This window comes from Myxococcales bacterium (assembly GCA_016720545.1).
In the GTDB taxonomy this organism is placed as follows: Bacteria; Myxococcota_A; Polyangia; order Polyangiales; family Polyangiaceae; genus JAAFHV01.
Window position 1 is genome coordinate 348,186 of record JADKKK010000006.1, and the last position, 57,671, is coordinate 405,856.

General features: G+C 70.8%; 47 protein-coding genes and 2 pseudogenes (2 of these 49 cut by a window edge). 14 read left to right on the forward strand and 35 right to left on the reverse strand.

The features are described from left to right. The 14 genes from IPQ09_15180 to IPQ09_15245 all read right to left on the reverse strand — a co-directional run. Nucleotides 1-40, reverse strand: the 5' portion of a protein-coding gene (locus IPQ09_15180) for a PrsW family intramembrane metalloprotease (GenBank protein MBL0195539.1). Its footprint begins 1,190 nt before the window's first position; 40 of the gene's 1,230 nt are visible here — the first part of the coding sequence; the start codon lies at nucleotides 38-40; the stop codon falls past the left edge of the window. Nucleotides 41-128: 88 nt separating this feature from the next. Next, complete coding sequence (locus tag IPQ09_15185) at nucleotides 129-2,927, reverse strand: tetratricopeptide repeat protein (protein ID MBL0195540.1); 2,799 nt, start codon at nucleotides 2,925-2,927, stop codon at nucleotides 129-131. A gap of 85 nt (nucleotides 2,928-3,012) precedes the next feature. After that, nucleotides 3,013-3,387: a GNAT family N-acetyltransferase gene (locus IPQ09_15190; GenBank protein ID MBL0195541.1), complete on the reverse strand. Its 375-nt coding sequence runs from the start codon at nucleotides 3,385-3,387 to the stop codon at nucleotides 3,013-3,015. Between the two features lie 86 nt (nucleotides 3,388-3,473). Further along, nucleotides 3,474-5,471: an Hpt domain-containing protein gene (locus IPQ09_15195; GenBank protein MBL0195542.1), complete on the reverse strand. Its 1,998-nt coding sequence runs from the start codon at nucleotides 5,469-5,471 to the stop codon at nucleotides 3,474-3,476. A gap of 28 nt (nucleotides 5,472-5,499) precedes the next feature. Beyond that, nucleotides 5,500-6,270 carry a hypothetical protein gene (locus IPQ09_15200; GenBank protein MBL0195543.1) on the reverse strand — a complete coding sequence of 257 codons (771 nt, stop codon included), beginning with the start codon at nucleotides 6,268-6,270 and terminating at the stop codon, nucleotides 5,500-5,502. 144 nt (nucleotides 6,271-6,414) lie between these two features. Further along, complete coding sequence (locus IPQ09_15205) at nucleotides 6,415-6,849, reverse strand: HEAT repeat domain-containing protein (GenBank protein ID MBL0195544.1); 435 nt, start codon at nucleotides 6,847-6,849, stop codon at nucleotides 6,415-6,417. Then, nucleotides 6,846-7,130: a hypothetical protein gene (locus tag IPQ09_15210; GenBank protein MBL0195545.1), complete on the reverse strand. Its 285-nt coding sequence runs from the start codon at nucleotides 7,128-7,130 to the stop codon at nucleotides 6,846-6,848. The genes IPQ09_15205 and IPQ09_15210 overlap by 4 nt, the downstream gene beginning before the upstream one ends. A 428-nt stretch (nucleotides 7,131-7,558) precedes the next feature. Next, nucleotides 7,559-8,005 carry a hypothetical protein gene (locus tag IPQ09_15215; GenBank protein MBL0195546.1) on the reverse strand — a complete coding sequence of 149 codons (447 nt, stop codon included), beginning with the start codon at nucleotides 8,003-8,005 and terminating at the stop codon, nucleotides 7,559-7,561. A 38-nt stretch (nucleotides 8,006-8,043) separates the two neighbouring features. Next, complete coding sequence (locus IPQ09_15220; GenBank protein MBL0195547.1) at nucleotides 8,044-8,421, reverse strand: tetratricopeptide repeat protein; 378 nt, start codon at nucleotides 8,419-8,421, stop codon at nucleotides 8,044-8,046. Between the two features lie 195 nt (nucleotides 8,422-8,616). Further along, nucleotides 8,617-8,808 carry a hypothetical protein gene (locus IPQ09_15225; GenBank protein ID MBL0195548.1) on the reverse strand — a complete coding sequence of 64 codons (192 nt, stop codon included), beginning with the start codon at nucleotides 8,806-8,808 and terminating at the stop codon, nucleotides 8,617-8,619. 95 nt (nucleotides 8,809-8,903) lie between these two features. Beyond that, entirely contained in the window at nucleotides 8,904-9,092 is a 189-nt protein-coding gene (locus IPQ09_15230) for a hypothetical protein (GenBank protein MBL0195549.1), read from the reverse strand. Nucleotides 9,093-9,315: 223 nt separating this feature from the next. Continuing rightward, a complete protein-coding gene (locus IPQ09_15235) occupies nucleotides 9,316-9,522 on the reverse strand; it encodes a hypothetical protein (GenBank protein ID MBL0195550.1) in 207 nt (68 codons plus the stop codon). Between the two features lie 58 nt (nucleotides 9,523-9,580). After that, nucleotides 9,581-9,964, reverse strand: a complete 384-nt coding sequence (locus tag IPQ09_15240; protein ID MBL0195551.1) for a hypothetical protein — start codon at nucleotides 9,962-9,964, stop codon at nucleotides 9,581-9,583. A 384-nt stretch (nucleotides 9,965-10,348) separates the two neighbouring features. After that, complete coding sequence (locus IPQ09_15245; protein ID MBL0195552.1) at nucleotides 10,349-10,675, reverse strand: hypothetical protein; 327 nt, start codon at nucleotides 10,673-10,675, stop codon at nucleotides 10,349-10,351. A 2,631-nt stretch (nucleotides 10,676-13,306) separates the two neighbouring features. Here IPQ09_15245 and IPQ09_15250 point away from each other — a divergent pair. Beyond that, a complete protein-coding gene (locus tag IPQ09_15250; protein ID MBL0195553.1) occupies nucleotides 13,307-13,480 on the forward strand; it encodes a hypothetical protein in 174 nt (57 codons plus the stop codon). A gap of 386 nt (nucleotides 13,481-13,866) precedes the next feature. On the opposite strand, the gene IPQ09_15255 is transcribed toward IPQ09_15250, so the two are convergent. From IPQ09_15255 to IPQ09_15300, 10 genes are all read right to left on the reverse strand, one after another. Next, a complete protein-coding gene (locus IPQ09_15255; GenBank protein MBL0195554.1) occupies nucleotides 13,867-14,694 on the reverse strand; it encodes a nucleoside kinase in 828 nt (275 codons plus the stop codon). Between the two features lie 66 nt (nucleotides 14,695-14,760). Continuing rightward, nucleotides 14,761-15,204, reverse strand: a complete 444-nt coding sequence (locus IPQ09_15260) for a hypothetical protein (GenBank protein MBL0195555.1) — start codon at nucleotides 15,202-15,204, stop codon at nucleotides 14,761-14,763. 330 nt (nucleotides 15,205-15,534) lie between these two features. Further along, entirely contained in the window at nucleotides 15,535-15,984 is a 450-nt protein-coding gene (locus tag IPQ09_15265) for a cyclic nucleotide-binding domain-containing protein (protein ID MBL0195556.1), read from the reverse strand. A 54-nt stretch (nucleotides 15,985-16,038) separates the two neighbouring features. Next, complete coding sequence (locus IPQ09_15270) at nucleotides 16,039-16,248, reverse strand: YHYH protein (protein MBL0195557.1); 210 nt, start codon at nucleotides 16,246-16,248, stop codon at nucleotides 16,039-16,041. A gap of 6 nt (nucleotides 16,249-16,254) precedes the next feature. Further along, nucleotides 16,255-16,644: a YHYH protein gene (locus IPQ09_15275; GenBank protein MBL0195558.1), complete on the reverse strand. Its 390-nt coding sequence runs from the start codon at nucleotides 16,642-16,644 to the stop codon at nucleotides 16,255-16,257. Between the two features lie 4 nt (nucleotides 16,645-16,648). Then, entirely contained in the window at nucleotides 16,649-17,017 is a 369-nt protein-coding gene (locus IPQ09_15280) for a hypothetical protein (protein MBL0195559.1), read from the reverse strand. A gap of 99 nt (nucleotides 17,018-17,116) precedes the next feature. After that, complete coding sequence (locus tag IPQ09_15285) at nucleotides 17,117-17,275, reverse strand: hypothetical protein (protein ID MBL0195560.1); 159 nt, start codon at nucleotides 17,273-17,275, stop codon at nucleotides 17,117-17,119. A gap of 203 nt (nucleotides 17,276-17,478) precedes the next feature. Further along, complete coding sequence (locus IPQ09_15290; protein ID MBL0195561.1) at nucleotides 17,479-17,901, reverse strand: hypothetical protein; 423 nt, start codon at nucleotides 17,899-17,901, stop codon at nucleotides 17,479-17,481. Between the two features lie 128 nt (nucleotides 17,902-18,029). Beyond that, the gene (locus IPQ09_15295; GenBank protein ID MBL0195562.1) at nucleotides 18,030-18,365 is read right to left on the reverse strand and encodes a hypothetical protein; all 336 of its coding nucleotides are present in this window, start codon (nucleotides 18,363-18,365) and stop codon (nucleotides 18,030-18,032) included. Nucleotides 18,366-18,388: 23 nt separating this feature from the next. After that, nucleotides 18,389-18,601, reverse strand: coding sequence for a hypothetical protein (locus IPQ09_15300; GenBank protein ID MBL0195563.1), 213 nt, complete (start codon nucleotides 18,599-18,601; stop codon nucleotides 18,389-18,391). Nucleotides 18,602-18,867: 266 nt separating this feature from the next. On the opposite strand from IPQ09_15300, the pseudogene IPQ09_15305 reads away from it, so the two are divergent. Together IPQ09_15305 and IPQ09_15310 are read left to right on the forward strand one after the other, a co-directional pair. Beyond that, nucleotides 18,868-20,392 (forward strand): annotated as a pseudogene (locus IPQ09_15305) (sugar ABC transporter ATP-binding protein). Nucleotides 20,393-20,474: 82 nt separating this feature from the next. After that, nucleotides 20,475-21,305 carry an ABC transporter permease gene (locus IPQ09_15310; GenBank protein MBL0195564.1) on the forward strand — a complete coding sequence of 277 codons (831 nt, stop codon included), beginning with the start codon at nucleotides 20,475-20,477 and terminating at the stop codon, nucleotides 21,303-21,305. Nucleotides 21,306-23,799: 2,494 nt separating this feature from the next. On the opposite strand, the gene IPQ09_15315 is transcribed toward IPQ09_15310, so the two are convergent. The 8 genes and pseudogenes from IPQ09_15315 to IPQ09_15350 form a co-directional block, all read right to left on the reverse strand. Beyond that, nucleotides 23,800-24,078 carry a hypothetical protein gene (locus IPQ09_15315; protein MBL0195565.1) on the reverse strand — a complete coding sequence of 93 codons (279 nt, stop codon included), beginning with the start codon at nucleotides 24,076-24,078 and terminating at the stop codon, nucleotides 23,800-23,802. A 240-nt stretch (nucleotides 24,079-24,318) separates the two neighbouring features. Further along, nucleotides 24,319-24,582, reverse strand: coding sequence for a hypothetical protein (locus IPQ09_15320; protein MBL0195566.1), 264 nt, complete (start codon nucleotides 24,580-24,582; stop codon nucleotides 24,319-24,321). A 185-nt stretch (nucleotides 24,583-24,767) separates the two neighbouring features. After that, nucleotides 24,768-25,055: a hypothetical protein gene (locus IPQ09_15325; protein ID MBL0195567.1), complete on the reverse strand. Its 288-nt coding sequence runs from the start codon at nucleotides 25,053-25,055 to the stop codon at nucleotides 24,768-24,770. A 292-nt stretch (nucleotides 25,056-25,347) separates the two neighbouring features. Next, nucleotides 25,348-26,454, reverse strand: coding sequence for a hypothetical protein (locus IPQ09_15330; protein ID MBL0195568.1), 1,107 nt, complete (start codon nucleotides 26,452-26,454; stop codon nucleotides 25,348-25,350). A gap of 79 nt (nucleotides 26,455-26,533) precedes the next feature. Beyond that, nucleotides 26,534-26,653 (reverse strand): annotated as a pseudogene (locus IPQ09_15335) (hypothetical protein). A gap of 98 nt (nucleotides 26,654-26,751) precedes the next feature. Continuing rightward, the gene (locus IPQ09_15340; GenBank protein ID MBL0195569.1) at nucleotides 26,752-27,744 is read right to left on the reverse strand and encodes an RHS repeat protein; all 993 of its coding nucleotides are present in this window, start codon (nucleotides 27,742-27,744) and stop codon (nucleotides 26,752-26,754) included. 475 nt (nucleotides 27,745-28,219) lie between these two features. After that, nucleotides 28,220-30,043, reverse strand: coding sequence for an RHS repeat-associated core domain-containing protein (locus tag IPQ09_15345; protein ID MBL0195570.1), 1,824 nt, complete (start codon nucleotides 30,041-30,043; stop codon nucleotides 28,220-28,222). Then, the gene (locus tag IPQ09_15350; GenBank protein MBL0195571.1) at nucleotides 29,970-34,103 is read right to left on the reverse strand and encodes a hypothetical protein; all 4,134 of its coding nucleotides are present in this window, start codon (nucleotides 34,101-34,103) and stop codon (nucleotides 29,970-29,972) included. Before IPQ09_15350 ends, IPQ09_15345 begins: the two co-directional genes overlap by 74 nt. 387 nt (nucleotides 34,104-34,490) lie before the next feature. On the opposite strand from IPQ09_15350, the gene IPQ09_15355 reads away from it, so the two are divergent. Next, entirely contained in the window at nucleotides 34,491-34,838 is a 348-nt protein-coding gene (locus tag IPQ09_15355) for a hypothetical protein (GenBank protein ID MBL0195572.1), read from the forward strand. Nucleotides 34,839-34,960: 122 nt separating this feature from the next. Here IPQ09_15355 and IPQ09_15360 read toward each other — a convergent pair whose 3' ends face one another. Continuing rightward, a complete protein-coding gene (locus IPQ09_15360; GenBank protein MBL0195573.1) occupies nucleotides 34,961-35,761 on the reverse strand; it encodes a DUF1963 domain-containing protein in 801 nt (266 codons plus the stop codon). A gap of 480 nt (nucleotides 35,762-36,241) precedes the next feature. Between IPQ09_15360 and IPQ09_15365 the strand changes: the two genes are divergently transcribed. The 6 genes from IPQ09_15365 (at nucleotide 36,242) to IPQ09_15390 (ending at nucleotide 44,219) form a co-directional block, all read left to right on the forward strand. Next, nucleotides 36,242-38,077, forward strand: a complete 1,836-nt coding sequence (locus IPQ09_15365; protein MBL0195574.1) for an NAD(P)H-dependent oxidoreductase subunit E — start codon at nucleotides 36,242-36,244, stop codon at nucleotides 38,075-38,077. Further along, nucleotides 38,077-38,817 carry a (2Fe-2S)-binding protein gene (locus tag IPQ09_15370; GenBank protein ID MBL0195575.1) on the forward strand — a complete coding sequence of 247 codons (741 nt, stop codon included), beginning with the start codon at nucleotides 38,077-38,079 and terminating at the stop codon, nucleotides 38,815-38,817. Before IPQ09_15365 ends, IPQ09_15370 begins: the two co-directional genes overlap by 1 nt. Further along, on the forward strand, nucleotides 38,814-39,362 hold the full coding sequence (locus IPQ09_15375; protein ID MBL0195576.1) for an NADP oxidoreductase: 549 nt from the start codon (nucleotides 38,814-38,816) through the stop codon (nucleotides 39,360-39,362). Before IPQ09_15370 ends, IPQ09_15375 begins: the two co-directional genes overlap by 4 nt. Before the next feature lie 36 nt (nucleotides 39,363-39,398). Further along, on the forward strand, nucleotides 39,399-40,889 hold the full coding sequence (locus IPQ09_15380; GenBank protein ID MBL0195577.1) for a Ni/Fe hydrogenase subunit alpha: 1,491 nt from the start codon (nucleotides 39,399-39,401) through the stop codon (nucleotides 40,887-40,889). Then, nucleotides 40,886-43,774, forward strand: coding sequence for a carbamoyltransferase HypF (gene hypF, locus IPQ09_15385; GenBank protein MBL0195578.1), 2,889 nt, complete (start codon nucleotides 40,886-40,888; stop codon nucleotides 43,772-43,774). Before IPQ09_15380 ends, hypF begins: the two co-directional genes overlap by 4 nt. A gap of 130 nt (nucleotides 43,775-43,904) precedes the next feature. Further along, complete coding sequence (locus IPQ09_15390) at nucleotides 43,905-44,219, forward strand: hypothetical protein (protein MBL0195579.1); 315 nt, start codon at nucleotides 43,905-43,907, stop codon at nucleotides 44,217-44,219. 267 nt (nucleotides 44,220-44,486) lie between these two features. On the opposite strand, the gene IPQ09_15395 is transcribed toward IPQ09_15390, so the two are convergent. Beyond that, nucleotides 44,487-46,406: a hypothetical protein gene (locus tag IPQ09_15395; protein MBL0195580.1), complete on the reverse strand. Its 1,920-nt coding sequence runs from the start codon at nucleotides 46,404-46,406 to the stop codon at nucleotides 44,487-44,489. A 1,106-nt stretch (nucleotides 46,407-47,512) separates the two neighbouring features. Here IPQ09_15395 and IPQ09_15400 point away from each other — a divergent pair. Continuing rightward, on the forward strand, nucleotides 47,513-48,856 hold the full coding sequence (locus IPQ09_15400) for an ISL3 family transposase (protein ID MBL0195581.1): 1,344 nt from the start codon (nucleotides 47,513-47,515) through the stop codon (nucleotides 48,854-48,856). A 391-nt stretch (nucleotides 48,857-49,247) separates the two neighbouring features. On the opposite strand, the gene IPQ09_15405 is transcribed toward IPQ09_15400, so the two are convergent. Further along, nucleotides 49,248-50,996 (reverse strand): protein kinase, encoded by a 1,749-nt coding sequence (locus IPQ09_15405; GenBank protein MBL0195582.1) that lies wholly within the window; start codon nucleotides 50,994-50,996, stop codon nucleotides 49,248-49,250. A gap of 1,076 nt (nucleotides 50,997-52,072) precedes the next feature. Here IPQ09_15405 and IPQ09_15410 point away from each other — a divergent pair. The 3 genes from IPQ09_15410 to IPQ09_15420 form a co-directional block, all read left to right on the forward strand. Next, complete coding sequence (locus tag IPQ09_15410) at nucleotides 52,073-53,797, forward strand: protein kinase (GenBank protein MBL0195583.1); 1,725 nt, start codon at nucleotides 52,073-52,075, stop codon at nucleotides 53,795-53,797. 45 nt (nucleotides 53,798-53,842) lie between these two features. After that, a complete protein-coding gene (locus tag IPQ09_15415) occupies nucleotides 53,843-54,856 on the forward strand; it encodes a DUF4384 domain-containing protein (GenBank protein ID MBL0195584.1) in 1,014 nt (337 codons plus the stop codon). Between the two features lie 62 nt (nucleotides 54,857-54,918). After that, a protein-coding gene (locus IPQ09_15420) for a caspase family protein (protein MBL0195585.1) crosses the window boundary here: on the forward strand, nucleotides 54,919-57,671 show its 5' portion. Its footprint extends 682 nt past the window's final position; 2,753 of the gene's 3,435 nt are visible here — the first part of the coding sequence; it begins with the start codon at nucleotides 54,919-54,921; its stop codon lies off the right edge, out of view.

Genomic DNA, 57,671 nt, shown 5'->3' on the forward strand with positions numbered 1-57,671 from the left:
CCCGGGGCGGCTGGGGCGCTTGGTGCTGCTGCGGGTACATGGGGTATCCAGCCATCGTGACCTCTCGGCGAATGCGAACGCGCTAATCCTTCGATTCTCGTGAAGGGAAGCGAGATGGGCTAGCAGCGCTAGCGGATCTCGAATGCCTTGATCTCGGCGCTCTCCGGGTCGAGCTTCGCGGCCTCGGCGAGCGCGCTCTTGGCCAGGTCCTTTTTGCCCTGCGCGACCCTCACGCGCGCGGTCATGAGCTCGACCTTCGCCAGGCTCTTCGGCTGCGGCTGCGTGAGTCGCGCGCTCTCGACCTCGAACTCGGCCTGCGCGACGCGCCCCGTCTCGAGGAGCCCACGCGCGTAGTCGAGGTGCACGTCGGCGCGGCCCACGTCGACGAACACCGCCGACTCGCCGACCGCCACGAGCTCCGCCCAGGCCTTCGCCTCGACGAGCTGGGCGGTGTAGGCGCGCCAGAGGGTGGTGTCGTGCTGCTCGAGCTTCGCGAGCTCTCGGACGAGCGGCAGGACGTCCCCCTTGCGGTTGTCCTCGAGGGCGAGCTCCAACAGACCCTTCAGCGGATCGGGGCGGCTCGCGTCGAAGCGCCGCGCGCTCTCGAGCGCGTGCCGGGTCGCGGCCTTGTCCTTCTTGGCCTGCGCCGCCTCGGCGAGGAGCATGCGCGCGTCGTAGCCGTCGTGGCCGTTGTCGGTGAGGACACGCGCGCGTCGCTCGACCTCGGCCGGGTCCTTCGCCGCGACCTTCGCCGCCAGGTAGTTCGCGTCGGCGTTCTTCGGGTCGAGCTTCAACGCGGCGTCGAGCTCCGCCTTCGCGCCCTTGTCGTGGGCCACCGTCATGGCGAACGCCAGCGCCGCGTGCGCGGTGGCGTCGTTCGGCGCGGCCTTCACCTTCGCCGTCGCCTCCTCCACGGTGGCGGGGCGGTCGTCGAAGACGTACTGCCGGTCGTAGCGAGAGAGCCGCGCGAGGGCCCAGGCGCGGAAGCGGGCGTCGTACTGCTCCGGGGGGACGCCGAAGGCCTCCTGGAGGACCTGCGGCGTGCGCTTTCCGGCGCCCCACAGCTCGAGCGCCTTGACCACCCGGGCCATGCCGAACGTCTCGACGGTGAACACGAGCATCTGGCTCGAGGCGTAATACGCGACCGACACGTCGGCGCCGTTCGTGGCGTGGGTGAAGGCGCGGTTCATGCTCACTGCACCGGGCAGCCGCCCCTTCTTCAGCGCGAGGTAGAGCTCGGGGTCGAGCTCGCGCTGCCACTCCGACCGCCGCGCGATGGTCTCGTATTCGGACAGCCCCTCGGTGAACCACCTCGGCACGTGGTTCTTCGATTGCTGAATCGCGAACACGTGGCCGAGCTCGTGCCAAACGACGTTGCCCCAGTTGAACGGCTCGCTCCCCGGGCTGATAGCGGCCACCACGGGGCCGAAGCACACGCCCTGGATGCCGGTGTTCGGCAGGCCGCTCGTCCGCACGCTGAAGGGCTCACGACCGGCGTAAAACTCGAGATACACAGGCTTTTTCGGGACGAATCCGTACCTCGCCTTCATGCTCGCCCAGGCCTCGCCCGCGAGGCGAGGCACGTAGCGCTCGAGCACCGCCTTCTCGGCCTTTGGGTACCGCACCTTGAACGCGCCGGTGGCCGCGGTCTCGTATTCGAGGGCGATGCGCTTCTCGTAGAGGTCGAGCGTGTTCTTCACCCGCACGTTGTACGAGTCCTTGCGCCACGCCTTTCGAATGGCCTCGAGCCCTCGCGTCTCGTCGCCGTTTCGCAGCGCCGTGAGGCCGAGGATCGCCCACGCGCGTACGTCCTCGGGGTCGACGCGGACCGCCTCCTCCATCATGGCCACGATGTCGTCGTAGCGGTGCTCCCACTCGGCGAGCTCCGCGACGACCCGGAAGAACTCGGCGCTCTCCGGGTTCTTGGCGAGCGCCTCGCGCTTGCGCGCCTGGAAGCCCGCCGCGTCGTCGTCGAGGAAGCGGGCGGTCGCGGCGAGCGCGATGAGCTCGATGTTGCCGGGGTCGACGGCGAGCCCGGCGCGGATGGACGTCTCGGCCTCGGGGATCTCCATGTCGTGGAGCGCGATGCCCGCGCGCACGGCGAGCGCGCCCGTGTGCCGTGGGTTCGTGGCGAGCGCCTCGGCGAGGAGCTTGTTGGCCGCGCCGAAGTCCATGGTCTGCTCGAGCTTCACGCGGGCGATCGCGACGAGCACGTCGGGGTTCTTCGGCGCGAGGGCGAGGGCCTCGCGGAGGACCTCCTCGGCCAGGCCGGGGTTGTACTTCTCGAGGAACAGCTCGCCGCGCGCGAGCAGGGTGGCCACCCGCTTCTTGTCGGCTCGCTCGCTCTGGTTGAAGAGCGTGTTGGCGTCGCGGGGGACGCGGAGCAGGTGGGCGGCGCGGCCGGCGAGCGCGAGCCCCTCCGCGTCGGTCGCGACGATGGCGTCGCTGTTGAAGTCCGCGATGAGGGTCATCAGCACGGGCTCGGCCTCGGCGTGCTTGCCGAGCTGGAGCAACAGCTCGCCGAGCATGAGGCGAATCCGCCGCCCCTCCACGCCGGCGGAGCCCTTCTGGCCCTCGAGGAGCCTCGCGGCGTCGGCGCGCTTGCCCACGGCGGCGAGCGCACGAGCGCGCACGAGCGTGGCGGTCGCCTTCGCGGCCGCGGAGCCGCCCACCGTCGCCGCGAGGCGGTCAGCGTCCTCGTACTTGCCGCGCGTCACGAGGAGCTCGGCGAGCGCGGCCTTGGCGAGCGGCTCGCCTTCGCCCTTCACGTCGCGAAGGGATCGCTCGGCGTCGTCGTACTTGGAGGCCTCGAGCTCGGCGAGCCCGCGACGGAGGGGGCTCGCGGCGGCGTCTGCGCCGGCGCTTCGGGGGACCGAGGCGACGAGGGCGAGCGAGACGAGGAGCGCCGCTTTGGCGAGAGATCGCATCGCGTGAGCGTAGCCCATTTCCTTGCGCGCCGAGGCGCCGCGAGGACGGGGCGCCGGCCGCGCGTCGATCCGCGCGCGACGACGCTCAGGTGAGCGGCGCGTGCATCTCGACGCCGTCCTCGCCGTCGGCGTAGTAGCCCCGGCGGACCCGGCCGTCCTCGAACCCGAAGCTACGATAGAGCTCCCGCGCGGGGGTGTTGCTCGCGCGGACCTCGAGGAGCGCGACCCGCGCGCCCTCCCCCTTCGCGGCGCGAAGGGCGAACGCGACCAGCGCGCGCCCGTACCCACGGCGGCGGTGGGCCAGTGCCACGGCGACGTCGAGGATCGTGAGCTCGTCGGCCACCCGCCAGGCGAGGAGCGCACCCGCGATTGGGCCCGCGTCGCCCCCCTCGCCGAGCGCGATCCAGAGCCGGGTCTGCGGGCGGGCACGCTCCTCTTCGAGCTCGCGCGCGAGGCTCACCGGATCCCCCGCGGGTGTCCTTGCGATCGCGAAAATGGAGGCGATATCCGCTAGATGTGAGATGGCTGCCGGCGCGACGAGGTGGCTCACGCGGGGCCTCGCGGGGGCTCGCCGAGGCGCGCGTTGTCGGCCACGAGCGTGAGCGCGCGTGCCCGCGGCGCGAGCAGCGCAGCGTCGAGCACCAGAGTGACGCCACCGTCGCCCTGCACGATCGCGCCGGCGTAGGGGCCCAGCCCGAGGACGAGTCGCCCCACAGGGCGCACGAGCGCCGTGTCCGGGCCCTCGATCGCGTCGACACCGACCTTGAACGACGGCGTGTCGGCGCGTTCGCCGAGCTCGAGGACGAACCGGTAGCTCGACGGCGCCTGCGGCTCGAGGCAGTCGCCGAGGTGGGGCGCGCGCTCGTCCGTGTCCGAGGCCGGCGGCTCGCGAACGGCGAGGACGTGCGACGCCAGCAGCGCGTGCCGTACGCCACGCACGTGCACCCAGAGCACGCTCGCCAACCCCACCTCGACGGGGAGGTCGATGAGCGCCTCGACGCCGCGCCCGGGCAGGGTCGCGAACCGCAAGGTGCCACCCAACCGCTCGACCGCGGAGAGCGCGAGCGCGAGCCCGATGCCACGTCCGGCCAGCAAGTCGGCGCTCGTCGACGTCGAGAAGCCCGGCAAGAAGAGCAGCGAGAGCAGCGTGTCGTCGTCGGCGAGGTCGGCCAGCGACGGGCTGATGGCGCCGGCGGCAAGGGCCCGCGCCCGGAGGGCCCCCACGTCGACCCCCGCGCCGTCGTCGCTGACGCCGAGCGCGAGGCGGTTCGCGGTGCGGCGGGCCGTCAGGGTGACGGTCGCCGTGGGCGGCTTGCCCAGCGCCGCGCGCGCGTGCCCGGGCTCGATGCCGTGGGCGACCGCGTTTCGGGCCAGGGCGAGGCATGGATCGAGCAGACGCTCCATCAAGCGCCGGTCGAGCATCTCGTCGCCGCCGCGCACCACGACCTGCACCGCCCGTCCAGCGCGCTTCGCCTCCGTCGCGACGGCCGCGGAGAGCTGCGTGAAGAGCTCGCGGGCGGGGGTCTGGCGCATCGCCGAGAGGTGCTGCCGGGCGCCGTCGTTGACCTCGCGGAGGGTCGCGTCCGCGTCGTGGGCCGCCTGCGCGCGGCGGTCGAGCTCGTCGGCCAGCGCCGCCACCCGACGCGCCACGCGCGCCACCTGCGCGAGCGCGGCGGCGGGCGCCCCCCAGGGGCGCGGGGGCCCGATGTGTCGGAGGGCGTCGGCGAGGTCGGTCCGCAGGCCGCGCAGCTCGGCGGCGGCCTTCAGGTCGGCCATGGCGCGCGCGCCCATCCCGTCGCGCACCGCGCGCGAGACCGCGAAGCCGTCGAGGAGGGCATCGACCGAGGAGAGCTCGATGCGCACAGTGTGCGTGGAGAGCGCGGGGTGAACGGTCGCGGGCGCCTCGCTCCGCCCGGAGCGAGGCGCTCGGAGCAGCTCCAGCGCGTGGGCAGGGTCGTCGAGGAGCGCCGAGAGCGTAGGGCGGTGCCGCGCGATCTCGGCCAGCGCGTCATCGAGCGAGCCCTCCGGGGCGTTCCCGCGGCGGAGCACCTCTTCGAGGCCGTGGCAGAACCAGGCCATCGCGTCGTCGCCCACCGCGCTCGCTGCTCCCTTCAGCGTGTGCAGCTGACGGGTGATCGCCGCGGTGTCCCGCTCGCCGAGCGAGAGGTCGAGCGCGGAGAGGCGCTCGGTGACGCTGGAGATGTATTCTACACGCAATGCGGGCGGCGGAGTGGCCGACTCGAGATCGCGGGGCGGCTCTGGCCACAGCGACTCGAGGGCGGGGAGCCCATCGCGGACGCGCGCGGCCGCGCGGCGCAAGAGCTCGAGCGCTTCCGAGCGGGCGCTCTCCTCCCCGCGCGAGTGCCTGCGCTCCAGTCGGATCAGCGCGCTCGCGAGCTCGCTCTCACCGGCCAGCCCGACCGATCCCTTCAGCGAGTGGAGCGCGCGGGTCACGTCCTCGGCGTCGCCGCCAGCCAGCGTGCGCGCGTGGCGCTCGAGCTCCTTGAGGAGCAGCCGCGCGAGCTCGGCGTCACGCGCGCTCAACGCGGCCGCCCGGCCTGCCGAGAGCCGCTCATGGCTCCTCCTCGCCGTCGTCCTCGCCGAACCACTTCCCGAGCGGCTCGATGACGGGGCGGAGCACGCCCACGAGGATGCCCCGTGGCACCTTCTCTCCCAGCGCACCGAGGGCGTTCACGAAGGCGCGCCCGTGCTCCACCGCGTCCAAGAGGGCGCGCGCCGTCTCGGGGTCGGTGTCGGTCAGCCGCTTGATGCGCTCGGCCAGCTCGCCGAGCGCCCCGCCGACGTCGCCAGCCGCGCCGGCGATGCGCGCCGTCTCTTGGGAGAGGTCGGTCGCGGCCTCGCGAGCGCGGTCGAGCGAGCTCGTGAGCTGGCTCACCTCAGCGCCGACATCGTCAAGCGTCGCCGAGAGCTCGCGCGCGCTCTCGGCGCCGCGGGCCGCGGACAGGCGGACCTCGTCGGCCACGAGCCGCAGGGGCTGCCCGCTCTCCTCGCCGAGCCTCGCGGCCTCGAGCGACGCGTTCAGCGCGACGAGCGAGAGACGCTCGAACACCGAGCTCACGCGGGCGAAGCTCGTCGCCAGATCGGTGGCGCGGGTGGAGGCGCCGCGCGCGCGCTCGCCCACGGCCTCGATGGCCGCGCGCTGCTTGGCGAGGCTCGACGCGACCCGTTGCGCGGTCTCGCCGACCTCCCGCGCGCTCGCCGTCGCGCGATCGTGTGCCTTCCAAAGAGCGGCCGAGTCGGCGGGGCTCGCCGCGGGCGCGCTCTCGTCGGACTTGCGCGCGCGGAGCAGGCCGAACAGGCGGCGTTTCGGCTTCTCGACCATACGTATCCTTACCGCGCGCTCAGGGCGTTGTGTTGCCCTTCGTGTCCGCCGCGCGCCACGTATCCGCGCGATGGGCCGGCGCGAGCCGACGAGCTTCGCCGCAGAGCGGGGAGGGCTCTGGGGTGTCCGCAACGGGGAACCGACTCAGCGGGCGGCCGCGCCGCGCGCGATCTTGGCCGCCGTCTCGCGGACCCGCGGCTCTGGATCGTCCTTGGCCATCTCCGCGGCGAGAGCGCGCGCCGCGGTCGCGTCCGCCTCGACGAGGCCGAGCAGGGCCGCCTCGCGCACGAGCGCGAAGGGCTCCGCGCGCGCCGCCGCTCGCAGCGCCGCCGTCGGCTCCGTGCCGCCGCCCGCCCTCCCGATGCGACCGAGCGCCGCGCAGGCGAGGGTGCGCACCGACCACTGGCGGTGCTCGCGCAGGACGCGCACGACCTCCTCGGTGGCCCGCTGGTTCGCCGCGACGCCGACGGCGTTCAGGGCCACCCGCTGCACGTTCACGTCGGGATCGGTGAGCGCGCCGACCATGGCGAGCTGCGCGGCCTCTCCCTTGGAGCGCGCGAGGAGGGCGATCGCCTTCACCCGGAGCGCCGCGTCGGGGTGGCGCGCGAGGGCGGCGATGCTGGGCTCGCCTTCTCGGTCGTCGGCACGTCGAGCAGCTGCCGGAGCGCGCGCTCGCCGTCGAGCGCCTCGTCGGGTACGGGCAGCGGATCGAGCTTCGCGTCCGCGGCGCCCTTGGTCGCCAGCAGCACGAGGCCGTAGGCGCCCGCCTGCGGGAGCGTCGTGGCGCCGGCTCGGCCGGCGAACACCGCGTCGGCCATGGCGCTCGTGGCCGCCTTGGCCCGGGGCGAGTCGGCCTTCACCGCGCCAAGCCTGGCGAGCGAGACCAGGGCGGCCTCGCGCGGGAGCGCGTCGACGCCGTCGGTCAGCGCTCGCGGCGAGGCCCAGCGCCGCGAACGCGCGCATCTCGGGGGTGCCCAGCTTGAGGAGCCGACGGAGCGGCGCAAGTGCACGTTTGTCTTGGGATTTTGCGATCGACCAGGCGGCCGCGACGGCGATGGGATCCGACGCCACGCCCACCTCGCCTCCCTCGCCTTTGGGGAACACGAGCGCCTCGTATTTGGCCAAGAGCCCCGGATCGCGGAGCGCCCCCGACGCGACCATCGCGCGCGCCCGGAGCGAGAGCTCCGCGTTGCCCTGCGCGAACGAGAGCAGCGGCAGCCCCGCGTTTCGGTTCTCCACGTACGCGAGCACGTCGATCGCCACGCGCCGCTGCTGCCCCGCGTCGGGATCACGAGCGCGTCGAGGAGCGGGCTTCACCGCGCGCGGCGATGCGGGCCAGCGCGACCCGGGCGTCCGCGGCGTCTTTTCCGCCGCCGTGCCGCACGCGCTGCACGAGGCCGAACGTGAGGTTGCCGTAGATCTCCACCAGGAGCTTGCGGAAGATGGTGCGCTGCGGGTTGCCGATCGCGATGGGCAAGAGGTCCTGCTCGAGCGACTCGAGCGTGCCTCGGCCAAGGTTTATCTGCATCGACAGGCGCGCCGCGCGGGCCACGAGCTCCTCGTCGGGGGCGCCGCGCACCACGCGCCGGAAGAGCCGATCCGCCTCGTCCGACTGACCCTTCGAGAGGAGCAGATCGGCGAGCGAGAAGTAAACGATGAACAGGCGATCGTTCTTTTGGATGGCCGCGCGGTGACTGACCACCGCCCGATCGGTGTCCTGACGGGAGCGGTACATGTCGCCCAGGCGCCGGTGACCTTCGGCGTCGTCCGGGTTCAGCTCGACGCCCGCGCGGCGTACTTGATGGCGTCGTCGTCGCGGTAGATCTGCAGGGCGTACTGGGCCATGCGTTGGTAGAGCTCGCGCGCCCGGCGGGGCTCCACCGCGACGAGCTTCTCGAGGACGACGATGGCCTCGGGGACCTTGTTCTCTTGGACCAGCACCCGCTCGAGCGCGAGATACGTCTCCGCGTCGCCGGGCGCGAGCTCGATGACGCGGCGGAGGGTCGCCTCTGCGTCGGACAGCTTGCGGAGGTGAAGCTCGACCTCGGCCAGCGTGCGCCCCACCTCGGGGTCGGGCGACGGGCGCGAGAACCGCTCGCGCAGCACGAGACGCTGGGGCTCGAGCTGGTGCTCGAAGCCCCACAGCGACACGAGCCGCGTGCGCGCCTCCCGGGCGAGGAGCTTGTCGTTCGTGGTGGCGGCCTTCGCCGCGATCTCTTGCCAGATCGCGTGCGCCTCTCGGTACTGTTTGCTCCGCTCGTGCGCCGACGCGAGCTGCTTGTTTGTAGGTGACGCCCGCGGCGTCGAGCTGCGTGGCCTCCTTGAACGCCGCGAGCGCGTCGGCGGTCATGTCGTGCTCGAGGTACACGTCGCCGAGGGCCGACAGGGCCTTCGCCCGCGGCGGATCACCGCCAAGATGCGCTTCCAGGTCTGGATGGCCAGCGCCTGGTTTCCGTCTTGGAAGTAGCGGTCGCCGAGGTCGACCAGGTGCCCAGGATCGCCGGTGGACACGTGGGCGAGGCGCTGGAGCACCTTCATCGAGCGCTCGCCTTCGCCGATGCGACCGTAGAAAATCGGCCAGGCGATCTGCAGACGTCCTCGTCGGTGCGCCGGCCCGCGCCTGAAAGGCTCGGTCAGCAGGCGCAGGCGCGCGGGCGATCTCCGCGCTGCATGAGCGCCTCACACTGCTCGAACACGAACGTCGGGGTTGTTCGGGGCCGCGCGAATGGCCCCTCGTACTCAGCGATCGCCTTGTCGAGCTCGCCTTGTGATTGCAGCACGCGGATGACCTTCAGGCGCAGATCGATGTGCCGTGGGTTCACGGCGAGCGCCCGCTTGTAGGTCTCGAGCGCCTGCTTTGGCGTCGCCCGTCTCTTCGTAGAGCGAGCCGAGCAAGGCGAGGCGAGCGAAGTCGGTGGGGTGCTCGTCCTCAGGCTGCTTGACCAGCACCGGCGGCTGCTGGTCGGCCCTGTAAAAGCTCCGTGATCGTTTCGTAAATCTCGCCTCGAACCGCCGCCTCGGCTCCCGCCGCCGAGAGCGCGCGCTTCAACGTGGCCAGCGCCTCCTTGTTCTTGTGCGCCTTGGCCTGGGCCCGCCGGGAGGTTCCAGCGCGGGCGCGAGGGCGCGGTTGTCGCCCGCCGCCGCGGTGACGAGCTCCTTCAGCTCGACCTCGGCCTTCTCGAACTCACCGCGCGTGAAGAGCTCGCGGCCGAGCTCACCCCGCACGAAGAGGCTCGTCGGCTGCATCTTCACGAGCTGCAGGTGCGCGGCCTTCGCGGCGGCGAGGTCCTTCGCGTCGAGCGCGGGGTCATCAGCGTGCCGGATGGTCTGCTCGCGCTCCGGCGCGGCGGTCTCCAGCGCGAGCCCCTGCTCGTACCGCGTCCGCGCGGCGGCCGTGCCGCCGCGGTCTTGGAGGAGGCGGCGAGGGCGAGAATGGCGGAGGATCGGTCGCCTTCAGCGCGATCGCTGGAAGGTTCACGGCGTCGTCGCCGCGTCCGTCGAGTTTGTAGATTCCCGCGAGCGTCGCGGTGGCGGCGTACTGGTCGGGCCCGGACTGCGCCGCGCGCCCCTCGAAGTCCTTCACGAGGTTGGCGATGTTGCCGTCCTTGTCCCGGTACAGCTGCGCGAGGCGCTGGAGCGGGAACGGCGACCCCGGTTGGCTGAGGACGATGCGCGTGTAGCGCTCGATGAGCACGCCCGACGGCGCTCCAGGGCGCCCGGGCTCGCCGGGCGGCGGCTGGCCGGGCGTGGGCGTCCCCGGCCTCGCGGGCCCCGGCGTCCCCGGCTTGGCGGGACCTGGCTTGGCGGGGCCCGGCTTGGCGGGACCTGGCTTTCCGGGCTTCCCCGGCTTGCGGTGACCCGGCGTGAAGTCCCTGGGCGAGCGCGACGGGCGTGAAGAGCGTCGACGCCGCGGAGAGGGCCAGCGCTAGGAGGCCCAGCGCCGAGAGCAAGCGATTCTTCAGCGACGACAGCCGGGCCACTTCACGAACATAGCGCCCCTCGGGCGGAGAACCCAAGCGCTCGCCGTCCGCGCGGTGACGGCCCCGCTCTCAGAAGGTGCCGGACGCCAGCGGGACCGTCACCGGCGTTCCCAACGTCTCGAGCGTCCCCAACGTGCCCGGCGAGCCGACCGCGCCGGGCGTCTCGGCGAACCACGCGGGCGAGCGCATGGCGGGTGGGCGTCGGAGGTGAGGACCTCAGCGGGGGCAGGTGGCCGCTGTTCCGAGCGCAAGAGCAGCACGAGGCCGATCGCGGCCACCCCGAGCCCGACCGTGGTCGTGACGGCGCCCGCGACGAGCAGGCCGGTCTGGCCTCCCTTCGCCTTGCCGTCGGGCCGCACGCCGGCGCCGACGAGCAGCATCGTGGTGCCGCCCACCACCACCACGCCGCCTGCGACGAGGAGCACGATGCCGGTCGATCGATGGACGAGCGGGGACCACCACCGCCACCGCCGCCGCTACCGCTACCGCCGCCACCGCTCGACGACGCGGGGCCTTCGCGGGCTCTTTCGCGTCCGACTTGGCGGGCGCGCCGCCTTCTTGCGGAGGCTGGGGGGGGGTGGTGGCGGCGGCGGAAGCGCCGGCTCCCCCGCGAGGACTTCGGGGGGGCAAGGCCACGTCGGCCATGTCGCCGTTCGGGCGGGGAAGGAGGCCGCGACGATCGCCGACGACAGCAGAATCGCCAGAGGCCCGCGGGCGTTCCACGTGGTGGTTGGCGCAGGCGCGGCGTAAGGTGCGAGGGCGAGGTGGTCGTCATGGTGAGGTCGTCGAGGCGCAGCGGTGCACGTGGATCGTCGCCCTCGCTGCGCTGGGATGCAACCGAAACACGTGCGAAAGCGCGCACTCCGGCGATGCGACGGTGGCCACCACATCGACCGCCCCAGCGACGGCGACGACCTCGGCGCCCACGGTGGCGACGAAGCCAGCTCGGTCGACGTGACCGAGTCAGGCGTCCACGACCTGGACCTCCGGTCCCTCCGTCGTGACCTCGGGCAGCGTCGTCGACGCTGCGGCCCTCCGCGAGCGTCACCGCGCGCGTATCGCGGCCGATCGCGGGCCCGTGCGCACTTGTCCGGGAGGCACCCGCTCGAGCTCGGCCGGCGCGCGTGCGAGGCGGCCGTCCGTCCCGGCCGCCGAGCACGAAGGTGCTCATCTGCCGAACCTCGGCGGCTTCGGAGTGGTCCGAGGACCCCGCGAGGTCGGGCGGCGACGACGGGCTCCGCGGTCGCATCACCGATCCCGAGTTCGTGCGCGGCATCATCCGGTGCCTCCGCGCGCGAGGGCACACGGCGATCACGGTCGCGGAGGGCTGGGGCGCGAAGCACGCGGACTGGGAGCGCCTCGTGCGCGTCTCAGGGCTACGCCGCGATGGCGAGCGAAGAGCGCGTGCCGCTCGTCGCGATGGGACGACGACGGCACGTTCGACGTCGAGGGCGACATGCCCGGCAAGCCCCTGCGCCTCCGCGGCATGGAGCGCACGCACGTGCCCACGCTGCTCATCCCAAGGCGCTCGCGGAGCACCTCGACGCGGGGCTCTTCATCTCGGCCCCAGCTGAAGACCCATCGCTCCGGCGTTTTCTCTGCAGGTATCAGGGATGCAGGGGCACCGTCATGCTCTCCGACCGGACGCCCGCCTTCAGCCAGAAGTGGCGCATGCACCGAGCTGGGCGCGGCGCTCGCGCTCGGGAAGCGCGCCGACGTGCCCCGGCGGAGTCGCGAGGCGCATAGTGGCGGCGCTGGAGACGTTCGCCGAGCGCATCGCGGACGTGCTCGAGGTGGAGGCGCCGCACGTGGTGCTCGTGGAGGGCGCGCCCTTCATGGGGGCGACGGCTTGGCCTGGTACCCGGGGCCCGAGGCCCTCGCGGTCGCCGGCACGAACCCCGTGCTCAGTCGATCGCGTGGTCGCCGAAGTGCTCGGGCTGTGGGACAGCGACGCGCTCGCCCGCGAGCTTGAGGGCCACCGCACTCGCCGTTGCTGGAGATCGCCGCCGAGGCTCGGCGTCTCGCTCGACAAGCCGCGGGTCGTGGGCGACGGGGCGTCCCTGCTCGAGAAGCGCCGGCCGGCTCACTTGCTCGGCATGGCAGGGTTCGCGATCCACGAGGGGGCAGGCGGCGAGGTGGCGCCGGGCTCGCGCCCCTCCCCTGCGGCCCCGCTCGGGACCGCCGATGCGGGAGGGGCGCGGGCGGCCTGGCGGACCGCGCGGGCGGCGAGGTGCGCGCGAGCCGGCTCCGCGGCGCGCCGCCGGAGCTCGACGGTCAGGTCGACGCGGTGTGGGCCACCGCCACCCCTTGACGTGGGACACCGACTGGTCCGGCCGCCCCACGGGCGTTCGCACCACGGTCAGGTTTCTGTGGTCAGATCAGGCGCTCTACGGGCTGTGGGAGCTCGAGGGTGCGGGCCTCAACACCGACACCTCCCGCCCGGTCGACCACGAGCGCGAGCGCTCTACCAGGAGGACTGCGTCGGCTCTTTCTCACACCGGATCCGGCCCACCCGCGCAGGTACTTCGAGATCGAGCTCGGCCCCTTCGGGCACTGGTTCGACATCGACGTCGATCGCGAGGCGAAGCGCGAGGACATCGCCTGGTCGAGCGGGGCCAAGGTGGGTACGCGGCGCGACGCCGCGGGCCGAAAGGCCACAGTCGAGGTCGCCCTTTCGGCCCCCGCAGCTGGTCGCCGCGCTCGGCCCGGGCAAGCGCCTGCCTCTGGGTCTCTTTCGCATGGAAGGAGACGCGAGGCGGGGGCGCGATCGCCTGTGCCTTTCGGCGTTCCGCCCCACGCGCACGCCTAAGCCCAATTTTCACGTACCCGAGGCGTTCGGGGAGGCTCTTCCTCGCGCCGTAGCCGTCCCTCGATCGAGGGTCGTGCGACCAGGCCACGCGAACCTGGAGGTGCGCTCCAAAGGAGCGAACGAAGGGTCGATGGCGAGCCTGAGACGGAAGGCGAGGAGTCGCCATGAACCCATCGCCCGTCGTGCTGGCTCCAACCCGCAGACCACGCGCCGCGCCGAACCGGAGCGGCCAGCAAGGAGCGCTGTCATGTGTCGAAGGGTCGAGTGCACGAGCCGCCAGAAGCCGACGTTCGCGGGGTGTGGGATGCACATCGAGCAGGTCCTCGGGGATGTCCCGCGCGACCAGCGCTGCCGCTGCCGCGAGAAGCCCCGCGACGAGGCCGGTGAGGCCGGCTTGCTCGCGCGGATCCTCGGCCGCTGACAGGGTGCTAGTCTCCTGGAAGCGTGATCCCTTCCCAGTAGTCGCGCGGCTCGGCCTTTCCCGCCCCAAGGGAGCGAGGGGTGTCCCGTTTTCGGCGGCGGTGGGAGGATACTCATGTTCGAGGGTCGGCGTTCTCGCGCGGTCACCCCCGAAACCACTGTCCCCTGAGCGCAAAGCGCCGCCTCCACCGCGCGGAACGACGACCGAGTTGAGGACGGGCCCGCCGCCGCCGAAAACGGGGCACCCCCTCGCTCCTCGGAATGACACCGAAGACCCGACTTCTGATACGAACCACGACTCCAGGGGACTAGCTCAGTACTCGAAGCCGCTGCCTCCGATGAACTCGCGCGTCACCGACGTCGGTGGCACGTGGTCTGGGTAGATGGTCACGAAAGTGGTCTATCAAGTTCCGCAGGCGGAACGTGGTGAACGCGGGGTGTGAGGAGGCACCCTCGAGCAGGTAGCGCTCTGCGTAGGTCATGAGCACGCTCGTCGTAGACGAGGGCCGAGTCGAACACCACGTCGGCCTGCAGCGTGGGGTAGATGTGGCACAGCTCGCCCCGGCGGACCGACGGCCAGCGGGTGATGGTGTCGGCCGCGGTGTAGTTTCGTGAGTGCCGATCACGCACGATGCGGCGGAGCAGTCGGAGGTCGTCGGGCGCGAAGACGCTCGCGCGGTCGAACGCGAGGGTGGTCGCAGGGTGCACGAAGATCCCGAAGCGCGCCTCCTCGGGGACCGCCGAGCCCACGAGAGCGGGGTTCAGGCCGTGGATGCCCTCGAGGAGCAGCACGTCTTCCTTCTCGAGGCACAGCTCCGCGCCGCCCTGGGGGAGGCTCTTGCCCAGCACGAAGTCGTACTTGGCCGTGCGCAGCCGCTCACCGCGCATGAGGCGCGCGAGGTGGTCCTGGAGCAGGGTGGAGTCGAGCGCCTCGAACGCCTCGAAGTCGTACTCGCCTCGCTCGTCGCGCACGGTGCGCTCACGGTCTACGTAGTAGTCGTCGAGCGAGAGCGCACGCGGGCGAAGGCCGTTCACGCGGAGCTGCGTGGTGAGGCGCTTGATGAACGTGGTCTTGCCCGAAGACGAGGGCCCCGCGATGGCGATGATCTTGACGCGATCGGCGCGGCTCGCGACCGCGTCGGCGACGCGACCTATCCACTTCTCGTGGAAGCCTTCGGCCACGCGGATGACCTCGTCGACCGGAGGCCGAGACACAGAGCTCGTTGTAGCGGCCGACGCTCTCGACCCCGAGGCCGTGGAGCCACCGCCGGGCCGAGGCGGTCATCTCGCCGCCGTAGCGGGGTGCGCGGCCCTGGTGACGGGGGATCGACGCGCGTGGCCCGGTGGAGCGGCATCTCGCGCTCGACCCGCGCGCCGAGGCGCAGCAGGAGCCCCGCGGGGTGAGCCTCGAGCGACAGGCCTTCGAGGTAGCCGGCGCGGGGCACGACGGGGGCCGAGGCCGAGGGCGAAGGTCTCGCCGCAGGTCGCCAGCGTGACCGTAACCTCGCGACGGCTCTGGAGGCTCGCCGCGGCGTCGGCCAAGCCGCGACGGTCGAGCTCCGCGCGCGCCTCGTCGAGCTGCCACACCTCCTCGCGGAGCGGGAGATCGTCGGCGATGACCCCGGCGAGCGCGCGCGACAAGACGTCGAGGCGCGCGGGCTCGTCCACGGGTTTGGGCAGCGGATCGAGGTGGACCACCTGCCCGCTCTCGAGCGGCGAGCCCATGCGCACCCGCGCGCCCCCGAGCTCGGCCCCCGCGCGCCTGGCCGCCTCGAGCAGCGCGAGCGCCGCGCTCCGCCGGAAGATCGCGCCCCTCCATGTCGGCCAGAGTGAGCACGTCGATGTCGAGGCTCGCGACGATCGCCGCCTCCAGCGACGCCGCCTTCTTGTTGAGCTGCGCGGCGACGACGAGCGCTCCTTCGCGCTCACGAGGAGCAGGTGCCCGCGAGGGTGCCCGTGGGCACGAGGAGATCGCCCCCGGCCTCGCGCCTCACGCGGACCTCCGATCTGGCGAGGCACCGAGCGCTGATAGGGCGAGGAGCCCGACGCTGTCGGTCATGGCCACGAGCTCGTCGCCGAGGGTGCGCCAGCCCCCTGCGTGAAGTGCAGCGCAGCGGCAGGGTGCTTTCGGCGAAGGAGAGGTAGCGCGCACGCGAGAGCCGCGCGAGGCGCATGTCGGTGTAGGCCAGCACCGAGGCGGCCCGCGCGCGGCCGCCGAGGAGCGCGGAGCTCGCCGAAGTGGTCGCCGGGCCCCACGGGCCGAAGCTCGAGCTGGCCACGCCGCAGGCGCGCCTCGCCCTCGAGGACGAAGTACATGGCGTCCCCCTCGTCGCCTTCGCGAAAGACACAGGTGCCGGGCGCGAGCGCGAGCTGATCGAGCAGCTCGAGGAGGGTGCTGACCTCCTTGATGTGCATGCCGCGGAGCAGGCTGGAGCGCGCCAAGACCTCGAGGTCCTCGGGGCGCTTCCCGTAGGCGAAGGGCAGCGGCGTGGGGCGTGTCGTCATCCTCGGCCCACTCTATCAGGGAACGAATGAGCTGCGTGTGGCGCCTGACGGCGCTCAGCGGTTCGGCGTGGGCGTGCCGTGGTAGCAGCCCATGAAGTAGGGGAACGTGTCGGTCGCGAAGTATGCGTAGTCGTACTTCGCGCCGGGCTCGGTGATGGGCAGTCCGTTGCACTTGTCGAGATCGCCCAGGCCCGCCTCGTAGGCGTGGATGTCCCACGCGGGGCCGCGCGTGGCCATCGTGTATTCGGCCAGGTGAGCTTCCACGGCTCCTCACGCGCTTCGTGGTCGTGCAGGCCGCGTCGGTGCACACGATGGGCGCCAAGATGGGGTATCCGTCGAACGACCACGCGAGCACGAGACCTCGTTTTCGCCGCCCAACGACACTATTACGCACTCCGGGCGCGCGTGAAAGTGGTAAGTGCCCTGGGGCGCGGTGTGGCCGATGCAGTCGTCGAGCAGGTTGCGCAGGCGGTCGTCGAGGACCGGGTCGCGGTAGCCGTCCATGGGGTTCTCGGTGGGCCCGAAGATGGGTATTCCGGTGACGGTCACGGCGACGTTGCCGAGCAGCGGGATGTCGGTCGGGGCGGCGGCGGCGGCCGGCGCGCGCGGGATCCTGAACGCGTAGTTCTTTGCCTGGAGCCCGTTGGGCGTGAGCGGCACGTATTCAAAGGTGGGAAATGCCGTTCGAGCGAATGACGAACTGGTCGCCCTCGCAGGCGCCGGCCACCGAGGGGGCCGCGTATCCGGCGCCGGCGTTGCCCATGGTCGACAAGTTGGGGATGGAGAGGGCCTGCCAACACCCGGCTGCGCTCGCGTCGAGGGGGGTCGCGTCGGCGGCGGTCGCGTCGGGGAGAGCGCCGCCGTCGGGACCGGAGGTCGACGTGGCGGTCGAGGTCGTGGGTGGCGCGGCCGCCTCCGCGCCCGCGTCGGTGGGGGTCGCGGCGCTGCCGCACGCGGCCGTCGTGAGCGACGCGAGGGACAGCGAGGCCACCGCGAGCGCGACGACGGGGAGAACGTGGGCGTGGGGCTTCATGGCGACACCTCGCCTGCGGCTCGGGCTCGCCATAGACCGTCGTTCGCCCCTTCGGGCCCTCACTTCCAGGTTCATCCGGGGATCCTCTCATCACTTGTGTCATTGCGTCGTGACGCGCACGCGCGCGCGGTGGTCGAGGTTACGGAGCACGGCCTTCGCGGCGGCCGAGGCGGTGGCGGGCGCGGCCGGAGTGTGGAGCGCGTCGAGCGCGTCGAGCGCGACGTCGTCGAACATCGTGGCGAGGCGCCGCTCGAGCACGACGACCGCAGCGCGACCCGAGAGAACCTTCGACGACCGCGGGCAGGGCGACGAGCAGCGCGTCGACCGAGGTGCTGTGGAGCTCGAAGGGGTGAGGCTCGCCGCCCGCCCGGCGCCAGGAGCCACGCACGTACAGGGTGGCGCGCGTCGTGTCGACGTTGGGGAACGTCGCCGTGTACGGCGAAGGCCCGCGCCCCCGGCGATCACGAGGTGACGTGGCAGGTAGCGCGCCTCGGGAAGCGCGTCTCGCCGGCGACGATGTCCCCATCGGCGGCCGTGAGGTCGGTGAGCGTGGCGCGCGCGAGGCTCGACGGATCGACGGCCTGCGAGTGGCCCGCGTGCGCGACGCCGAGGAGGGCCGTGGCGAGCCGCGACGCCGCGCGCTCGCCTGCAGAACGCCACACGTCACCGCCGGGCCCGAGGCAGTCGACGAGCGACGCGCTCGTGTCGACCACGAAGCCTCGGTCGACGCGCACCTCGTAGCCGAGGTTGCTCGTGACCATGAAGGCCCCCGGTGGGCCCGCGGGAGCGGGCGCCGTGCCCGAGCGATCCCAGCGAAGCACGTACCGCGCCGACGCCGCCGTGAGGCCAGGGGGGACTCGGCCTTCGCGGGCAGACGGCGCCACGCCGAGAGCCACGCAGCGGCCAGGCCCACCGCGCACAGCGAGGCGAACGCGAGCAGCGCTACCCGCGCGCGGCTGAGCCTCGGCGAAGACATCGTTGGAGACTACGTGGTCGCCGGGCACGGAAACGATCATCGCGCGATGACTTTTGTCACGGCCCCTCTCGCCGCCGGGCGCTGAGGGCGCGCGCCCAGTAGCTCGTGGCCGCCGCGAGGCCGACCACCGCGGTGGACCAGAGACCGATCTGACGCGCGCGCCGCGCCCACCAGGACGGCGAAGACGGTCACAAACTGCAGCGTTGTCGCAAACTTGCCCAGGAGATTGGCCCGGTCGTCGAGCTTGCGCCGCCGGGCGGCTGGGCTCGCGAGCACCCACAGCACGAGGGGCAGCTCGCCCACCTCGCGCGCGCCGAGGAGCGCCACCGCGGCGAGCGACAGGTCGCCGCGCGCGACCAGCGTGGCGAGCACGGCACCTGCAAAGAGCTTGTCGGTCAGGCCGTCGACGACCGCGCCGGCAGGGGTGGCCAGCTTCTGACGACGCGCGAGCCAGCCGTCAGGACGTCGGAGAGCCCCGCCGCGGCGAGCACGCACACGCTGGCCCACGGGGAGCCCACCGCGAACGGGAAGAGCGCGGCGAGCGGCACGCGCAGCCAGCTCACGAGGGTGGGGCCGTTCACGAGATCGCGCGCGCGGTACTTGCCCACAGCGCGAGTGTAGCCCTGAGGATTCCGAGCGCGCGTAGGGGATTCGCGGCGGGGTTCACAGGGCGAGCGACTCGCCTGTTCCCGCGCGACGCGGCGCGGGGTTCGCGTAGACTCGGCGCCCAGCGCGGCGAGCCAAGCGAGGGAGGCGACCATGCACCGGCGAGTGAGCACCGAAGGGGCGAACGATGGTCGGTGGGGTGCCCGAGCCGACGGCGAGGTGTCATGAACGAACAGGAAGAGCTCGCGGCCCTGCGCACGAGGACGCCATGACCTCCAGGCTCTCCGTGAGGGGCCTCCGCCGCTCGTACGGCGCGACCCGCGCGCTCGCGGGGGTCGCCCTCGAGGTGGCCCCGGGCAGCGTCCACGCCGTGCTCGGCGAGAACGGCGCGGGCAAGAGCACCCTCATGAAGATCCTCGCGGGCGGCGAGACGGCCGACGCCGGCGAGGTGCGCCTCGACGGAAACGTCTTTCTCCCCGGTGGCGCGGCGGAGGCGCAGCGGCTCGGCGTCGCGCTCGTGAGCCAAGAGCGCGCGCTGTGCCCGCACCTCACGGTGGCCGAGAACATCGCGCTCGGCGTCGAGCCGCGCCTGCGCGGGGCGCTGCCCCTGCTCGATCGCGCGCGCATGCCCCGGCGAGGCGGAGGCGAGGCTCGCGGAGGTGCTCGGGGAGACCGGCCGCATCCCCGTCGACGCGCTCGCGGCGGATCTGCCGATCGCCGAGCAGCAGCTCGTCGAGATCGCGCGGGCGCTCTCGCGCGGCGGCGCCGGACCGAGCGCAGCGGCGGTCGCGCGCTGCAAGGTGCTCATCCTCGACGAGCCAACGAGCAGCCTCGGACGCGAGGACGCGGCGCGCCTCTTCGCGCTGGCTCGTCGCCTCCGCGGCGAGGGCGCATCGATCCTGTATGTCTCTCATTTTCTTGAAGAAATTATCGCACTCGCCGACCACTACACGGTCCTCCGCGACGGGCCACGGTGCCACGGGCGCAGTCGCCAGGACGACGACGGCGGAGCTCGTGACCGCGATGGCCGGGCGCCGGGTCGACCAGCTCTTCGTGAGGAGCGCCCGCGCGCGGGCGAGGGCTCGAGGTCGAGGGGCTCGCGTCCGCTCCAGAGCCCCCTCGCGGCGAGCTTCACGCTGCGGCGGGGTGAGGTCCTCGGGATCGCCGGGCTCATGGGCGCGGGGCGCACCGAGCTGCTCCGCGCGCTCTTCGGCCTCAACGCGCGCACCGCGGGGAGCGTGCGCCTGGGCGGCCGCGCCCTTGGCCACGCGACGCCGTCGGAGTGCCTCGCGGCGGGGGTGGGCCTCCTCAGCGAAGACCGCCAGGGCGAGGGCCTGCTGCTGTCACGGTCGATCGCCGAGAACGTCACGCTCTCCAAGCTCGACGGGCTCGGGCTGAAGCCCGGGGCTGGCTCAGAAGCTGAGCTCCGCGCTCGGCCTCGTGGCCCCGGCGCGCGCCGACGCTGTGACCGAGCGCCTGATCGAGCGGCTCGAGATCAAGTGCCGAGGGCCGCGCCAAGCTGTCGGTGAGCTCTCCGGCGGCAACCAGCAGAAGGTCGCACTCGCGCGCCTCTTGCACCACGACGTGGAGGTCCTCTTGCTCGACGAGCCCACCCGCGGCATCGACGTCGGCAGCCGCGCGCGCGTCTACGCGCTCATCAAACGAAGCTCGCCCTGGCTGGCAGGGCCGTCGTGCTGTGTTTCGAGCTACCTCCCTGAGCTGCTCGGCGTGTGCGACCGCATCGCGGTCATGTGCCGCGGGCGCCTCGGCCCGCGAGGCCCGCGGAGGCGTGAGCGAGCGCGCTGCTCGAGGCCGCGCTGGGAGCCACGCCCGACGCCGCGCAAGACCCGCACGAGACGCCGAACAGGGGGCCGCGTGAGCCGCGCGAGCGCGCCTTGGCGAGCCGCGTGGTTCGCGCCGCTCGTGGCGCTGGTCGTCCTCGGCGTGGCGCTCAGCCTCGCGCGGCCGGACACCTTCGCGAGCCCCCAGAACCTCGCGACCATGGCGCGCCAGACCGTGGTGGTGGGCATCGCGGCCGTGGGGATGACGCTCGTCATCGTGCACGGCGGGATCGATCTCTCGGTCGGCTCGACCGTGGCCCTCACGACCGTGGTCATCGCCTCGGCGCTGAGGGCGGGCGCGGGCCCCTTCACCGCGGCCCTCGCGGGCATCGCCACCGCGACCACCGCCGGGCTCGCGAACGGCCTGATGGTGGCGCGCCTGCGCCTCCCTCCTTTCATCGTCACGCTCGGCACGATGAGCGTCCTCCGCGGGCTCGCGAAGGGCTCGCCCACGAGCAGAAGATCGACGCGGACCCGCGCGGCCTCGACGCGCTCCTCACGCCGGGCTCGGGGGTGTTCGCGATCGTGCCCGCGGGGGTGTTCGTCGCCCTGCTCGTCGCGGCCCTCGCGGGGATCGCGCTCGGGTACACGCGCGGGGGTCGCCACGTGTACGCGGTGGGCTCGAGCGAGGCGACCGCCCGGCTCGCGGGCATCGAGGTCGAGCGTGTGCGCGTGCTCGTGTACATGCTCGCCGGCGCGCTGCTCGGGCTCGCGGGCCTCATGGAGTTCTCCACGCTCACCGTGGGCGATCCCACAGACTCGGTGGGGCTCGAGCTCGAGGTCATCGCCGCCGTCGTCATCGGAGGCGCTTCGCTCTCGGGCGGTCAGGGGAGCATCTCGGGCTCGCTCGTCGGGGCCTTCTTGATGACCACGATCAAGACCGGCTGCACGCACCTCGGCCTGTCGAACTGGGTGCAGGAGATCGTGACGGGCGTCATCATCGTGGTCGCGGTGGCGACCGATCGCGTGCGCCGGCCGCGGTCGTAGGCCGCAGACGGCAGCGGCTCGGCGGCCTCCGCCGGTTCTGCCTCGCCTCTCGCGCGAGCTGCTGCTCTCGAGTCCGCCCTCCGGCGTCCTCGTACCTCTGCTGCGCCGCCGCCGCGCCGGCCTGGCGGTCGGCCTCGGCCTTCTGTTTCATCCGGGCCAAGCCCACCTTGCGGAACTCGTCGATGCACTAGTCGTCGGTTTCAGCTGTCCCGGCCTCGTTTCCACGGCGTGCGGGGGGGCGGGCCCCGCCGTGACCGTGGTCCCACTGCGTCAACCCTCTCCACTACCCGTCGGGGACGCTTCTGGGACCAGATTCTCGCGATATCCCCGTTCGCGATGCGCATCATGGGCTAGCCAAGAGCGCGGCGTCGTTGTCGCATGACGACGTCGATTTGCGCATCGGTGTGGGAGTAGTGCCGCCTATTTTCCGCTCTTTCTCGAAAGTCGGGCAGGGTTCCGAGCGCCCTGGGGGGGTCGAGCGCGCGAAAGGGGCGGGGGGCGCGTCGGGCGCCGGCCGGGGGCGCGGGGCCGCGCGGGCGGCGGCGTCCGGGGGCGGGAGAGGCGCCCCCCCCCCTCGGCCCGGGGGGGGGGCTCCCCGGGGGGGGGGAAAGGGGGCGGGGAGAACGGGGGGGGGGGGGGGGGCGGCGGCTTTTCCGGCTTTCCGGGGCGGCGGGGGGGGGGGGGGGAGGGGGGGGTCCCGGGGAAGGTCACGGGGGAGGGGGAAGGCGGCGGCCGGGGGGGGGGGGGGGCCGGGGGGGGGGGAAGGGGGGCCGGGGGGGGGGGGCGGGGCCCGGCGGGGCGGCCGGCGGGCGCGGAGAGGCGCCCCCGCCCCACGAGCGCGGTGCCGCGGCGCGGGGCGGACCCGCCGGCGACCACCCCGGCGAGACCGAGTGGGCCGCCGGGTAAAGGCCGAACGGGGCGCGGCGACGACCGAAAGGGTCGCGGGCCGACCCCTACCAGGGCAGAGTAGGCGCGCGCAGCAGCGCGCGCAGGCGAGGCCGCGTCCGGCCGGTCTGCACGCGCCGCGCGGCGCGGCCCCAGCGGCTGACCGTTCACGGCGCGGGAAGAGAAGGCGCGCGCGCGGGGGGAGGCGACCGGTCCGACCCGCCCGGCGCGCGCGGCGGCGACGAGAAGGGCCGGCCGCCGCCACCACCCGCCCACAAGTCGTCACGACGGAGCGCCCGGAGAGACGGGCGAGCTTGTGTGGATCGGCCGGGGCCGAAGCGAGCGCGCCGCGGGCTGGCCCGGAAAGCGCGGCGGCCGGGAACCCCCCGCCGCCGGGCCGCCTGGGGCGGAACGCGGTCGCGGCGGGCCGGGCCGCGAGCACGCCCCGGGTGCACGACCCGGGCCACAGAAGCCGGCCGGCCACGCCCGACGGTTCTCCGTCGCGAGGTCCGCGCGGGCGGCCCGAGAGCGCGCGCCGGCGGCAAGGGACGCCGCTGGCTCCCGCGCCGCGCCGGGGAGCGCGAGGAAGCCGCGCGCCGACCGAAGAGTCCCGCGCACAACAAGACCCCGGCGCGCGCCCCCGCCGGACAAAGGAGGAGCCGCGAAGTCCCGCGAGCGCCGGCGAAGCGCGAGGAAGGCGGGGCCCGACCCCGCACCGCGGCCAACCGGCACAGCCCGTCCGCCGCGCCGACCGCACGAAACCCCCCCCAGGGGGGGCCACGGGAACGCCGCCCGGGGGGGGACCGCCCCGCCGGGGGGCGAGTCGAAGCGCGCAACAACAACCGGGAGAGACGCGGTCCGAAGGGCCCGCGGAACCGCAGACCACGCAACCCCTACGGCGTGGCGCTCGGCGGCGAACTCCCACCGCGAGGGGATGGGGCGGGTCCGGGCCGGGCGTCCGGGGCCCCCGGGGGGGGCTCATGGGGCCCCGGCGCCGGGCGGCCGCAAGGGCCCTTTCCCCCGACGCACGAATCCTCGGGGTGATCCAAAGATTTTTGGCCGTGAAGATTCCCGTCGTCGACCACGTCCCCGAATCCGAACAACTCCAATTCAGAAGGTCTGCAATGAAGGCCAGGTTCGGAATTGGCGCGCACTTGTCAACGCCAAGCATTCGAATTCCACGATCGCCTTGACCAGGGAGGCCTTGCCGCACGTGTCCATCTGCACTGCGGAGGCTGCTTCCGTCGTTGACTTCGACTCGTGTGAGCGACCTTAGGTTGTGGAGTTCGAGCCGCACCAGGCTTCGCGGGGCCTTCTCAATGCCTTCGATGCCGATCAGGTTTCCCAGCGTGAAGTCGAGAGGTCTCGATGTCTGCGGCCACGGAAAGTCAACCAGACTCTTTGCCTTGAAGCTGAAGAGGCACAGATGCCGAAGACGTTTAGCTTCCGAAAGGTGGAGGTCGGGATGCCAGTTTCCGCAGAAGTACTCAAGAGAAGGCAGTCGCGCGAGGTCCGGAGGAGTGCCCCCTTGCCGACGAAACTGCAGACGCTTCAGCGCTGGGTGCCGATAGATCGGGGACCTTGCCGAAGGGATCGTATTCGAGGGCCTGCGCGACCACGCCCGAAAACACGTCCACCACGAAGCGCACGCTGCCGCGCTCGTCCTTCAAGAGCGCGTAGCTGGCGCCGCCGCGCTGGAGCACATCGGGACCCAGCTCGCCGCGGGTGTACACGTACCGCGTGAGCACGTTGCCTGTCGCGTCCACCTCCGCCGCGGGTTGCAGCGCGTTCCGGTACAGGAATCGATTCTCTGTCGTGCCGTTTCGTCGCTTCGTGATGCGACGGCCGTACGCGTCCAGATCGTAGTCGACGCGGATGCCGCCGGGCAGCTCCGCCGAGTGAGGTGTCCGCGCCCGTCGAGCCGTAGCGGGTGAGACTCGCGCCCTCGGTCTTGGTCAGCCGCTCGCCCTTCCCCGTGTACGTGTAGGTTGCACCCGCGCTCGACGTCACCCGATCGCGGGCTCCACCGTGATTCCGCTGTCGGTACGGTTTCCGTTCCCGTCGTACGTGTACGCGTGCGTGGTCGCCCCGTTCCGCGTCACACGCGACAGGCGACCGCGCAGATCGTAGGCAACCCTGTACGTCACGCCGTTCTCGCGCTTCTCTTCGAGGCGACCGAGGGCGTCGTAGGCCATCGCGAGATCGAGGACCGTGCCCGCGGCGCTGCGCGCTTGGTACGTGGCGAGGCTTCCCGTGCGCCGTGTACCCAAGCTCGCACTCGCGAGTCCCACGCTCAGGCTCGCGAGGCGGCCGCTCGCGGGCTCTCGGGTGAGGAAGGTCGTGCCCGCCCGCCTCAAGAGACCGTCCGCGTCGTATCCATACGATACCGCGTTGCCCGCGCCGAGATTCGCAAGCTCCTGCAACGACGGGCGGATCGGGTAACGCCTCGTGGGCGTCAGAACCACCTCCCGGCGCGCCACTCCTGCACCCAGCGTCGCACGTGGGTGTCGTGTGTGCGCATCGCGCAGCGCTCCACGACCGCGACGGCTTCCTTCAGGTCCTCAACCACGACAGAGAGTGGCATCGTAGACGTGTGGAGCTCTTCAGCGGAGCCCGCCCCGCCCGGAGGCTCCGCGACCTGTTCGACGCCGCCGTCCAGAAACGCGAGGGGGCGACTCGGAAAGGCGCGCTGACTCCCGTCCGGAACAATATCAAGCTCGAGCATGGCGGTCTGCTCGTGCATGAGCAAGGTGAACGGCTGCCCGGCCTCGAAGCGCCAGGATAGCGCGAGGCGCTTGCTCCGAGGAGGATGGCAAAGTCCGTGGCTGTACGGAGGTCGCGCCCGGGGACATGGACAATCATGGGCGCTCCGATAACCTCCCACTGATCAGCAAGGCCTACTAAGACGCTCCGAATGTCATCATCCTTCTGGGTCACACTCCCCGAAGGACCTCCGGAGGCGGGCTTCGCGGAACGGTGAGGAATCGTTTCATGGTATCGGAATGCGGTTCGGTATCCGCCCGAGGGGTGAGGAATCAACATGGCTCTGCCCGCCGGCACCGTCTCCCCGCCGGGCGTGTGCAAGACTCCAAGTCCCGGGGAATGGGCACCGCGGCTGGGCCCGACAGCCCGCCCCTGGAGCTCTCGAGGAACTTCGCGGCGGCACCGTCGTCGGTCCACTGGCCCTGAGGGGTGCCAGTTCCACGCGCAGTTCCTTGAAGGCGACCCGCGTTTTTCGGTCCAGCGCCATGTTTCTCAAAAACGTGTCCGAAGGTGGGTTTGCTCTTCGGGTTCCCCCACTTGAGGCGGCTCGCCGCCGCACCAACCCCCGCCCCGACTGCGCCAGCCGCGGCCCCCGCCGCCGCCCCTCGGCCCGCCGCGGCTCGCATCGCGCCGCAGTCAAAGTCGGTTCTTCCGGGATCGAAGGCCTCCGCGATGCCTTCGTCGACGTAGTTCTGGATCCCTCCCTCGGCGCCGGCGACCGCCGCGCCCACCAGGATGGGGACGATGAAGTTCCCGTCGGGATCCGCGTAGTTGACTGGGTCGCCCCCGGCGTACGCGTATTGGTTCTCGCCTCCCTCCAGCCCGCTCGGATCCCTCCGCGTGAAGGCGCCTGTCTCCGGGTCGTACTCGCGGGCGCCGAAGTGGGTGAGGCCCGTGTCGGCGTCGAACATCCCGCCGGCGAAGCCGAAGGGCTGAAACCCCGGGTTGCTGTCGGCGACGACCTTGCCGAAGGGATCGTATTCGAGGGCCTGCGCGACCACGCCCGTAAACACGTCCACCACGAAGCGCACGCTGCCGCGCTCGTCCTTCAAGAGCGCGTAGCTGGCGCCGCCGCGCTCGAGCACATCGGGACCCAGCTCGCCGCGGGTGTACACGTACCGCGTGAGCACGTTGCCTGTCGCGTCCACCTCCGCCGCGGGTTGCAGCGCGTTCCGGTACAGGAATCGATTCTCTGTCGTGCCGTTTCGTCGCTTCGTGATGCGACGCCCGTACGCGTCCAGATCGTAGTCGACGCGGATGCCGCCGGGCAGCTCCGCCGAGGTGAGGTGTCCGCGCCCGTCGTAGCCGTAGCGGGTGAGACTCGCGCCCTCGGTCTTGGTCAGCCGCTCGCCCTTCCCCCGTGTACGTGTAGGTTGCACCCGCCTCGACGTCACCCGATCGCGGGCGTCTACCGTGATTCCGCTGTCGGTACGGTTTCCGTTTCCGTCGTACGTACGCGTGCGTGGTTGCCCCGTTCCGCGTCACACCCGACAGGCGGCCGCGCAGATCGTAGGTAACCCTGTACGTCACGCCGTTCTCGCGCTTCTCTTCGAGGCGGCCCAGCGCGTCGTAGGCCATCGCGAGATCGAGCACCGTGCCCGCGGCGCTGCGCGCTTGGTACGTGGCGAGCTCCCCGTGCGCCGTGTACCCGAAGCTCGCACTCGCGAGTCCCACGCTCAGGCTCGCGAGGGCGCGCTCGCGGGCTCTCGGGTGAGGAAGGTCGTGCCCGCCCGCGTCAAGAGGCCGTCCGCGTCGTATCCATACGATACCGCGTTGCCCGAGGCGCTCTCCGTCGCCCTCCGCAACATCGTGTCGTACGTGAAGGAGACCACGCCCGGGGCGACGCCGGTCGCCGTCACCTCCCGCAGGAGCGCCCCGTCCCACCCGAACGCGAGCCCCTGCGGGCCTTGCGCCGAGCTGTTCGTCAGCGTGCGAAGCTGGCCACTCGTCGCGTCGTACGCGAACGACACCTCACCGCCCGCGTACACCAGCCGCGACGGCCGGCCCGCGCTGTCACGCGCGATGTCGGTCGCCGTCCCGTCTTCGTGGGTGATCTTCGCGAGGTCGCGATCTCCATCGTAGCCCATCGCGATCGGGCTCGCGCCCGGGGCCAGGTAGGTGGCGAGCTGCCCGTCCTTTCCGTACGTCAGCGCGTGCGCGCCCTTGCCAGGCGGTGTCACCAACGTGAGGTCGTCCATCGCGCTCCACGCGTAGGCGCTCTTCGCCCCGTCGGTGTGCACGAACGCTGTCGCGCGGAGCGCCCCGTCGCGCTCGATCCCTACGCGCCGCCCGAGGGTGTCTTCCACGCTCGCGAGGGCTCCCGCGGCGCCGTACGCGAACGTCGTGCGGCGCGTGCCCGTGGTCGCCGAGGCGAGCCGGCTGCGTGCATCGTACACGCGATCCGTCGCGGGAAACCCTGGGAGCTGCGATCGCACGACTCGCCCTTCGGCGTCGAGGGTGGCCGTGAGAGTCCGGCCCCCGGGCGTTGTCGTGGTCCAGGTGCGGCTCGCGCCGTCGTACGCCATGCGCGTCACGCCGTCGGGTGTGCGAGGATCGGCGTCGCCCGCCGGGCGCATAGCGTAGAGCCTGCCGCCACCGCACGCCGCAAGCAGCAGGCTCAGGCAGAGCACCAAGACGAACGGCAAGGAGAACGCCCAGACCCGAGACACGGCAGTGAGGGGATCACGGCGGGTCGCGGGAGTCAACAGTGTCGCTCCGGCGACGAACGGTGTTGCTCTACCGGTCGTGATCTCACCAAGGCTTCCATCCCAGTGCTAGGTTGCTGACGTTTTCGGGTCGTCGCCCACATGATAGCGACGAAGGATCTCCGCACGCCGACACGAAAGCGAAAGCGAGCCTCGTTCCAGCTCCGTGACTTCTAGGGAGACGCGATCCCGCTGATGGTGCCCCACGTCAATGACGTGTAGGTGCAAAAGCTGGGTGAGTCCACCTCCAAAGTCGGACACTGAGAGACTCGTGACTTCCACGAACACAACAGCGATCGCCCGGGAGCCAACGGCGCTGGACTCTGCGAGGTGCAGTACGAGGTCGTAGGTCGAACACTCGTCCTTTCCTCCGAGCGACAGGCTGAGCACGACCGTAAAGCCACGCAGTTGACCGTTGAGAGATAGACTGTCCATTGGCTTACCGATCGAGCGGGTGGGGCCCGGGAAACGGACCTGTTTCTCTTCCCTTCGGTCCAAAGCCAGGGCCGTATTCCCGGAGGTGGTGGTGGGGATTCGTGTGTGTAGACGGGTCCGGCTGGCTTGTGTAGTCCGTCCGTCCAACTTGTCGACCGTAGTCGTCATAGTGTGCGGAGTACGGCTCGGGGGCGGCGCGGTTCGGCGAATTGTAGTGTCCTTTGACGTTCCTCGTGCCTGGCTGAACCTGGTCCGGCGCCTTCCCTCGCGGAGCGAATTTCCCCCCAGCCATGGCTCCCACACCACCCGCGACCGCGCCCGCCGCAGCTCCGGCTGCCGCGCCATTCTTCGCCGCGGCTCGCATGGCGCCGCAGTCGAAGTCGGTTCTTCCGGGATCGAAGGCCTCCGCGATGCCTTCGTCGACGTAGTTCTGGATCCCTCCCTCGGCGCCGGCGACCGCCGCGCCCACCAGGATGGGGACGATGAAGTTCCCGTCGGGATCCGCGTAGTTGACCGGATCTCCTCCGGCGTACGCGTATTGGTTCTCGCCTCCCTCCAGGCCGCTCGGATCCCTCCGCGTGAACGCGCCTGTCTCCGGATCGTACTCGCGGGCGCCGAAGTGGGTGAGGCCCGTGTCGGCGTCGAACATGCCGCCGGCGAACCCAAAGGGCTGAAAACCGGGGTTGCTGTCGGCGACGACCTTGCCGAAGGGATCGTATTCGAGGGCCTGCGCGACCACGCCCGTAAACACGTCCACCACGAAGCGCACGCTGCCGCGCTCGTCCTTCAAGAGCGCGTAGCTGGCGCCGCCGCGCTCGAGCACATCGGGACCCAGCTCGCCGCGGGTGTACACGTACCGCGTGAGCACGTTGCCTGTCGCGTCCACCTCCGCCGCGGGTTGCAGCGCGTTCCGGTACAGGAATCGATTCTCTGTCGTGCCGTTTCGTCGCTTCGTGATGCGACGCCCGTACGCGTCCAGATCGTAGTCGACGCGGATGCCGCCGGGCAGCTCCGCCGAGGTGAGGTGTCCGCGCCCGTCGTAGCCGTAGCGGGTGAGACTCGCGCCCTCGGTCTTGGTCAGCCGCTCGCCCTTCCCCGTGTACGTGTAGGTTGCACCCGCTCTCGACGTCACCCGATCGCGGGCGTCTACCGTGATTCCGCTGTCGGTACGGTTTCCGTTTCCGTCGTACGTGTACGCGTGCGTGGTTGCCCCGTTACGCGTCACACCCGACAGGCGGCCGCGCAGATCGTAGGTAACCCTGTACGTCACGCCGTTCTCGCGCTTCTCTTCGAGGCGGCCCAGCGCGTCGTAGGCCATCGCGAGATCGAGCACCGTGCCCGCGGCGCTGCGCGCTTGGTACGTGGCGAGCTCCCCGTGCGCCGTGTACCCGAAGCTCGCACTCGCGAGTCCCACGCTCAGGCTCGCGAGGCGGCCGCTCGCGGGCTCTCGCGTGAGGAAGGTCGTGCCCGCACGCGTCAGGAGGCCGTCGGCGTCGTATCCATACGAAACCAGGTTGCCCGAGACGCTCTCCGTCGCCCTCCGCAACATCGTGTCGTACGTGAAGGAGACCACGCCAGGGGCGACACCGGTCGCCGTCACCTCCCGCAGGAGCGCCCCGTCCACCCCGAACGCGAGCCCCTGCGGGCCTTGCGCCGAGCTGTTCGTCAGCGTGCGAAGCTGGCCACTCGTCGCGTCGTACGCGAACGACACCTCACCGCCCGCGTACACCAGCCGCGACGGCCGGCCCGCGCTGTCACGCGCGATGTCGGTCGCCGTCCCGTCTTCGTGGGTGATCTTCGCGAGGTCGCGATCTCCATCGTAGCCCATCGCGATCGGGCTCGCGCCCGGGGCCAGGTAGGTGGCGAGCTGCCCGTCCTTTCCGTACGTCAGCGCGTGCGCCCCTGCCAGGCGGCGTCACCAACGTGAGGTCGTCCATCGCGCTCCACGCGTAGGCGCTCTTCGCCCCGTCGGTGTGCACGAACGCTGTCGCGCGGAGAGCCCCGTCGCGCTCGATCCCTACGCGCCGCCCGAGGGTGTCTTCCACGCTCGCGAGGGCTCCCGCGGCGCCGTATCCGAGCGTCGTGCGGCGCGTGCCCGTGGTCGCCGAGGCGAGCCTGCTGCGTGCATCGTACACACGATCGGTCGCCGGGAAGCCGGGGAGCTGCGAGCGCACGACTCGCCCTTCGGCGTCGAGGGTGGCCGTGAGAGTCCGGCCCCCGGGCGTTGTCGTGGTCCAGGTGCGGCCCGGGCCGTCGTACGCCATGCGCGTCACGCCGTCGGCCGTGCGACGCTCGCCAGAGAGGGTCACCAGGGCCCCCGCCGCGTCGACGTTGGCAGCCCACGTGCTCTCCACTGTGCGCGTCAGGCCGCTCGGGAACCTCACCACGTGTCGCGCGGCGTAGGGCGCGAGCATGCCAAGGCGCGGATCGGCCTCGGGCACCACCTCCACCTCGGTGCCATCGGCCAGCTGGGCGCGGGTCTCCCCCGACTTCTTTGTGGTCCAGTCGAACCGGGTGCCGTCGCGCTCGAGGAGACTACGCACTTCGTCGATGCCTGGGCCCGCGCGGAACACGTGCGATTCGCGACGCGACAGCCCCGTGGTGACGTCGACCTTGGTGCCCTCGGGCACTGTGCTCTGTGCGAACGAGAAGCGGCGGTTCTCGGCGTCGGCGTCGGTCACGAGCTTGCCGTCGCCGTCGTACGACATCGTGTGAACGCCGCCGCCCTGGTCGACGCGCTTCGTGAGGAGTCCTCCTGGGGCGTACTCGAGCTGCTCCTTGCGGCTGAGCGCGTCGGTCACCGTGGCGAGGAGACCTTGCGCGTCGTAGGCGAGAGTCGTCACTTGCCCGAACGGAGCTGCGATTCGCGTGGCGCGCCCGGCGGGGTCACGCGTGATCGTGAGCGCGTTCTGGTGGGCGTCCTCCATCTTCAGGAGGCGACCTGCCGCGTCGTACCCGAACGTGAGAATCGGCGTCGTGGTGAGCGCGTCGAGCGTGCGAAGGTGCCGGCCTCGTGCGTCGAAGACAAACACCTGGGAGCCCGACTCGTCCGGCAGCAGCGTCTCCCCCGACGTCGTGCCGGGAAAGGGCGATCTCAGCGTCGCCACGCGGTTCTGCGACTCCTCCGTCGCGAGCAGGGCGCCGTCGCTCGTGAGCGCCAGCGTGCGGGTCGACAGGCCAAAGAGTCGCCCGCTCGAGCCCTCGAGCGAGGGCCGATCGCCACCTCCCGCGTAGGCCTGCACGCGACCCCGCTCGACGCGGCGAATGCGAAGATTGCCCTGATCGGAGACGTAAACGACTCCTTCAGGATCGACCGCGACCGCCGTGGGGCCCCGGAAGCTCGCGCTCGCGGCCGGGCCGCCGTCGCCCGCGCTCCCGGCGTCGCCCGAGCCGGCGAGCGTCGTCACCAGGCCGGACGGATCGACCCGCCGCACCCGATTGCGCCCTTGCTCGGCGATGAAGAGCGCGCCGTCCGGGCCCACCGCGAGCCCCCGAGGAAGCAGCAGCGAGGCTCTTCGCGCGGGGACCGACTCCCCGGCTTCAACACCCCCGCCAACGGCGAGCTCGATGCGCCCGCTCGGATCGATGCGCGCGACCGAGCTCGTGCCCTCGGTGGTGACGTAGATGCTGCCGTCGGGTCCCTCGGCCAGCGCCGTGGGGCGCGATACGGTCGCCTCGGTCGCTGCGATCGGAGCGGCGGTGATGGGCTTCGGGCCCCCTCCGGCGAGGGTGCGCACGACGCCGTCGCGACCCACGCAACGTACGGAGTCGGCGTACTGCTCCGCGAAGCACACGCGCCCGTCGCGCAGCACCGTCACCGCGCGTGGGGTGTCGAGGTTGGCCTGGGTCGCCGGGCCGCCGTCACCCGTGTGGCCTTGTGTGCCCGTGCCCGCGAACGCAGAAATGACTCCGCCCTCGATCTTGCGAATGCGGTGACCCAGGCTCTCAGAAACGTAGATCGTGGCTTTGGGGTCGACGGCCACGCCGTCGGGCAAGGCGAGCTCGGCTTGGGTGGCCTGGCCGCCGTCGCCCGCGCCCCCGAAGCGCCCGTTGCCCGCCACGATGCGCAGGGTGGCGCCGAGATCGGCGGCGTACCGGGTAGTGCCATCACCGCGGTAGAGGACGCGGCCCGCCGGATCGTACACGTGGTGCTCGGACAGCGACCAACCGCCGAGGCCGAGCGCCGTCTGATCGCGGGCCCCGACGGGCAGTTCGTACGTGCGCCGTAGGAACACCTCCTGGCGGGTCTTGTCGCCTGTCACGGCCTCGCCGTCGCCGTAGGCGCCGAAGCTGCGCACGTTTTGATACACCCCGTCATAGGCGAGCCCGACTCGCACCTCGGCCACGGTCTGGCCAGGCCAGTCGCGCCCGTACGCGTCTTTGCCATTCCACGAGAAGGTGTGCGTGAGGTTGGGTGTGAGCGGCGCGAACGTCTTCGTCTCGGTCACGCCCAGCACGGTCACGCTCACCTCGGCCCGCTTGGCCGAAGCCGGCACGACGGCTCCCGTGACCGGCACCGTCACTGTGCGCGCGTCCTTGCGGCCGGGCATGCGGTCGGAGTGGTAGTGGAGCACCACGCCCGTGCCGACGAGCGGCAGGTCCTCGGCGAGCGTGCGTCTCTCACATTCGAACCAGGAGCCGCCAGAACCAAAACAGGGAATGCCAGGGCCGCCCTTGCCGTCGCCGTTGGGGGGAAACACGGAGTCGAACGGCGGTCCAAAGGCCCAGTTGAGGTCCCACGCCGAGAAGTGGGCCATCGGCACGCGCAGGTAGCTCTTGCCGGGCGCGATACCGCCCTTGGCGAGCGACGCGAGCTCGCCCGCGGTGACGCCCGCGGCCGCGAGAGTGGCGGCGTCGTCGGCCTGGCCATCGCCGTTCGTGTCGAGCGACGACCCCGGGAGCACCGCCACGACGCGCCCAGAGGCCTCGGCCTTCCAGCCGGTGTCGCCGTCTTCAAGCACGCCGGCGGGCACGGGCGCCCCCACCTTCATATGGAGGAAGTTGTCCACGTACGTGACGACGGGCGCGCTGAAGGATACCCGGGGTTCTACGCCCACTTCGTCGAGCGTGAACGCCGACGCGTACGTGTACGCGCTCGCCGGAGGCAGCTCGCCGGGCATGGCCGCAGGGCCGGTGCTCCCTCGCGTGTACTCGGTAATACGCAGCGAGCCCCGCTCGAGCGGCGCCTTGTCACCATTGGCCTTCACGACCTCGGCGCGAGTGCCCGGGGGCACGAGCACGACGGCCGTGCGCGCTTCGCTCGCGTCGCGCGATGTCTCGCCACTGGCCACTTGCCATTCCGTGGCGCCGAAGGTGAGGGGCGTTGCCTTGGCCGACGGCGCGACGAGCACCACGTCGTCGAGCGCGACGAACCGGTTTACGCGGGGCGACACCGAGCGGTGCGCGAGCAGCTTGTTTTGCGCCTCGAAGCGAAGTCGACTCGAGCCCCCACCCAGCACGACGAAGCTGAAGCGGCCTTCGGCATCGGTCGTGGTTTGACCGAGCTTGGGCTCGCGGGGAGCCAGAACCTTCGCCCCCACGAGAGGCTTTCCCGCCTCGTCGAGCACACGCCCTCTCGCGACCGATACCCTCGTCGCTTCGAGATAGCCCACGTCGGCGCCGAGCTGTCGAGGACAGGCCCCTTCGGTGAGAAAGCGGATCGCCTCCGCAAAAGAGACCCCGGCCGTGCCGTCGATAGGCGGAGCCGCGCACGGATCCACCCAGGGTCCGCCTTCGGCCGGCGGCGGCGGCGCAATACCTCCGTCGGCCTCGAGCCCGGGCGGCCCAGCAGGCCCGGGCTCGTCGCTGCACCCGCCGCACGCCGAGAGGGCGAGACTCAAGAAGAGGAGCAAGACGAACGGCAGCGAGAACACCGGACGCCGAGACACCGACGGAGAGGACCACGAGGATCGGTGTCCGTCAACGACGCCCCGCGGGCCGACCCCTGCCGCCCCGCGTGCCTGCGGGGGTGCCCGCGTGGGCTGACAGGGACAGGCGAGGCCCTCCCGAGACAGGCGCGGGACAGGCGTGGGTGCGTCCGTACGCCTCCGGCGGGGTCCTCTATACCTCGAAGAACCCGAACGCCAAGCCGCCTCCATGAAGCTCGGCCGAATCGCCGCCGCCCTCGTGAAGCTCACGCGACGCGCCGTGGCTCCCCGAGTCACGGCGCCCCCAACCTTGACCCCGACCCCGACCCCGACGACCCTGACCCCGACCCCGCGAGGCTCGCGGCGGCCTGCGCCCCCAACCGTCACCCCGACACGAGGACGACGCGCGTGACCTCGGGCGCGATTCGCTTCCGCCAGGTGATTCAGGTGACCCACAAGGGGCGCAGCCTCCCGGCCAGAGATTGGGTGCCGGTTACCGGCCACGCAAAGATGCTCTCCGACGTGCAGGTCACGGAAGACAGGACGAGCATTCCGGCCGTAGTGCTGAAGCACCAGAAGAGCATGAAGGAGGCCTGGTGCATCGCCACGGACCGCATCGACCTCGGCGCCGCGGGAGTGGTGAAGCTCTATGCCCGTCGCTTCACGATCGAAGAGACCTTCCGCGACACGCCGCCGTCTTGCGCTGTCCCTCGTTGCCGAGCCCGCCCCAGTGGGTCGCGACGTCGCGCCCGGTGACCGAGATCTCCCAGCACTTCGCTGAGCCCTCTGCGACGTATTCGAATCTGGCCATGACGCGGTAGCTCCCGCTGGTGCTTCGAAGTTCGGGTCAGTGCTCGCCTACACAAGCAACGTGGCATCTACCCCAGAGCCTGAAACACCTTGACCCGTGTAAACCTGCTGGCCTTTAGGTCCTCGCGCGCGATCACGAAGTGAAGACACCCCGCATCTCCCCAGGACATGGGCCAGGCGTCCACGCTGGCGAGCTGCAGCAGCTCCACGTCATCCTCTTCGAACGCACCCACGAAGTCTGCCTCGCGCGGATACCCAAGCAGGCGGTGTGCATTGGATACGCGCGCGTCGACAAAGCCATTGACCGCCTCTGCGATTGATTCGTAGTTCTCTTGAAACGGCTGGGTCGCGGAAAAGTGGTCCAGAGACACGGGCAGGGCGAAGGTCGGCGCGAAGCGGACAGCGCGACTCTCGAAGACGCGCGGCGCCGGGCCCTCGAAGAAGTCATCCTCGTACGCGACCTGCCCGGGGTGTGTGCGCTCACACGGTCCCTGCGGCACGTGCAACACCGAACAGACTTCGAACTCGCTACCGCCCTCGTGGTCGCTGCTGAACTCCCACTGCGTGCAGCGGAAGAAGCATAGGTGGCCTTCGCGAGGCAGCAGACCGCTTGGGTCGCACAGACTCGCATCCGCGAGCGAGAGCTGCGCGACGAACATCATCGGCACGCCCTCATGCTGGGGCCACGGCGTCCCCGGCACCAGATCCGGCGCGCCTCCGAGATGCGACGTCCCCGGCAAGGGGTCCGCGAGCGCGTCACCCTCGATGACGGCGACGGCGGGCGTGAGCACCTGGCGCAGCTGCGCTTCATGCGCGGCGAATCCGAGTGTACTGGAGTGGTTCAGGATGTTCGTGATGGACAGCGTCATGGCGGACAGGCTGGCAGAGCTGAGCGCGCGCGCCATCCTTCATGTGGAGGAGAGGAGTCTCTCTCCGATGCGCAGGCTACCCGCGTCCCGCTTGGCGCGCTGGTGTCCATGGAGCGAATGGTCGATAATGGGCCACTACCGCTGGAGCATGCATGACGTCGCTCGCCTCGCTGATCGAGCCCATCCATGACGCGGCCCTTGGTCCGGAGGAGCACTGGCGCGCCATGTTCGGACGCATCGCCCGCTCTATCGGCGTCGCCGCGGCGGGCGTGAAGTTGCAAGGCTTCGCCGACGACGACAGCGTGCGAGGCGGTGTTGGAAGGCCGGCCCGCCTCGAGCGAGCAGCACGCGAGCGTGGGGTGCGGCATCAAGTGGCGGCGCTGAGGGGCCGACGCGAGGGCCCACGCAGGACGAGGCAGGAGCGCGCGCGCACAACCTTGGCGCGCCCACCGCGCGGGACTAGGCTCGGGCCATGCTCGGCTGCACCCTCGCCCACGAGGCCCCGTGTCGCTCGATCTAGAGGCCCTCGTCGCGCGGCACGGGCACGACCCCTCGCGCCTCGTGCAGCTCCTCCACGAGGTCGTCGCGGTGGAGGGGCGTGTCTCCCCCGCCGTGATGACGCGCCTCGCCGACGCGCTCCGCATGCCCCGCGGCCAGGTGGAGGGGGTCGTCGGCTTCTACTCGTTCTTCGGCTCGGCCGAGCGCGGCCGCTTCCGTGTGCTCTTCAGCGACAACATCACAGACGAGATGGCCGGCGCTCACGAGCTGCGCCAGCGCATGCTCGACGCCTTCCGCGTGCAGCTCGGCGAGGTGAGCGCGCACGACACCGCGGGGCTCGTCTCGATCGGGGCGACGAGCTGCACGGGCCTCTGCGATCAGGGCCCGGCCATGCTGGTGAACGGCCGCGCGATCGGGCGCCTCACGCCCGCGCGGATCGGGGCCATCACGTCGCTCATCCGCGGGAACGTGCCGGTCGACCTGTGGCCCGAGAACCTCTTCGTGATCGAGTCGCACGTGGAGCGCAGGGACCTCCTCTTGTCGACGCCGCTCGCGCCGGGCGAGGCGATCGCAGCGGCCCTCTCGCGGGGAGCGGCGGCCACCCTCGACGAGGTCTCGCGCTCGGGCCTGCGAGGCCGCGGCGGCGCGGGCTTCCCCGCCGGGTCCAAGTGGGCGGCCTGCGCGGCGGCCCCCAGCCCCGAGCGCGGACGCGTCATCGTGTGCAACGCCGACGAGGGCGAGCCCGGCACGTTCAAGGACCGCGAGCTCCTCATGCACCACGCCGACCTCCTGGTGGAGGGGATGACCGTCGCGGCGCTCGCCGTCGGCGCCAACACAGGTCTGCTCTATTTGCGAGGAGAGTACCCGTTCCTCGTGGAGCCGCTCCTCGCCCTGCTCGCCGAGCGGCGGCGCGCGGGCTTGCTCGGCGCGAGCGTGCTCGGCGTCGCCGGCTTCGACTTCGACATCGAGCTGCGCCTCGGCGCCGGGGCGTACGTGTGCGGCGAGGAGTCCGCGCTGCTCGAGTCGCTCGAGGGGCGGCGAGGCATCCCGAGAAACCGCCCACCCTACCCCGTCACGCACGGCTACAAGCAGCGCCCCACCGTGGTGAACAACGTCGAGACGCTCATCGCCGCCGCGCTCGTGGCCGCCCACGGCGCGGGCTTCTTGCGGGCCGTCGGCACGCCACAGTCGGCCGGCACGAAGGTGCTCTCGGTGTCCGGCGACGTCGCCCGCCCCGGCGTCTACGAGCTCCCCTTCGGCGTCCGCGTCGGCGAGGTGCTCGACCTCGCGGGGGCGCGCGACACGCTCGCGGTGCAGGTGGGTGGCCCCTCTGGCACGCTCCTCTCCGCGCGCGAGCTCGAGCGCCGCATCGCCTTCGAAGACGTGCCGTGTGCGGGCGCCGTCATGGTGTTCGACACCACACGCGATCCGCTCGCGGTGGTGGAGAACTTCACGCGCTTCTTCGCCCACGAGAGCTGCGGCTTCTGCACGCCGTGCCGCGTGGGCACCACGCTCTCTGCTCAAATGATGGAGCGGGTGGTGCACGGTGAGGGCTCGCGGCGCGACCTCAAGGACCTCGCGAAGGTCTCACGTCTCATGCGGGCCACGAGCCACTGCGGGCTCGGCACGACCGCGGGCAACCCGGTGCTCGACGCGCTCGAGAAGTTCCGACCCGCGTTCGACACCCGCCTCCGCTCGCGCGAGGTGCTGCCTACGTTCGACCTCGACGCGTCGCTCGCCCCCGCGCGCGAGGTCACCGCCCGCGACGACGCCGGCGCGCACTTCGAAGGGCGCGACGAGCTCGAAGAGGAGGAGTGATGAGCGACGCCCCGCCCGATCGACCCACGTTTCAGCTCGACGGACGCGAGATCCCCTTCGAGCCCGGGCAGTCCGTGCTGGCGGCCGCGCTCGCGGCGGGCCGGTACATTCCGTATCTCTGTTACCACCGCGAGTTCGAGCCGCACGGGAGCTGCAAGGTGTGCACCGTCCGGGTCAACGGGCGTCCTCATGCGAGCTGCACCGAGCCCGCCCGCGCCGGCGACGTCGTCGAGTCGAGCGCCGAGGACCTCACCGAGCAGCGAAAGACCCTCGTGCAGTTTCTGTTCACCGAGGGCAACCACTTCTGCCCGTCGTGCGAGGCGAGCGGGAGCTGCACGCTCCAAGCGGTCGGCTACGAGCTCGGCGTGACGAACGCGCACTTCAGCCCCCTCTTCCCCGATCGACCCCTCGACGCCTCCCACCCCGAGGTGCTCCTCGATCTGAACCGCTGCATCCTCTGCGAGCTGTGCGTGCGCGCCAGCGCGCTGGTCGACAAGAAGAGCGTATTTTCCCTGTCGGGGCGCGGGATCACGAAGCACCTCGTGGTGAACGCGGAGTCGGGCAGGCTGGGCGACACCCACCTGTCGTTGGAAGACAAGGCCATGAGCGTGTGCCCCGTCGGCGTCATCTTGCGGAAGCGCCGCGGCTTCTCGGTGCCCATCGGTCAGCGGGCCTACGACGCCGAGCCCATCCGCGCCGTGGCGACCTCGGCCGCGGCGTCGCGGCGGGAGGACCCATGAGCGCGCCCGCGCGGAAGCTGCGCGTCGCGACCACCTCGCTCGCGGGGTGCTTCGGCTGCCACATGTCCCTCCTCGACATCGACGAGCGGCTGGTCTCCCTGCTCGAGCGCGTCGAGATCGACGCGTCGCCGCTCACGGACAAGAAGCACCCCGGGCCGTGCGATCTCGGCCTCATCGAGGGCGGCCTCTGCAACGCGGAGAACGTGCACACGCTGCGTGCGTTCCGTGCACAGTGCAAGATCCTCGTCGCCGTGGGTGCCTGCGCGATAAACGGCGGGCTCCCCGCGCAGCGAAACCACCTCGACGTCCGCGAGTGCCTCCAGTCGGTCTACCTCAGCGGGCGCGGGGTCGAGCGCGGCTTCATCCCGAACGACCCCGAGCTGCCGCTGCCGCTCGCCAAGGTCCACCCGCTGCACGACGTCGTAAAGATTGACTACTTCCTGCCCGGCTGCCCGCCCCCGGCGGACGCTATTTGGCAGTTTCTCACCGATCTCCTCGCCGGCCGAACTCCCCGCTTCGGCCACGGCCTCATTCACTACGACTGATCCCCTTCGCCGGGACACGTCCCGGGAGACCGCACCATGCCGAATGCGCCCCACTCACCCCTCGACACAGCCGCGAACCCCGAGGGGCTCCGGCGCGTGGTGATCGAGCCCGTGTCTCGCGTGGAGGGGCACGGCAAGGTCACCATCCTCCTCGACGAGCAGCGCAAGGTGCACCAGGTGCGCCTCCACATCGTCGAGTTCCGGGGGTTCGAGCGGTTCATCCAGGGGCGACCCTACTGGGAGGTGCCCGTGATGGTGCAGCGCCTCTGCGGCATCTGCCCCGTGAGCCACCACCTCGCCGCCTCCAAGGCCCTCGATCAGGTGGTCGGCGCGCGCACCCTCACGCCCGCCGCGGAGCGCGTGCGGCGGCTCATGCACTACGGACAAATCTTGCAGTCGCACGCGCTGCACTTCTATCACCTCGCCTCGCCCGACCTGCTCTTCGGCTTCGAGAGCGAGCCCGGTCGACGCAACGTGGTGGGCGTGCTCGCGGCTCACCCGGAGATCGCGCGCCAGGGCATCTTGTTGCGGAAGTTCGGCCAAGAGGTCATTCGTGTCACGGCGGGCAAGCGCATCCACGGCACGGGGTCCATCCCGGGCGGAGTGAACAAGGCCGTCACGGTGGCCGAGCGCGACGAGCTCCTCCGCCCCCTCCCCGACATGCTCGCGTGGGCCGAGGCCGGCGTGCGCCTCGTGGCCGAGCTCCACAACGCGAACCGCGAGCTCTACGACACGTTCGGCACGGTGCGCTCGAGCCTCTTGTCCCTCGTGGGGCGCGACGGCGAGCTCGACCTCTACGACGGCGTGCTCCGCGCGCGCGACGCCGACGGCGCGCTCCTCTTCGACGGCGCCGCCCCCGAGCAGTACGACGACCTGCTGCGCGAGAACGTGCGCTCGTGGAGCTACATGAAGTTCCCGTTCATCGCGTCGCGTGGCGCCGAAGACGGCTGGTACAAGGTGGGCCCGCTCGCGCGCCTGCAGAACTGCGATCGCGTCGGCACGCCGCGCGCGGAGGCCGCGCGGCAGGAGCTGCTCGCGAGCTCGCCCGGGCGCCTCATCCACGCGCCGCTCGCGTTCCATTGGGCGCGCATGATCGAGCTGCTCCACGCCGCCGAGGTCATCGAGCGGCTGCTCGCCGATCCCGAGCTCCTCGGCCAGGAGCTCGTCGCCTCGGGCCCGCGACAGCGGAGCGGCGTGGGGATCCTGGAGGCGCCCCGCGGCACCCTGATTCACCACTACGAGGTGGGCGACGACGATCTCGTCACCATGTGCAACCTCATCGTCTCCACCACGCACAACAACCAGGCGATGAACGAGGCGATCCGCGAGGTCGCGCGGCGCTTCCTGGACGGACGCGAGCCGACGGAGGGGCTGCTCAACCACATCGAGGTGGCCATTCGGGCCTTCGATCCTTGCCTGTCGTGCGCGACGCACGCGCTTGGAAAGATGCCACTCCACGTCGACATCGTGGGGCCCTCGGGCGAGCTGCTCGAGCGCCTCGCGCGGGACGGCGAGCGCGAGGCGTGACGCCCGCGCCGCTGCTCCTTTTCGCTGTCGGCAACCCCTCGCGCGGCGACGACGCCCTCGGTCCCACCCTCCTCGACCGCGTGAGCGCCTCGCTCGCCCCGGAGATCGCGCGCGGCGAGGTGGAGCTGCTCGCCGACTTTCAGCTCCAGCCCGAGCACGCGCTCGACCTCGTGGGCCGAGCGCGCGTGGTCTTCGTCGACGCGTGCGTGCGGGCCGCGCCACCCTTCGAGTGGCGGCGGCTCCGACTGCGCGAGGAGGCGCGCCGAGACACGTCGACGTCGAGCCACGCGATGTCGCCGAGCGCCCTCCTCGAGGCGTACCGGGCGGTGGAGCCGGCGGGGAGCACGCCCCCCGAGGCATGGACGCTCGCGATACGCGGGGAGCGCTTCGAGCTCGGAGAGCCGCTCTCGCCGCGGGCGGCGGCTCACCTCGACGCGGCGGTGGACGACCTCGTGAGCCGGGTGCGCGGCGAGTGGGCGGAGGGCGCCGACGTGACGGGCGGCGGCGTGGTGGCGGGCGAGCGGGTCGTGCTCGAGGGCGTGGTGCAGGGGGTCGGCTTTCGGCCGTGGGTGCACCGCGTGGCGAGCGCGCTCGGGCTCTCCGGAAAGGTGTGGAATACATCTAACGGCGTCACCGTCGACGCCTACGGCCCGCCCGCGGCGCTGCGCGCGCTCGGCGTCGCGCTCCAGCGCGAGGCGCCCGCGGGCGCCGTCGTGCGGAGCGTGCACCGGTCGCCGCTCGCGTCGCTCCCGCCCGGCGCCCACGGGTTCACCGTCGGCGAGAGCGACGCGAGCGGCCCCGTCGCGATGGGCCTGCCGCCCGACCTCGCGACCTGCGCCGCGTGCCTCGCCGAGGTCGCGTCGCCGAGCGATCGCCACCACGGCTACGCGTTCACGAGCTGCACGGGCTGCGGTCCCCGCCTCGCGGTGATCCTCGCGCTTCCCTACGACCGCCAGAACACGACGCTCGCGGGCTTCGCGCTCTGCACGGCGTGCGCGCGCGACTACGCGACCCCGAGCGCGCGCAGGTTTCACGCCCAGACCCTCGCCTGCCCCGCGTGCGGGCCGCGCGTGTGGCTCGCGGATCCGGAGGGCGTCCCCACGCCCGCGGGCGAGCCCGTCGCGGCGGCGGCGGCGGCGCTTCGCGACGGCGCGATCGTGGGCGTCCAGGGGCTCGGGGCGTTTCACCTCGTGTGCGACGCGACCTCCTCGCGGGCCGTCGCTGAGCTCCGCCGACGCAAGCGCAGGGAGACGCAGCCGCTCGCGGTGATGGTCGCGGACCTCGAGGCCGCGCTCGCCCTCGCAGAGCTCGACGTCGCGGCGCGCGAGGCGCTCTGCTCCCCGGCCCGACCCATCGTGCTGGCCCCCTCGCGCGGCGCCTCGATCGCCTGCGAGGTGCGAGGCCCCTCGCTGCGCGCGGGCGTGCTCCTGCCCTACACGCCGCTCCACGCCGCGCTGCTCGCGGAGGCCGGGAGGCCGCTCGTGTTCACCTCGGGCAACGCGAGCGGGGGCCCCGCGATCATCGACCACGAGGGCGCGCTGACGCACCTCTCCGGCCTGGTCGACGCGCTGCTGCTCCACGATCGACCGATCGCGCGCCGCGTGGAGGACTCGGTCGTGGCGACGGGGCCGCGCGGCCTGCGCGTGCTCCGCCGCTCGCGCGGGTTCGCGCCGCACCCCGTGCGCCTCCCGAGGGCGTCGCCCGAGCCCGTGCTCGCGGTCGGTGGCCACCAAAAGAACACCGCGTGCGTCGTGGTCGGCGACCTCGCCTACCTCACCCCACACCTGGGAGATCTTGGCCTCTACGAGGGCGAGCTCGCTTGGCGCCGCGAGGTGGAGGGGTTCGAGGCGCTGCTCGGCGTGCGCGCCGAGGTGCTCGCGCACGACCTCCACCCCGACTACGCGTCCACGCGGTACGCCCTCGCGCGGGCCGCGCGACGCCGCGTCGGCGTGCAGCACCACGCCGCGCACGCGCTCGCGACGCTGGCTGAGATCCACGTGCGAGAGCCCGTGTTGGCGGTCGTGTACGACGGGACCGGCTGGGGGCCGGACGGCACCGCGTGGGGCGCCGAGCTCCTCGCGGTGGACGGGGCGCGCTGGCAACGCGTGAGCGCGTTCCGCCCCGTGCCGCTGCCCGGCGGCGAGCGCGCGATCCGCGACGTCTGGCGCGCGGCCCTGGGGATGCTGCACGACGCCTTCGGGAGCGACGAAGCGCGCGCGCTCGCCGAGCGGTTCGAGGTCTTTCGCGCGCAGACGCCTGCGCGGCTCGACACGGTGCTTCGCGCGCTCGACGGGGGCGCCGCGACCACGCGCGCGCGAGGCCTCGGCCGGTGGTTCGACGCGCTCGGAGCGCTGGTGCTCGGGCTGTCGCACGCCGGCTTCGACGGCCACGTCGCGCTCGCGCTGGAGGAGCACGCCGACCCCCGCGACGCCCCACCCTACCCGATCGACACGCCGACCCGCCTCGCGCTCGACGGTCCGCTCTCGGCGGCGAACGAGATCGATCCACGACCCACCGTCCACGCCGTCGTGCAAGACCTCCTCGCAGGCGCGGCGCCGGGCTGGGTCGCGGCGCGCGTCCACGCGACGGTGGTGGAGGCGACGTGCACCGTGGCCGCGCGAGCCCTCGCCGAGACCGGCCTCCGGCGCGTGGTGCTCTCGGGTGGTGCGCTTCAGAACAGGCTCCTCGAGCGGGGCCTCGTCGCGCGGCTCGGCGCCGAGACCGTCGTCATGGCGAGGGACGTGCCGGTGAACGACGGCGGCCTCGCGCTCGGCCAAGCGTGGGCCGCTGTGCTCGCGCTGACCGAGCCCGCGAGCGCGGCGGTCGATCGCGCGGCGGGGCTCGCGCGCGAGGACGAACCGGCGATCACGTGCTCGTCCACGTAGGCTTCGCTATCCGAAGGATCGCCCCCGAGGACCTCGCCGAGACGCTCGCCTTCTTCGAGGCCATGGCGTCCGAAGATCTCGAGGGCCTCTCGCCGGGCGACGCGCGCGCGGACGCTCCGAAGGCGCCCGCGTGGCGCTGGCAGAGGCGGGCCACCACGTGCTCACCTACGGCGACATGCTGCGGGTCCCCGGCCGCGCGCGCTCGCTCGACGACGCGCGGGCCGCGGGCGCTCGCGTCGACGTGCTCTACGCGGCTACGCAGGCCGCCGGTGGGAGCCCGCGCGAGCGACCACCCCGTCGTGTTCTTTTGCCACCGGCTTCGAGACCATGGGATTTCTTCGGCACGATCGAGGCACCATTCTCCGCCCATCGGTACAGAGATTTCCAGAGCAGGCTGTCTCACGTGATGTTGGCACAGGGCCGCGCCCGCTCGTCGGGCCGGTGAACACGATGGGGCTCGGGCGCTCGAACCGGATGGGCCACTCGAGGGTGAACAGCTCCTTCTCGTGCACCAAGAACGGGAGCGGGAGGTTCGGTGTATTGCACACAAGCTTCTGCGCGTCCCGGGTGGCGATGCGCTCGACGAAATGCAGCAGGCCCTGCGCGTCGACGCGCACGATGGGGATCGCGGGGCGCACCTCGCTTGGCGGCTAGGCTCGCGGCGTGGTACGCGAACCACTGAGCCCGTTCCTCGCCGCCGACCTCGTGACCCTCAACGCGCGCGGACCGCACGCTTCAGCTGATCCACGATCATCTGTATTGAGGGCCGGTATCCGTAGAGGGGATTCGGCGCTCCATCGACCTCCTTGTCGGCCGCGGCGGCGGTGATGGGGCAGATCGAGCCGACGATGCCCTGGTCCTTCAGGGCGTGCGCAACGCGCAGCTCACGCGTCGTCGGGTAGGCCTTGGCGCGGCTCTGGATGGTGGCCGACGAGCACAGCGGCGGGTTCTTCGAGCCGTCGCAGTCGCAGGTCTCGCGGTTGGAGACCCCACACGCCGCCGGGAGCCTGAGCGGAAAGGTGCATGCATATTGCAGGTCTCGCCCCTTCGTGTCCCAGTCGCGTAGCTGCCCCGCCTCTTCGTTGTTCCCAGGGGTTGAGCTCGGCGCTGGTCGGCCAGCGCGCGGAACAATGGAAGCATCCATCCGAGGATCGATGCCTTCGAGGTTGTACCTGGCGGGGTCGCTGCCGAGGATCTTGACCCAGTCATTCTCGCTGAGCTTGCTCCGCCCGGAGTCCTTCGGATCAAAGTGAAGTAGGTCGTGCGGTACGCCGCCGATCACCGCGAAGAAGACCTGATCGGGCGTGCGGGGACCCTTCTCGAGGGTGCAGAGTCTCCCATCGCTCTCGCCCTCTGCCGAGGTCGGGAGGTTCTTCGAGAAGAGGGGGTTTCGGCAATTCGCTTGGCCGACGTAGTTGCCATTCGCGTCGTGCTCACTCAGGCGGTCGGGGACCTGGGTCTTGGACAGACCGTCGACGTAGCGCTGGATGGGGTATTGCGGATCGACGCCATATCGCTTCTTCATCTTGTGGAAGCGAACGTTCATGTCGTCGTCGTTCTTGCCATAAAACCCAGCGTTTTCCTTACAGCGAGGGTCGTTTTTGACGACCGGCGAGTCCTTGAAGCCGCACGAGGTGCAGTCTGGGCTGGCAGGATTGGTATCGCACGCTGAGTTGCCCTTGGGCGCCGTCGAGCCGCCGCGGCTTGGGTCACGCTGCGCGCCCGGCACGCCAACCGAGGCCGGAAAGACCGTGTTCATGAACGCCCACCCCTGGCCGCCGAGGGAGAGCGGATCAACCGAAGAGTCGTCCTCGTCGGTCAAGAGCACGACGACGACGAGTGAGTCTGGGCGGAGAAAGTCCGCGCGCTGCTGGAGGATCGTTTGGTCCGTCCCCGCGTACCTCGCGGTGTTGCCCTCGCGGACGATCCGCTCGTACGGGTCTGGTTGCACGAGGAAGTGGTAGAAGCTCTCGAGCTGCGCCTCCAGCCCGCAGCCGTGTTCCTTCACGCCGGCGACGAGCCCCGAGAACGCACCGTTGAGCTCGTCCAGCGAGGTGTAGGGCGTCGCGCCCGGCGAGGGACTCGTCGTCTCGTTGCGTTTCACGGAGGGGAACCACGCGAGAAAGTTCGATGGGCTCGCGTTCGCGATGGCCGTTTCCTTGACGCCGGAGCGGTTGACGAGGCGACCCTTGTCGTCGTTGTGGGCTACCAGGCTCGGGTCCACAGGGCTCGTGGCGTCGGTCGGGCAGCTGTCGGACCCAAAGCCTCCCATCGACGAGGTGACCACGCCGACGTGAATGTCGGAGATGGGCCTGTGCTCGGCCCGGCCCGTCGCACACTCCTGCCCCTCTCCCGCCGCCGGGTCGGCGCGAGTGCCGTTCGGCTTTCCGTCGGCGTCCACGCAGCGAGGCGTGACGAGACTCTGGATGAGCTCCGGTACGGCCTCAGCCAGAAGGGCCTGCTTGTCGCCCATAGAGCGTGAATTGTCGATCATGAGCAAGAGATCGATTTTCGTCGAAGGCGGCTGCGCGACGGGGAACGTGTAGGTGGTGACGTCCGCGCAGGCCAGCGTTGTGAACGTGGCGAGCGCGACGAGCGCAACAGAGGGGATTCGTACGGCTAGGCCCTGCATGCTTCTCTCCCACGCTGTTCTATACACGAAGCCACGCTGGGCATGAGCCGTTTCGGCGGATCGTTGGGGAACGGACCGAGCGGCGAAGACGACGCGGGTGCCGAGAGCGTAGGCGAAACAAGCCACTCTCCCAGAGCTGGCGCATGGCGGGACGGCGTGGCTCGAGGCACCTGCACGGTGGCCGGTGGCCGCGCCGAGCCGGTTTCGGCCCTGGCACGGAGGTTGCCGAACCCGAGCAACCTGCATGCGGGCGCATGCCCGAGAGGCCGCGCGCCCAAGGGCGGCCCGTTCGAGACGAGTGGAACAGGCGTGGACTACGACGGCCAGCAACGGTCGAGCACGAGTCGTCGTGGGGAATCCCGAGCGGGCGAACGTTGAAGTACCAGTTCCATGGCTGCACGGACGTTCGAGATCGAGAGCGGCTATCGCATCGTACGCGGCGTGGCGCTCGGGTTCGCGTTCGGGCTTGGGGGCGTAGTGGTCCTTGTAGGCCAAGTCTCGACGGGCGAGCTTCTCGCCTGGCCGGCGGGCCGTGGCCATGAGCCGATGCGCGACGGCGCGGATCGGGCGAACGGGAGCGCGCTCGCGCGGAGGGCAACGGCGCAAGTCGCTGATCAGATGCGACGGGGTCGACGGGGGCTGGCCTGGCGCTTGACCCTCGCTGTCGCTTCCGCTTACCGTCGCCCCATGAATCAACCAGGCCAAATGGCGAACAGCCAGCAGGCTCCGCGGGCGCCGCAGCGCAATGTCGGGCTCTTGGTTCTCGGCGTGATTGCGCTCGGGGCCGCGACCGTCGCAATGTTGCTCTACGCTTATTCGGCGCGGCAAGCGCTCAGCTCGCTGGACCTTGGTTCTTCGTTCCTCACCGAATCGTGGGAGAAGAGGATGAGTATATTCGCGCTCTTTCTCGAAAGTCGGGCAGGGTTCCGAGCGCCTTTCGTCGCTCGAGCACGTGAAAGGGGCGGGTTGCGCCTCGGGCGCCGGCCTGAGGCGCGGGGTCGATCTCGAGCGGCGGCGATCTTGGGCGTGAGAGTGCGCTCCCCCACCCATTCCGCACCGTGCGGTGGCATCCATCGGGTTGTGAAAAGCAGCCTGGAGGACACCGGATGGGGCAGCGCGCTCGTATTCTTACAGAAATTCTCGGCTTCGATGGGTGGCGTGTGAAGGAGGCCTACTTCGAGAACGCTACCGGCGAACGGGTGACGCCCGGCCGGCTGTACGCCGCGCTTCGCGAGACGAAGGTCGTGCTCGTTGTCGAGCGTCGATGGGTTCGGCGGTGCGGCCGGTGCACGGAGAGGTGCCCCCGCATCCACGAGCAAGGGAAGCCGCGGCGCTGGGCGGACCTGCCGTGGGGCGACCACCCCGTCGAGATCGAGTATGCCGCCAGCCGGGTAAAGTGCCGAACGTGTGGCACGGCGACGACCGAAATGGTCGCGTGGGCCGACCCCTACCAGCGGCAGAGTAGGCGCCTGCAGCAGCGCCTCGCAGTCGAGGCCGCGTCCATGCCGGTCATGCACGTCGCCGCGCTTCACGGCCTCAGCTGGCTGACCGTTCACCGCGCGGAAGAGCGCGCGCTCGCGCGGTGGGAGGCGACTTGTCCGACCCGCCCGCTCCGTCATGTCGGCGTCGACGAGAAGTGGCTCGGCCGCCGCCACCACCTTGCCCACAAGTACGTCACGATCGTGAGCGACCTGGAGACGGGCGAGCCAGTGTGGATCGGCCATGGCCGAAGCGAAGCGACGCTGCGGGGCTGGCTCGAAAGCCTGTCGCTCGAGCAGCGAAGCACCATCAAGCTCTTCGCCATGGACCTGCACCGGGGCTTTTGGAACGCGGTCGACGGCGTTCCGGGCCTCGAGCACGCTCCCGTGGTGCACGACCCGTTTCACATCATGAAGCTCGCCGGGGCCATGCTCGACGAGCTCCGTCGCGAGGTCTTCTTCCGCGCGGGCCCCGAGTTGCGCGCCGTCGGCAAGGGACGCCGCTGGCTCCTGCTCCGCGCCTGGGAGCGCACGAGTGAAGACCAGCGCGCCGACCTGAAGATGCTCCTCGCGCACAACAAGACCTTGGCTCGCGCCTACCAGATCAAGGAGGAGCTCCGCGAAGTCCTGCGAGCGCCTGATCGAAGCGCGATGAAGGCGGGGCTCGACCGCATCCTTCGTCGGACCAACCGGCACAGCATCCGTCCGCTGCGCCGACTGCACGATACTCTCAATGAGCGGTACAACGAGATCGTTGCCTTGGCCGAGCACCGCCCCGCTGTTGGGCGAGTCGAAGCGCTCAACAACAACTGGGAGACGCTGGTCCGAAGGGCCCGCGGATACCGAGACCACGCATACCTCCTACGCAAGTTGCGCTTCATGACGGCGAACCCCATCCGCGAGAGGGACGGGATCAGACGCTTCCTCGCTCTCGGCCTTAACCCGCCTCTCCCACTCGGTCGGGCGGCCTAACAAACTATGCGCTCCCACGCAGCCCGACTTCTGACAAAGAGCCTATATTCGGCGGTGCGGGCACTCTGTTCGGCATCGCCGGAGTCACGATGCTAGTGCTCGGCGCGCGCAAGCGCTGACGAAGCCGGACACGGCGGGTCCCCTGATTTGGGGCATCCTCGGGGAAGGCATCTATCACGGAGGGCAAAGGCGCAAATCGCTGAACGGATGCGACGGGGTCGACGGGTACTCGCAACCTGCCCGGTGTGGACAGAATGAGCTCGATCTTTTTCGTGTATCCGATCGAGGGCAAGGAGGTCACCGCGGTGGTCCCTCTCGCACCTTCCCGCGAGTGGTTCCGGCCCTATGTCACGGCTCGTTCCGAGAGGGAGCGGCTCGACAAGCAGAGGCTTCAGAGCTTCCCGGCAGCCCGCAGCTGGTCGCACTTCGTGCGCTTCTGTTCCGTCATCGTGTCGCGAACTTCGGCGGCCTTCGCTTCGAGCTCGGGTCGGCCCGACATCTCAAGCATCTTTAGATTTCTCTCTTGGTCCGGGGTCAGGTACGGGAGGTTGCCCTTGCAAACCGCAATCATCCGCACCTCCGCCGCCGCCGCCTGTTCTTCTGGCGTCTTGACGCGTACGGGTTCCTTCGGCGCCACACCCCGAGCCGCCGCGGAAGGGACCGTCGCGGGGGCGTGCACGGTTGCCACGAGGTTCGTGGACCTCGCGGCATCGTCGCCGCCGTCGAGCGCACCGATAGCTGACACGCCGGAGTCCGTGCCTGAATGGGGGGCGCCGCTCGAGCTCGAAGCCCAAGCGACCTTGGCGAGCTCGCTGGAGGGCACGCTGGCCACCGGCGGCGAGGGCATCGAGGACCCCGTGCTCGACGGAGCAACGCTCGCGTCGCTCGGCGGCCTGCTTCGCCCGAGCACCCCCCCGACGACCCCGATCGCCACCAGCGTGCCGACCACCGCGGCCCCCAGCTTGCCCCGGCTCCCGGCCCTCGGCGACGGCGGGCTAGGCGGTGGGCTCGGTCGGGTCTCCGGGAGGTACGTCGGGATCGCCGCGCCGAGCTGGGTCTCGGGGCCCTCGGACTTGCGTCTCGGCCGCGTCGGCGCGGGTGTCGCGGCGAGGACGGCGGGCGCCTGGGGGGAGAAGTCCGCGAGGTGGTCCAGCGACGTACCCACCACGCCGGCTACCCCGATCGCCCCCTTCGGCCTCCCCGGTTCCGGCGCGCGCAGCGTGTTCGCGCCCGTGGTGAGCGCGGCCAACGCCGCCGCCGCTTCCCCCGCGCTCGACCACCGCTTCCTCGCGTCCATCTCCAGACACCGAAGAAACCACCCGTCGAAGCCCCCCGGCAAGAGCCTCGCACGGTCCCCCGCGCGCTCGCTCGCCGGCGCGCGTGAGGTGAGCGCCATCGTCATCGCCGCGCCAATCTCCTGCGCCGTCGTCGCGTCCCAGTACTGCCCTGGCTTGCCGCCCACGAGCATCTCGTACGTAATCAGCCCCATCGCCCAAAGGTCCGTCTGCGGCGTCACGTGATCGGCGATCTCGATTCCGCTCTTCAGCGCCATTCGCCGGAACAGCGGGCCGAGCTGCTCCGGCGCCGCGTACGCCGGCGTCCCCAGCTCGGTCGCCGTGCCCGCGCCCTCCAGCAGCTTCGCGATGCCGAAATCCAGCACCTTCAGCACCGGACGCTGCTTCCTGTCCCGCGTCACGTACAGATTGCTCGGCTTCAGGTCCCGGTGCACCACGCCCCGCTCGTGCGCCTGGTCCAGCGCCTCGGCGAGCTGCTCTACGAGCGTGCACACCTGCGTCGCCTCGAGCGGCTGGGCGATGAGCGCTTCCACGCTCTCCCCCACGAGCAGCTCCATCACGAAGTAGGGAACGCGGCGCTCCGCGTCGACGCTCGCGAAGAGCACGCTCACGATGTGCGGGCTCTCTCCGATGGTCGCTCCGATCTGCGCCTCCTGCTGGAACCGGTCGAGCACCCCGGATCGGTCCGCCAGGTGCGGCAGGATCACCTTGATCGCGCACGCCTTCCCCGTCCCGAGGTTCGTGCCTCGGTACACGATGCCCATCCCTCCCTCGGCGACCAGCCCGTCGATCCGGAAGTGACCGCCGAGAGTGTCCCCAACCTGCACCGTCCGTGTCTGCGCCATGGGCCGCGAAGGTAGCACTCCTGGTGCGACCGAATGGGTCCCTGAACCGCAGAAGAACGCCCCGCCTATGGCCAGGTCGTCGCTTTCCGGTTCACGGCGGAGGCCCGTCGAGGGACGGGGGACGAGCCGGGGACGACCCCGGGACGACCCCGGGACGACCCCTCGGTCATGATGGCTTCCCTTCGTGAGGTGCGTGTCGTCGCAGCGCGTGAGCGCGGAGCAGCCGGCGAGCCGCGGTGCCGGCGATCCGCCTGCCCAGATCCTGCCGATCGGAGCAACCGGAATCCCCGCCCCGGAGCGGCCCCATTGGCTGGACGGATACTCCCGCGTCGCCGAGCCCCTCACGCGCTTCGATTAACCATCACGCACACCGGATGCCCCGCACGGCAGCGCGACCCCCACGCCGCCGTCCCGGGGCATCGCCCGTGGCGCGGACACTTCTCGCCCGCGATGCCCAGCCCGCCGTTGGCGCGCGCCTTCGCGATGCTTCACGAAGGGGGCGGACGTCGCCATCAAGCACCTGGCGCGCGCACATGAAGCAGACAAAGGAGCAGCAGCAGCAACGGGCACCATGGCCGTTCCGCCGGTGCCCAGGGCCAAGAGCGGCAAGCCCGTCGCGGAGGTGACCCGTGGGTCGACCTGACGGAGACGGCCCTCCGCGAGTGGGTCCGCCGCGCCGAGGCCGGCACCGGCGAGCGACGGGACGTTCTCAGGACGGAGGAGCGGCAAGGGCTCTCCCGCCTCGGCGCGGACCCGAAGAACCGTTGACGCCACCTGCGCCCTCGCCGGGCCAAGATCCCGGGTGACATCGGAGGGTCGCTCCCTCTAAGCTGCCGCACCGCGCCCCACACACGGATGCAGCACGCGATGAGCAAACGCACGGAAGACCAGGAAGGCGCGAAGGCGTGGGCGCTCAAAGTGGCGAAGGGGTCCGAAAGGCTCTGGCCGGCTGCTTTGCGATGCAAGTCGGCCATTGAGCTTCGCGACGCCCATGTAAGTCGACCACGGTCGACCGCTTGAGGCGCGGCGAAGTCGCCTCGACACCCCACCCGCGCCTCCCCGAAGGAATTTTCGATATGCTAACGATCGGGTCGACATTCGCGGGCGAGTTCCTCGTCGAGTCGCACCTGAAGAGTGGCGGGATGGGCAGCGTCTTCGTCGTTCGCCAGCTCAGCACGGACCGACGCCGCGCCCTGAAGGTGATGCGACGCGAGTTCTTCGAGGAACCATCCCTTCGCGAGCGATTCTCCCTGGAAGCGCGCATCGCGGCCCGCCTCGAGACGCCGCATACGGTCGACGTGATAGGCGCAGGTGTCGACGCGCCCACAGGCATTCCTTGGCTTTGTATGGAGCTGCTCAGCGGTGAAGACCTTGGGGCCCGTATCAAGCGTGGGGGGCCGATGGCGTGGGCAGAGCTGCGCCCGCACATCAAGGCGCTCGCCCAGGTTATGGCGCGTGCCGCGAGCGCGGGCGTCGTGCATAGAGATTTGAAGCCCGAGAACCTCTTCTTGGCGCGCGCCTCAGACTCGGCTGACGTAAGCGTACTCAAGGTCCTTGATTTTGGCATTGCAAAGCTCCTTCTCTCGGGCGCGCTGACCACAGCGGCGCTTGGTACGCCTTTGTGGTCTTCGCCCGAGCAACTTTCGCGCGGCCACGTGTCGGCTGGCACGGACGTTTGGTCACTTGGACTCATCGTGTTCTACCTCCTCACGGGTACCCACTACTGGAAGGGGATTCACCCGGACGGCACCGGGGACCTCGCGTCACTCCTCTACGACATAACAACTCGCGAGCTGGACCCCCCCTCGCTTCGCCCGGGCGGCCCCCGCCTTCCGCGCGGGTTCGATCCGTGGTTTCGGACCTGCCTCGCCAGGGACGCCAACTCTCGCTTCGCGGACGGCGGCACGGCACTCGATGCGCTCATCGCGCTGTTCGAGACTCCGCCGCCCGGCATCGTTGGATTTGGGCCTTCACCACTTGCCGCCTCTTTCCCAATAGCCATTCCTTCCGCGCCGCGGCCACAAAAGGGTGCGGCGGGAGGACATCCGCCAGCCGAGAGCGCGCAGAGCTTCGGCCCCTCGGCGGTGGGCTCCATGGCTTTTGCTCCTCGGCCCGACGTACCGGTGTCTGCTCCGCCCCCATCAGCGCACCACACCGGTGTTCAGGCCACGAGCGCTTTGCTGCCCAAGGCCTCGCGCTTACCGTGGGTGGCGACGGCCGTCTTCCTTGCACTGGCGCTCCTGGGTGTTGGCAGCGCACTCGCCGTTCGTCAGTCGCAGCAAGAAGGCCCGCCGTTGGCTCCGAGCGCGAGCAGCCAGGCCCGGCGCGCGGTCGACCCCGCCCCCGTCGACAGTGCTCCGTCAGCACTCCCTTCGACGGTCGCGAGCAGCCCAGGACCCGCCGGACCGAAACCAAGCGCAGGACCGCGACCCGTTGGCCCAAATCCCACGCCCCCTGCGCCTCCAGCGCGGTTGGGGCCGACCGTCGCTCCGGTCAGCTCTACCGTCGAGACCGGACCTCTGGGCAAGGCCGCCGCCGCCAATGGTCTTCAGCGACTGCTGGGGCCTACGAAGTCCTGCTATGAGAAGGAGCTCGCTAGGAATCCTGCGTGGCAAGGGCCGGTGCAGGTCACACTCAGCGTTCGCGCAGACGGTGGCGTGGAGGGAGTCTCCGGGCGCGTGTCTGGAGCTGCCGACCTCACGTTTTGCATTCAGCAAGCCGCGAGTGCGTTGTCCTTTGGCAAGAGCACTGCAGCGAGCAAAGTCATCCTCCGAATGCAACTTTCAGTCGGGACACCTTAGGCCAACTTCGTCGGGACACCGCTCCCGTCCAACGAGAGTAAGTACATGAACATACCAACACGGCACGCCTCCGCTCTAGCCGCCGTCATCACATCGACTGTCTTCGCCTGCGGCGGCCGTGGCGCATCCGAGCCTCGCAGCTGCGACGGCGCGGCGCGCGAGCAGCTCGTCTGCGAGGCAGAGTTTTCTTACGACGCCACCAAGGCCGGCGGAGGCTTCTCCGTGCTCGGCACGGCTAGCGCGAACGCGTCGCACGAGACCACTGCACTTCGTGCGCTCGACAACTCCGTGGAGCGCTACGCAGCCGCGTCGCGTCGCCTTTGCGACGAGTACAACAAGTGTGTGCTCAGCAAGGAACGCTATGCGACCGAGAGCGCTCAGCTACGCGCCCAGCTTCAGCGCATCGGTTCTGCCCGCGAAGACATCGCAAAGACACCCGCTCCGGCCCGGGGCCGCGCCATCGCGGAGGCTTACGAGAAGCTCGTGGTCGGAGACGACCCGAACGGGCTCTCACTCGACTTCACGCTGGAGGCGAAGCGCCCGGCGGACGCGGACTACCGACCGGTCGATTCGGGCGTCTCGCTCCCGACGGGAGCGCGCTTGGCCGCGACGCTCTCGACGAGCAAGACCGCGTACGTCTACTTCTTCACGAAGACGATGGGAGGAAAGACGGAGGTCGTCTTTCCGAACAAGGAGATCGTTCAGAAAAATCCCCTTCCAGCCGGGGTACGGCTCCGCATCCCGGAGGGCACGGGCTCCTTCGTGCTCGATTCGCGTGACGTCGGTACGAAAGAGAGACTCTTCGTGGTCGCCTCCGTCACACCGATCGACGCACTCGAGGCCTCCGTCGCTTCGGGGACCTCCGCCGTGAACGAGAGCCTCGAGAGGGTGGGGTCGGGAGCGGAGTGCACGCGTGGGCTCACGTTCAAGAAGGGCGAGCCGAAAGCGGGCTGCGTGCGCGGACGCGGGCTTCGAGTCGAGGCAAACCCAAGCCGCACCTTGACGGAGCCTGGCGACGACATGGTTACCGCGACGTTCGACTATCTTCACACGAAGTGAGCTCGGTCGGGGCCGCACGCGCGTCGCCGCGTGACAAGAGGAATTGTCCCTAGGTAGCGCGCGTGAAGTGTTACGACGAGAAGGTGCTGAAGCGCCTCCTCCTGGTCGCCCTCGCTCTCACCGCCGCCCTCGCCGCGTGCGCTCCGCCGCCCAAGTCGGTGCGCCGCGGCTTCGTTCCCGCCGAGTCGAACGCAGCCGCGGCGCCGGCTCTGGGCGACGTTCGTTTCGTGCCCCAGGCAGGGCACGGAATGCCCGCGCTCGCGGTCGCCGTAGCAGCAAACGGTCGCTACGCAGTCAGCGCAGGCGAAGACGGAATGCTCGCGCACTGGGACCTCGCGACCAAGCGGCTGGTGCGCACGCTGTTCGTTCCGGCCACCATACGTTCGGCGGCGCTCTCCTCCGACGGCCGGACGGCGCTGGTGGCTGGCGTCGACGAGGTGACCGTCTATCGTGAGCTCAAGTTGGGCGGCAAGCTCGACGACGAGCACGCGAAGAACCACTTCGCGATCGGCGTGTGGGATCTCGTTGAAGGGAGACGATCGCGGCGACTCGAAGGGCACACCACGGTCGTGCGTGGGCTAGCGCTCTTCGGGGACGGAAAGTACGCCCTCTCGTGCGCGGAGAGCGGCGAAGTGATGACCTGGGACATCGCGAAGGCCAAGATGCTCTCGTCGTTCACCACCCACGGAATACTCACGACGTGTGCGCTCTCGCCTGACGCGACGACGCTGGCGACCGCAGGCGAAGACAGGAAGGTCCACCTCTGGGACGTCGCGCGCCGCACCGAGCTGCGTGCCTTCGCGGGGCACTCCGATTCCATCGAATCGATTGCCTTCTCGAGCGACGGAAAGCTCCTGGTCAGCGCGAGCCGCGATCGATCTGCACGAGTCTGGAACGTGAGCGGTGTCCTTCCTCCCCGCGTGTTCGGGCCTCATGAGGGCGCCGTCGCGTTCGCGGCGGTTCGCAACAGCGGAGCCCTCGTCACGGGGGGACCCGCTGAAGGGGGAATTAAAGTATGGGACGCGAGCGGCAGGCTCCTACGCACGGTTTCATCGAGGGGAATCACGCTCGGCGCCCTCACGCCGGAGGCAGGCATCGCGCTCACCAGCAACGCGGACGCGAGCGTGAACTTGTTCGATCTCACGACCGGAACGCTGACGCGCAAATTTGCTGGCCGTTCGTTGCGTGTCGACGCGCTCGGGTTCTCGGCAGACGGCGCGCACCTCGTCTCGGGCGGGGTGAAGGGCGCCACGCTCTGGAACACTCCCACGTTGTATCGCGCGCGCCACTTTGCCGACGAGCCCGGCAGCCTGGGCAGACACCTCGGAATCTCGGAGAGCGGACGACTCATCGGGGCCCAAACTGCCGACAACCACGTGCGAACGATGTCTGCGGAGAGCGGGCGCCCCAAGTCAGACCTGGGCGTCTGGGCGGGTAGCGCATCCCCGTTTGACCAGGGGAAGGCGCTGGTCGGGCGCGGCGCGCAGATTTCCCTCGTCGACCTCGACACCGAGCGCACCGTCGTCACCATTCCTGCGCGACCCGAGGACATCGCGGGGTGGACCCTCTCGAGCGATGGCACCACCCTGGTGACGCTCGATGGCGCAGGTACGCTTCGATTGTGGAAGACCGCGGACGGATCGTTGCAGCGGGCCATGACCCGTGCGTCTCCGCTTCCGGTTCCCGCGGGGGCCGTTGTCGTGCTGCGCCTCGAAGGCAGCCGTATCTTCGTGTTCGTGGGCGATCTCTTGTCTTCTTCGCTGAACGTCTGGGATCTTCAGTCGGGTCGAACGCGGGAGATCGCGGCCACGTCGCGCGACGTCACGAGCGCGCGTTTCCTCAACGACGGGCGAGCGCTGCTCATCGGTACCGTCGACGGCGACGTTCACGTGTGGGACACCGAGCTCGGGGTGTTGCTCCGCAAGATCGAAGGCCACGGTGGCGCCGTCACCAGCATCGCCGCGCCACCTCGCGGTCGGCTGTATGCCAGCGGCACGGCGGACGGCGCTGTGCGGCTTGCCAATATCGATACAGGGTCTTCGGCGACGTTGCTCGACGCGGGCGGGGAGTGGCTCATCTATACGGATGACGGGTATTTCGACGCCTCGCGCAGCGGCGCGGACCTCGTGGCGATGGTCAAGGGGCTCGAGGTCTTCGCGGTCGACCAGTTCGCGATCAAGAACAACCGGCCCGACGTCATTCTTCGTCGCTTCGGCCTGGGCACCCCAGCGGTGCTCGCGCACTACGAGAGCCGCTTCGAGCGTCGTCTGCGGCGAGCGGGGCTCACGGCAGAGCGGCTGAGGAGCGATCTTCACGTCCCCGAGGCCACCATCGTCCGCGTGAAGACCGAGGGGAAGGTCGTCGACTTGCAGCTCAAGCTGAAGGACACCACCTTCCCGCTCAAGCGCTACAACGTCTACGTCAACGACGTGCCGTTGTTCGGCGCCTCCGGAAAAGAGATCGACGGCAAGGAGCGCGCCCTCACGGAGCGAATCGAGCTGACCGAAGGCACGAACCGAATCGAGGTGAGCTGCACCAATGGTGTTGGTGTCGAGTCGTATCGCGCCCAGACGGTCGTCGAATATACGAACAAGACCAGAGGCTCGCTCTATTACGTTGGTTTTGGGGTGTCGAAGTACAAGGATGAGCGCCTCGATCTCGAGTTCGCTCACAAGGACGCGCAGGACCTTGGGCGCGTTCTGGGAAGTGCCAAGCGGGAGTTCGACCGGGTCGAGGTCAAGACCTTCCAGAACGAAGAGGTCGGCCCGGAGGCTTTCGTTCGCGCCAAAGCTTTCCTCGAGGCGGCGGGCGTGGA

What these genes read in the sequence shown, in the direction of transcription:
- IPQ09_15185 (MBL0195540.1), bottom strand. Translation starts at nt 2,927, where the DNA reads ATGCGATCTCTCGCCAAAGCGGCGCTCCTCGTCTCGCTCGCCCTCGTC.
- IPQ09_15200 (MBL0195543.1), bottom strand. Translation starts at nt 6,270, where the DNA reads ATGGTCGAGAAGCCGAAACGCCGCCTGTTCGGCCTGCTCCGCGCGCGC.
- IPQ09_15215 (MBL0195546.1), bottom strand. Translation starts at nt 8,005, where the DNA reads ATGTACCGCTCCCGTCAGGACACCGATCGGGCGGTGGTCAGTCACCGC.
- IPQ09_15225 (MBL0195548.1), bottom strand. Translation starts at nt 8,808, where the DNA reads ATGAAGGTGCTCCAGCGCCTCGCCCACGTGTCCACCGGCGATCCTGGG.
- IPQ09_15250 (MBL0195553.1), top strand. Translation starts at nt 13,307, where the DNA reads ATGTGTCGAAGGGTCGAGTGCACGAGCCGCCAGAAGCCGACGTTCGCG.
- IPQ09_15260 (MBL0195555.1), bottom strand. Translation starts at nt 15,204, where the DNA reads ATGGGCTCGCCGCTCGAGAGCGGGCAGGTGGTCCACCTCGATCCGCTG.
- IPQ09_15265 (MBL0195556.1), bottom strand. Translation starts at nt 15,984, where the DNA reads ATGACGACACGCCCCACGCCGCTGCCCTTCGCCTACGGGAAGCGCCCC.
- IPQ09_15280 (MBL0195559.1), bottom strand. Translation starts at nt 17,017, where the DNA reads ATGAAGCCCCACGCCCACGTTCTCCCCGTCGTCGCGCTCGCGGTGGCC.
- IPQ09_15325 (MBL0195567.1), bottom strand. Translation starts at nt 25,055, where the DNA reads ATGCACGAGCAGACCGCCATGCTCGAGCTTGATATTGTTCCGGACGGG.
- IPQ09_15345 (MBL0195570.1), bottom strand. Translation starts at nt 30,043, where the DNA reads ATGGGCTACGATGGAGATCGCGACCTCGCGAAGATCACCCACGAAGAC.
- IPQ09_15360 (MBL0195573.1), bottom strand. Translation starts at nt 35,761, where the DNA reads ATGACGCTGTCCATCACGAACATCCTGAACCACTCCAGTACACTCGGA.
- IPQ09_15370 (MBL0195575.1), top strand. Translation starts at nt 38,077, where the DNA reads ATGAGCGACGCCCCGCCCGATCGACCCACGTTTCAGCTCGACGGACGC.
- IPQ09_15375 (MBL0195576.1), top strand. Translation starts at nt 38,814, where the DNA reads ATGAGCGCGCCCGCGCGGAAGCTGCGCGTCGCGACCACCTCGCTCGCG.
- IPQ09_15380 (MBL0195577.1), top strand. Translation starts at nt 39,399, where the DNA reads ATGCCGAATGCGCCCCACTCACCCCTCGACACAGCCGCGAACCCCGAG.
- IPQ09_15395 (MBL0195580.1), bottom strand. Translation starts at nt 46,406, where the DNA reads ATGCAGGGCCTAGCCGTACGAATCCCCTCTGTTGCGCTCGTCGCGCTC.
- IPQ09_15400 (MBL0195581.1), top strand. Translation starts at nt 47,513, where the DNA reads ATGGGGCAGCGCGCTCGTATTCTTACAGAAATTCTCGGCTTCGATGGG.
- IPQ09_15405 (MBL0195582.1), bottom strand. Translation starts at nt 50,996, where the DNA reads ATGGCGCAGACACGGACGGTGCAGGTTGGGGACACTCTCGGCGGTCAC.
- IPQ09_15410 (MBL0195583.1), top strand. Translation starts at nt 52,073, where the DNA reads ATGCTAACGATCGGGTCGACATTCGCGGGCGAGTTCCTCGTCGAGTCG.
- IPQ09_15415 (MBL0195584.1), top strand. Translation starts at nt 53,843, where the DNA reads ATGAACATACCAACACGGCACGCCTCCGCTCTAGCCGCCGTCATCACA.